38 protein-coding genes (1 of these 38 cut by a window edge) are annotated in these 46,320 nt (G+C 39.2%); 19 read left to right on the top strand and 19 right to left on the bottom strand.

Annotated elements, in window-relative coordinates:
• Positions 1-403: 403 nt before the first annotated feature.
• The 4 genes from KCG35_RS07705 to KCG35_RS26910 all read right to left on the bottom strand — a co-directional run bounded on the left by KCG35_RS07705 (position 404) and on the right by KCG35_RS26910 (position 6,436).
• Positions 404-2,104, bottom strand: a complete 1,701-nt coding sequence (locus KCG35_RS07705; protein ID WP_215819103.1) for a beta/gamma crystallin-related protein — start codon at positions 2,102-2,104, stop codon at positions 404-406.
• Positions 2,071-3,129, bottom strand: coding sequence for an extracellular solute-binding protein (locus KCG35_RS07700; RefSeq protein ID WP_215819102.1), 1,059 nt, complete (start codon positions 3,127-3,129; stop codon positions 2,071-2,073). Before KCG35_RS07700 ends, KCG35_RS07705 begins: the two co-directional genes overlap by 34 nt.
• A 158-nt stretch (positions 3,130-3,287) precedes the next feature.
• Positions 3,288-3,896: a response regulator transcription factor gene (locus tag KCG35_RS07695; protein WP_215819101.1), complete on the bottom strand. Its 609-nt coding sequence runs from the start codon at positions 3,894-3,896 to the stop codon at positions 3,288-3,290.
• A 131-nt stretch (positions 3,897-4,027) separates the two neighbouring features.
• Entirely contained in the window at positions 4,028-6,436 is a 2,409-nt protein-coding gene (locus tag KCG35_RS26910; protein WP_215819100.1) for a hybrid sensor histidine kinase/response regulator, read from the bottom strand.
• An 898-nt stretch (positions 6,437-7,334) separates the two neighbouring features.
• On the opposite strand from KCG35_RS26910, the gene KCG35_RS07685 reads away from it, so the two are divergent.
• On the top strand, positions 7,335-8,057 hold the full coding sequence (locus tag KCG35_RS07685; protein WP_215819099.1) for a lysozyme inhibitor LprI family protein: 723 nt from the start codon (positions 7,335-7,337) through the stop codon (positions 8,055-8,057).
• A gap of 42 nt (positions 8,058-8,099) precedes the next feature.
• Here KCG35_RS07685 and KCG35_RS07680 read toward each other — a convergent pair whose 3' ends face one another.
• On the bottom strand, positions 8,100-8,687 hold the full coding sequence (locus KCG35_RS07680; protein ID WP_215819098.1) for a PhnA domain-containing protein: 588 nt from the start codon (positions 8,685-8,687) through the stop codon (positions 8,100-8,102).
• Between the two features lie 1,215 nt (positions 8,688-9,902).
• Here KCG35_RS07680 and KCG35_RS07675 point away from each other — a divergent pair.
• The 5 genes from KCG35_RS07675 to KCG35_RS07655 all read left to right on the top strand — a co-directional run bounded on the left by KCG35_RS07675 (position 9,903) and on the right by KCG35_RS07655 (position 15,185).
• Positions 9,903-10,088 (top strand): hypothetical protein, encoded by a 186-nt coding sequence (locus KCG35_RS07675; RefSeq protein ID WP_215819097.1) that lies wholly within the window; start codon positions 9,903-9,905, stop codon positions 10,086-10,088.
• A 465-nt stretch (positions 10,089-10,553) separates the two neighbouring features.
• Positions 10,554-10,973 (top strand): NUDIX hydrolase, encoded by a 420-nt coding sequence (locus KCG35_RS07670; protein ID WP_215819096.1) that lies wholly within the window; start codon positions 10,554-10,556, stop codon positions 10,971-10,973.
• A gap of 359 nt (positions 10,974-11,332) precedes the next feature.
• Complete coding sequence (locus KCG35_RS07665; RefSeq protein ID WP_215819095.1) at positions 11,333-12,067, top strand: substrate-binding periplasmic protein; 735 nt, start codon at positions 11,333-11,335, stop codon at positions 12,065-12,067.
• A gap of 520 nt (positions 12,068-12,587) precedes the next feature.
• A complete protein-coding gene (locus tag KCG35_RS07660; RefSeq protein ID WP_215819094.1) occupies positions 12,588-14,195 on the top strand; it encodes a hypothetical protein in 1,608 nt (535 codons plus the stop codon).
• Positions 14,196-14,213: 18 nt separating this feature from the next.
• On the top strand, positions 14,214-15,185 hold the full coding sequence (locus KCG35_RS07655) for a hypothetical protein (protein ID WP_215819093.1): 972 nt from the start codon (positions 14,214-14,216) through the stop codon (positions 15,183-15,185).
• Between the two features lie 164 nt (positions 15,186-15,349).
• Here KCG35_RS07655 and KCG35_RS07650 read toward each other — a convergent pair whose 3' ends face one another.
• From KCG35_RS07650 to KCG35_RS07635, 4 genes are all read right to left on the bottom strand, one after another.
• Positions 15,350-15,784: a carbon storage regulator gene (locus tag KCG35_RS07650; protein WP_215819092.1), complete on the bottom strand. Its 435-nt coding sequence runs from the start codon at positions 15,782-15,784 to the stop codon at positions 15,350-15,352.
• A gap of 771 nt (positions 15,785-16,555) precedes the next feature.
• On the bottom strand, positions 16,556-17,230 hold the full coding sequence (locus KCG35_RS07645) for a hypothetical protein (protein WP_215819091.1): 675 nt from the start codon (positions 17,228-17,230) through the stop codon (positions 16,556-16,558).
• Positions 17,231-17,901: 671 nt separating this feature from the next.
• Positions 17,902-18,951, bottom strand: coding sequence for a DUF2333 family protein (locus KCG35_RS07640; protein WP_215819090.1), 1,050 nt, complete (start codon positions 18,949-18,951; stop codon positions 17,902-17,904).
• A 55-nt stretch (positions 18,952-19,006) separates the two neighbouring features.
• Positions 19,007-19,729, bottom strand: coding sequence for a hypothetical protein (locus KCG35_RS07635; protein WP_215819089.1), 723 nt, complete (start codon positions 19,727-19,729; stop codon positions 19,007-19,009).
• A gap of 201 nt (positions 19,730-19,930) precedes the next feature.
• On the opposite strand from KCG35_RS07635, the gene KCG35_RS07630 reads away from it, so the two are divergent.
• The 7 genes from KCG35_RS07630 (at position 19,931) to KCG35_RS07600 (ending at position 29,305) form a co-directional block, all read left to right on the top strand.
• Positions 19,931-21,607 carry a diguanylate cyclase gene (locus tag KCG35_RS07630; protein ID WP_215819088.1) on the top strand — a complete coding sequence of 559 codons (1,677 nt, stop codon included), beginning with the start codon at positions 19,931-19,933 and terminating at the stop codon, positions 21,605-21,607.
• Positions 21,608-21,794: 187 nt separating this feature from the next.
• Complete coding sequence (gene dsbD / locus KCG35_RS07625) at positions 21,795-23,702, top strand: protein-disulfide reductase DsbD (protein ID WP_215819087.1); 1,908 nt, start codon at positions 21,795-21,797, stop codon at positions 23,700-23,702.
• A 387-nt stretch (positions 23,703-24,089) separates the two neighbouring features.
• The gene (aroQ, locus tag KCG35_RS07620) at positions 24,090-24,542 is read left to right on the top strand and encodes a type II 3-dehydroquinate dehydratase (RefSeq protein ID WP_215819086.1); all 453 of its coding nucleotides are present in this window, start codon (positions 24,090-24,092) and stop codon (positions 24,540-24,542) included.
• A gap of 27 nt (positions 24,543-24,569) precedes the next feature.
• Complete coding sequence (gene accB, locus KCG35_RS07615) at positions 24,570-25,052, top strand: acetyl-CoA carboxylase biotin carboxyl carrier protein (RefSeq protein ID WP_215819085.1); 483 nt, start codon at positions 24,570-24,572, stop codon at positions 25,050-25,052.
• 44 nt (positions 25,053-25,096) lie between these two features.
• Positions 25,097-26,437, top strand: coding sequence for an acetyl-CoA carboxylase biotin carboxylase subunit (accC, locus tag KCG35_RS07610; protein ID WP_215819084.1), 1,341 nt, complete (start codon positions 25,097-25,099; stop codon positions 26,435-26,437).
• Positions 26,438-26,589: 152 nt separating this feature from the next.
• The gene (gene prmA / locus KCG35_RS07605; protein WP_215819083.1) at positions 26,590-27,480 is read left to right on the top strand and encodes a 50S ribosomal protein L11 methyltransferase; all 891 of its coding nucleotides are present in this window, start codon (positions 26,590-26,592) and stop codon (positions 27,478-27,480) included.
• A gap of 154 nt (positions 27,481-27,634) precedes the next feature.
• Positions 27,635-29,305 carry a DUF3426 domain-containing protein gene (locus tag KCG35_RS07600; protein WP_215819082.1) on the top strand — a complete coding sequence of 557 codons (1,671 nt, stop codon included), beginning with the start codon at positions 27,635-27,637 and terminating at the stop codon, positions 29,303-29,305.
• Positions 29,306-29,323: 18 nt separating this feature from the next.
• Here the strand turns inward: KCG35_RS07600 and KCG35_RS07595 are convergent, their stop codons facing one another.
• Positions 29,324-29,521 (bottom strand): hypothetical protein, encoded by a 198-nt coding sequence (locus KCG35_RS07595; protein ID WP_215819081.1) that lies wholly within the window; start codon positions 29,519-29,521, stop codon positions 29,324-29,326.
• Positions 29,522-29,554: 33 nt separating this feature from the next.
• Between KCG35_RS07595 and dusB the strand changes: the two genes are divergently transcribed.
• From dusB to KCG35_RS07570, 5 genes are all read left to right on the top strand, one after another.
• On the top strand, positions 29,555-30,544 hold the full coding sequence (gene dusB, locus KCG35_RS07590) for a tRNA dihydrouridine synthase DusB (protein WP_215819080.1): 990 nt from the start codon (positions 29,555-29,557) through the stop codon (positions 30,542-30,544).
• Entirely contained in the window at positions 30,541-30,861 is a 321-nt protein-coding gene (fis, locus tag KCG35_RS07585) for a DNA-binding transcriptional regulator Fis (protein WP_215819079.1), read from the top strand. The genes dusB and fis overlap by 4 nt, the downstream gene beginning before the upstream one ends.
• A gap of 198 nt (positions 30,862-31,059) precedes the next feature.
• Complete coding sequence (purH, locus tag KCG35_RS07580; RefSeq protein ID WP_215819078.1) at positions 31,060-32,667, top strand: bifunctional phosphoribosylaminoimidazolecarboxamide formyltransferase/IMP cyclohydrolase; 1,608 nt, start codon at positions 31,060-31,062, stop codon at positions 32,665-32,667.
• A 51-nt stretch (positions 32,668-32,718) separates the two neighbouring features.
• Complete coding sequence (gene purD / locus KCG35_RS07575; RefSeq protein WP_215819077.1) at positions 32,719-34,017, top strand: phosphoribosylamine--glycine ligase; 1,299 nt, start codon at positions 32,719-32,721, stop codon at positions 34,015-34,017.
• Between the two features lie 357 nt (positions 34,018-34,374).
• Positions 34,375-37,197: a hybrid sensor histidine kinase/response regulator gene (locus tag KCG35_RS07570; protein ID WP_215819076.1), complete on the top strand. Its 2,823-nt coding sequence runs from the start codon at positions 34,375-34,377 to the stop codon at positions 37,195-37,197.
• 37 nt (positions 37,198-37,234) lie between these two features.
• On the opposite strand, the gene KCG35_RS07565 is transcribed toward KCG35_RS07570, so the two are convergent.
• The 6 genes from KCG35_RS07565 to rpsF all read right to left on the bottom strand — a co-directional run bounded on the left by KCG35_RS07565 (position 37,235) and on the right by rpsF (position 41,840).
• Entirely contained in the window at positions 37,235-38,038 is an 804-nt protein-coding gene (locus KCG35_RS07565) for a hypothetical protein (protein WP_215819075.1), read from the bottom strand.
• Positions 38,039-38,214: 176 nt separating this feature from the next.
• A complete protein-coding gene (gene dnaB, locus KCG35_RS07560) occupies positions 38,215-39,612 on the bottom strand; it encodes a replicative DNA helicase (protein ID WP_230409075.1) in 1,398 nt (465 codons plus the stop codon).
• A 164-nt stretch (positions 39,613-39,776) separates the two neighbouring features.
• Positions 39,777-40,223, bottom strand: coding sequence for a 50S ribosomal protein L9 (gene rplI, locus KCG35_RS07555; RefSeq protein WP_215819074.1), 447 nt, complete (start codon positions 40,221-40,223; stop codon positions 39,777-39,779).
• A 49-nt stretch (positions 40,224-40,272) separates the two neighbouring features.
• The gene (locus tag KCG35_RS07550) at positions 40,273-41,148 is read right to left on the bottom strand and encodes a hypothetical protein (protein ID WP_215819073.1); all 876 of its coding nucleotides are present in this window, start codon (positions 41,146-41,148) and stop codon (positions 40,273-40,275) included.
• A 30-nt stretch (positions 41,149-41,178) separates the two neighbouring features.
• Positions 41,179-41,403 (bottom strand): 30S ribosomal protein S18, encoded by a 225-nt coding sequence (gene rpsR / locus KCG35_RS07545; protein ID WP_027706909.1) that lies wholly within the window; start codon positions 41,401-41,403, stop codon positions 41,179-41,181.
• Positions 41,404-41,429: 26 nt separating this feature from the next.
• Entirely contained in the window at positions 41,430-41,840 is a 411-nt protein-coding gene (gene rpsF, locus KCG35_RS07540; RefSeq protein WP_215819072.1) for a 30S ribosomal protein S6, read from the bottom strand.
• A gap of 462 nt (positions 41,841-42,302) precedes the next feature.
• Here rpsF and KCG35_RS07535 point away from each other — a divergent pair, with 462 nt between their 5' ends.
• Positions 42,303-42,713 (top strand): hypothetical protein, encoded by a 411-nt coding sequence (locus KCG35_RS07535; protein WP_215819071.1) that lies wholly within the window; start codon positions 42,303-42,305, stop codon positions 42,711-42,713.
• A 31-nt stretch (positions 42,714-42,744) separates the two neighbouring features.
• On the opposite strand, the gene KCG35_RS07530 is transcribed toward KCG35_RS07535, so the two are convergent.
• The 3 genes in view from KCG35_RS07530 to rnr are tightly spaced (at most 10 nt apart) and all read right to left on the bottom strand, a layout consistent with a single transcriptional unit that may run on beyond the window.
• A complete protein-coding gene (locus KCG35_RS07530; protein ID WP_215819070.1) occupies positions 42,745-43,707 on the bottom strand; it encodes a D-2-hydroxyacid dehydrogenase in 963 nt (320 codons plus the stop codon).
• 4 nt (positions 43,708-43,711) lie between these two features.
• A complete protein-coding gene (gene rlmB, locus KCG35_RS07525) occupies positions 43,712-44,458 on the bottom strand; it encodes a 23S rRNA (guanosine(2251)-2'-O)-methyltransferase RlmB (protein ID WP_215819069.1) in 747 nt (248 codons plus the stop codon).
• A 10-nt stretch (positions 44,459-44,468) separates the two neighbouring features.
• Positions 44,469-46,320: the 3' portion of a ribonuclease R gene (rnr, locus tag KCG35_RS07520; protein ID WP_230409074.1), read on the bottom strand. It continues 662 nt past the right edge of the window; only the last 1,852 of its 2,514 coding nucleotides appear in the window; its start codon lies beyond the right edge, outside the window; its stop codon occupies positions 44,469-44,471.

Genomic DNA, 46,320 nt, shown 5'->3' with positions numbered 1-46,320 from the left:
TCTATCCTTGACAATCATAAGTAATATGAATTTATTGTCAACTATGCCTCTTCCTATTAAGAATTTTTTTTGTTTGTTGATAAGATTAATAATTAGTATATTTCGGTAGGATTAATAACAAAATTCACTTTATTTGATTGTATATACCTATAACGTAGAGATTTCATACCCCTGGTCGACCGTCAAGTGACGAAGCCTTAGGGCAAGTTTACCGCTGTGAACGACTTTAACTAATATAACTGCGCTGCTGGGCAGTTATATTAAAAAGTGACTTGGTGGTAGTTAAATGCTCTTGCTTAAATTGCATTCCCAACATCATTATTGCTCAAGAGTATGGACAACAAATTCTAAAAATTATTCGTAGAGTGTATATAAACCGCCTTAGTAGGCAGCCATACTCTTACTACCTTAATACAACACCTGGGATGGTATTATCAAAATCTTTTCTAAATTGAACACCTGTAGGGCCATCATGTTTACCCCAACGCCAAACTCCATTAGGAATATTAGTCATATCAGTATGTTTTGTGCCAGCTTGGCAACTAGAATCTCTATTTAACCACTTAACTTTTTGTTGTGAATATAACCGTAAGAATTCGATATTTCCATTATTGCTTTTGTTAACCAAAATTGGAGCTAAAGGCAATCTGATTCTACGAGAGACATCATCCGGTGTTTCTATATAGTCACACAAAGGCCAAACATTAGCATCTACACAAGTACGGTTATGATCATTCGATGATGGAAATGAAATAATAGAATGTTCATGATTTGTATTCGGATAAATTCCATTGCTTTTTTTTGCTACAAATAATCTAGGTGGTAAAATATCTGCTCCTAACTCATTTTTATAAATATTTGTGTCTCCAATATATTGTCCATTTTGTGCGGTCCAAACTTCACTACTATCCCAATCAACTTTCCATTCATTGCCATGTGCGTTTGTTTTAAGCATCATAGGCCTTAAATAAAAGTTGCTACCAACCCGTACTGGCCTTAAATGAATAATAGCTCCCTCCCAATCACCTTCATGGTCATATGCAGAAGATAATTCATGACCAACATTATATGGAAAATATAGATAATAATGTAAATTAATCCCTCTTTCGACTAACTGAGCAAAGCCATAGGCCTTCATATCTACTTGACTGTTTGTATGTTCAGGGTAATTCTTAGCCACTCCAGAGTTATAAATTAAGCGCCATTTCCCTTCATCACACTCTAAATGCTGTAAATCATTAAACTGCTCAAATGATTGATCAATGTCTATTGGAAAAAATGTTGATCCTCCCCAAAAATTCCATACTGGATTATAGGCGGATAATAACTCATTGAGTTTATATTTTGTTTGGATAGAGTTCAAAAACTGTTTTTCATCTTGAGAGATTGGATTAGCTAATACTTTAAGAGATACAATATTATCATTCCAGTCATTTAATCTACTCTGCGTAAAAAAATACTCTTTATGTTCGCTAGTGAAATTTCTTTGTTCATAAGCAATAACTTTTGTATTTTCGTTAAAAAATTTAACCGAACTAAAACTATCGTTTAAATCATAATCTTTCAACTCGGGAATTTGATCACCATGACGATAGCAGGCTTCCCTCCCCTCTAATCGAGTATCAACATGAAAGCAAACATCAGGATTTCCTTTTATTAACTTAAAGGATTTTATATTGTCATTAATATCCTCATAGTCTCGGAAATTCGAGTTATCTTTAGAAAAAATATATTTTTTCCCAGTAAAATTTGTTCCATTATAAAGCTCCACAAAATGTCCATTTGGCACTTTCACAGAAGAAGAACCATTTATAACGACATGCTCTACATTGGAATATTCCCCTGCAGGATATGTGTACTCATTACCTCTATATTTTGTATCTGCATAGAATTTAACCATATCCGTAGGATCAGAAGTTGAACTAGAAGAAACACTAGTTAACTCTTCTGCATTAACACTCATGCTTGTAGTACCAAATAGTACCAAACTACTACATATTAATTTTGATAGCATCTTCATCCTGAGTATACTCTCATAGTTTATTAACAATATTATTTTTAAAACCAATATTATTTCTTGATTATTTTTACTTCTTTCAACCATCGTTTTACTAAACGATTTCTGTTTTTACCTGCCCATTCAAAATCTATCTTAATCATTTTTGCATCTTTATATTTTGGATCTATCGCTTGAGTAAAAAGAGTTTTATTACTAGGCAGACGGGAATTTCCGTTTGTCAAAAATAATTGTTGACCTATTTTAGAAACAGCAAAGTCAATAAACTTTTTAGCATTTGATCTATTTGTTGACTGCCGTTTTATTATACTAATTCCACCAACTTCATACCCTAATCCTTCTTCTGGAATAATAAGTTCTATTGCCTCAGGATATGGTGTATCATAAAATTCATGAAAAAAACTCATAACAATGCCTATTTGACCTGTTTTAACAAAGTCTGTTTGTTTATTTCCATAGTGTTTTACGTTTAAGTGGATTTTTTTTAAATAGTCAAATGCCGCTTCTTCTCCCAGTAAGGAAATAAGCGTCATCATTGTCGTAAACGCAGTGCCTGATACAACTGGGCTCTTCATACCAATCATATTTCGATAAATAGGTTTTGTTAAGTCCTTCCAGGATCGAGGTATTGGCACATTTCTTTGTTCCAAATACTTCGTATTGACAATTATTCCTAATAAGCCACCATATAGTCCTGTCACGGTATTATTCATATAGCTTCCCCCCCAAAAGGAATCTGACTGCTCAATACCTTTGGGTAGGTAAGGCTCTAAAAAACCGTCTTTACCTGCCTGAATATGCTCTCCTAAGCTTCCTCCAAACCAAATATCGCCATAACCTTTTTGTTTTTCATAATAAATTCTGACTAGAGCAGCACCACTACCACGCATGTTTACTAGATGCACAGGAATACCAGTCTTTTGCGTAAATGCGTAGGCAATAGCATTAGTTGTTTCATACAATACTGCATAAACAACTAACCCTTTATTTTGGTCAGCTGTTGCAGATTGCATTAATCTGCTTACATCTGCACTATGGGCCAGAACCTTCATTGAAACCATAGTGCTTATTAGTATGGAACGTAAAAACAATAAACTAACTTTTTTACTCATAGGGCAACTAATAATGACTACCTTACTCTGGAATTATTTTTGTTTTATACTTTCAATTAACGACTACATTTAACTTTTTTAGCACCATTAATACAATTAATTTAAAAATTTATTTTCTGTATTTACAAAAAGTCTATGTCATTATATAAAACACGTATTTAGTCAATAAGTATTCCATACTTTTTTGCAACGATAACGGCTTGAGTTCTATTATCAACTTGTAAGTAATTGAATATTTCAGACATATACTGTCGTACCGTAATTTCTGAAATACCTAGCTTATTAGCAATACCTTTATTAGTCAGCCCCTCTGCAAGTAAATCTAATGTTTCAATATGTCTAGGTGAAAATGGTGGAAGAGTATGGCTACAGTTAGTTATTGCTACCATTTCCCCCCTCATTAGTACAGCCTGCAATCCCTCTTGCATCTGAGACTTTTTTACCGCCTTACTTATAAAACCATTTGCACCTGCTGCCATTATATTCTGAACATTTGCCCCCATTTCTAATGCAGAAATAACAACAATAGGTAGCAGAGGAAACTGATATCTTAATAGCTTTAAGCCATCTAAACGCTCGGTACCTGGAAGTTGAATATCAAGTATTAACAAAGATAAGTCACGATGCTCTTCTATAAGAGTATACGCTGTTGGAAAATCTCCTGATTCAATTATAGTACAACCAACAAACGTCTCTTTTAATAAATTAAGTAAACCTTCTCGATAAAGATCATGATCTTCAGCAATCAAAAATTTTAAGTTTTTCATTAGTTAATATGCATACTCAAGTTCGAAATCGATCAATAATCAAGCAGATATAAGTTATAAGATCAAATCCATTTTAACCACTACTTAGCCTAAAACCATCCTACAATTGCATTATTGATTTATCAAACTAATTATGATATCGAGACAATATTCTCACTATGTTGGCAATTCTTTGAATGAATTAACAAGGATCTTAATTGAGCCGGAGAAACGGGTTTATGGAGTATTGGAAATGCTTTACTCAGTTTTGTACAATTATGATCAACTGCTGTGTTACCTGTAATGATTGCAACAATTATCGCCTTATCAACATTTAGCTGTACTTGCTGGATAACGCTGACTCCACTTTCACTTCCCGCTAATTCAAGATCGACTAGTAGAACATCTGGCAAAAACTGTTTTTCAGATAATATTTTTAACAATTCTTGACTTGTCTGAGCCAACATTACTTTGCAACCCCAACTGCCCAGCAGAGCCTCCATTGCATGTAAAATATCAACATCATCATCAACAACAGCCACGTTTATTGAATCCATACTACTCCAGGTAACCTCTTTGCTTTTTGCTGATAACTGTGAGTCACTTTTACTTCGAGGTACGGCTATAGAAAATACTGAGCCTTTACCTATTGAAGAATTTAAAGACAATTCATGACCTAAAAGTGTAATAGTACGGTCAACTATCGCTAACCCTAATCCTAAACCTTCCCCTTGTTTAGTATGTTGTACAAACGCTTTAAAAATATCTTGCTGCTGTGCTTTTGTCATACCAATGCCATTGTCCCACACTTGCAATATCAGTTTATCCCTATTTCGTCTACAACCTACTATTACTTTTCCACCACTATTATTATAACGAATTGCATTTGTTAATAAATTTCTTAAAATGCGCTCTAGAAGTATCGGATCGGTATAAATATTAAGTGAGCAAGGTAAAACGCTTAACTTTATATCTTTTAAGAGTGCAACGGCTTCAAATTCATCTTTTAATCCAAATAGTAATGCACCAACAGATATTGCCTTTTTATTTACTTCAACAGCGCAAGCTTCTAACCTTGCCATATCCATAAGAGCATTAAGCAATTTAGTTAACGAATCATGAGATGCTTTTAGTCGGTTTAGTAACTGTAATGATCCATCACTACTCATTTGTGAACTTAATGCAGATATAAACAGCCCCATAGCATGTAAAGGTTGCCGTAAATCATGACTCGCAGCAGCGAGAAATTTGGATTTTTCACGATTTGATGCCTCTTCAGAGAGCATTAAATTTTGCATCGTGTAAAAACTTTTTGTAATTCGGCTAATCTCATCCAAACCATTATGATTTGTTTCTGTAACACTCTTCCTTAATATATTTTCTCCAATATCTGATAATTTTTTTATTGGGCGAGTTATGACATTTGATAAGTACCATAAAATTGAACTTGTTATAAAAATTAATACAATAACAGTCAATAAGGCAACTCCAAGATTCCAATATATCTTGAATAAAACAACCCGGCTTGGAATTTCCATTACAACAGCCCATCGTTCATTAAAAATATCAATATATGAGCTAACACCAAATACATCTTCCCCAGAGAATGAACGATAGTTTTGTTTAGCTTCAGTGCCTGCAAGTGATAAATTTACTACTGGATTTGACTGAAAACGTTCAAACATCTCATGCGACATACCTACTAACCGTGACGAGTGATCTTGAGCAACTAAAAATATCTCAGTATTTTCATCAATCAATGTATCATTTTTAATAAATTTATTAAGTGGCTCCGAGCTAAACCCAAATATTACTGCCCCGATAAAATATCCATATCTAAAAAGCGGTTTAGCTATATACTGTTTTACATCGTCCCCAGAATTAGTTGTTTCAAAAACACTAAACATACTTTTTGTTGTAAGATCTGACTCTTTGGATGCTAACTGATTAAATACTCGGGCTATAGCTGGAGATTTTTTTGTATTTTTTTTATTTAGCGATGTTAAATATTTTGCAAAATACTCTCCTTTTTTTACTGAATAAATTACTTGCCCATCTCGCCCCACTAGATAAAGATCATGGACTGCTAGTTTATCTATATAAGATTTGAGTGTTTCATGTATATCATCATGGGCATTTTCATAGTAATCGCCTTTTAGAACTCCATAAACATTAGAATCATCAGAATTATTTTTAATTTGTTTTAAAAAAAGAGACTTTAGTAATATTTCCCGAATATGTTTTTTATTGTCATAACCTAATTGAGAAACCCCCACCATAAACTCCCCTAAGTAGTGTACTGCCAAGGTGTTTGTTTCAGACATTTCATTTCGAGCAACATCACCAACAAATAATTGAATAGCACTTTTTCTTTTATTAAAAAACTGTAAAATAAGCTCTTTTTTAAACCTGGCTTCAGCAGCAAGCTTTTCATACTCCTGCTCTTTCATACTATCAGTAAAACTAATCGCTGTAATTAGCGTAAAAAGTACAAGAGGTAATATACTTGAAGCTAGGAATACTGAAATGAGTTTTTTTTGTATGCCTATTGGCTTTTTCACTGGCATTCCTTGTCTACAACTTCCAAGTCATAAATCTAATATATCAATATAAAACAACACTTTCTTAATTTAACTAACACACATAAACTAACTTTCAAAAAATATAAGCAAAGTCTTAACTATTGTTAATTAACAGCAGCATCAAGCAAGTTTTGTATTATACATTTTTTTCTATGTTTACAACAACATTTCTCATCACTGTACTCTGATCTTCATGTACTCCTTATACACTAAAGCCCCTTCGTTCCTTCATAAAAAAATCAAATTAATTATATACAAAATTTAAAAACTATAAATTTATAAGTAATTTTAAAATATATATTTTAGCTACATTACAGGCGTGTGGTCTTAAACCAAACTAAAGACAATTAGTTTGGTTGGTTAACCATTGGATAAGTCCCGATTGGTATTCAATCTTTGGGGTTGAGGTAGGTAAACTTATGAAATGGCATATGCAAAAAAAATCTATCTCCACCTGCAGGGGAAAACCAATAGATGGAGATAGGCCACAATTACGAGCAAGGAAATTGAGAATACTCAATAAATTGATACCAACGTATTACTAACAGATCTTTTCGTTAGTACTATGTATTAGGGTCCAATGTCAGTAATAAAGCATTTGTAAAATACAAATTTAACTTACATAATACACATCAGTTTGATGAATAACTTATGTATGTCCTGCGGATTACTATAAGTAAATATTTACTTTATTGAAAGTATTGTTTTGTCGCAATATGTCGCTATACTTTTCAAATTATTCCTGGACTAATTTATACCATAGATGATCTTCAGCTTGGTTGTGTACAGGTTAAACTGAATTTAAAATTTTTGTGCAGAACATCCCAAATTATATGAATCTGAATTCATTCCATAGACCAGTAATGGAGTCTGTTAAGTGAAAACAAATTTGCTTATTCTTTTTCTTTACATGCAGTCTATGTATTGTCTATCTGCGAGTTTTGACTGCAGTAAAGCTGCAACTCACATAGAAAAAATGATATGTACAGACCAAACACTGTCTGACTTAGATGAAGTATTATCTCACACTTATAATCTTGCACTCAGCTCCCATAATGCTAAAGGGTTGATTACATATCAACGCAGTTGGCTTAATGAACAAAGAAACTTATGTGACCATCAAAAATGCCTGAAAACTGAATACAAAAGACGTATAGCTCAATTAAACTATTTGATCAAGAGTAAACCACAACATATATTCAATGCACATTACTCAAAACAGCATAAAATAGGGGCAGTAGAAAAGTCTGGTCCTGAACATGTGAGTGTTGTCAACACGTTAGACATAGAGCAGCAGAAAGATGCCTCACTTACCTTTGCGTATACATCTATAAACAGTAATTATCACACCTGTTATGTTTATGGTAATGCTAAAAAAAATAAAACAAATGATACTTTTATTTTCAAATCAATCGATAAAGAAAACAAGGAATTGTGCACAATTCACATTTATCTTAACAACAATTCTATCGTAGTACATGATATTAATAATAATTGCCAGAATAGTTATTGTGGTATGCGAGGTATAATAGGTAAGGATATATTTTTACTCAACTCAGGAATTCCAAGGTTTGAGCCTATCGAAAACTTGAACTTCTAAATAATAAGCCATCTCAACTTAGAGATGGCTTTAGCAGTAAACTTATTTTGGATTAGATTTTTTAACAAATTTTGTCAAAATAACTATTTGTTGACCACTAACGCGCCCTTCAATATGTTCTGGATTATCTGCAACCAATGATATCCCTCGGACAACCGTTCCTCTCTTAGCTGTGAAATTTGCGCCTTTCACGTTTAAGTCTTTAACCAAGGTAACATTATCACCTGCTTCCAACAATGCTCCATTACTATCCACATGCTTCACCGTCTCTTCAGAGGATGCACCTTCTCCGGTCTGTTTTGCCCAAGCCAGGGTTTCATCATCCAGATACAACATATCCAACAGATCCTGAGGCCAGCCTTCACTGCTCAGACGAGTTAACATTCTCCATGCGACAACCTGAACAGCTGGTACTTGACTCCACATACTCTCATTAAGGCAATGCCAATGATGCACATTAATTTTTTCAGGGTCTTCTAACTGATCTATACACGTGCGGCACACAAGTAACGTGTCTTCAGGACTATGAGTGGAGTTAGGGGGTACTTCATAAACAGCTAAATCTTCTGAAGCGCCGCAAAGCTCACATTTGGATTCACTACGCGTATATAATGTTTGTTTTGTATTCATGTATAACTCAATCTTCATATGTTACATGACACTATTATAACGCGAATGAACTCTGTATGGGATGGTATATCACTTCTTACACTAAACCAAGCTTTCAATTGAACGTTCTTTCTGGCCTAATCTTAAGTGGAGCATTAATGAATAACTTGGACCATTCATTTATAGCTAAACGACTAATTAAACCTAATTAAGTTATTAAATAATACATAACAACTTACTCAAAGCTAAATTACGAATAAATGAAGAATATTTTATAATTTGAAATGAGTTTTTTTTATCGTTCAACCTACAGATGGAAATTAATTGAATTATTAATCTTGTATGTACATCATTATCCATAGAGTCGAGAAGTTTTTAGTTTTCCACAAAATGTATGCACGAATGTACCTAAAAAAATATTACCCTTAAGAATCTTGCGTAATGAACGCTGTTACTTACATTTACTTTTTTAAAATATCTTCCTTCGATAACCTTTAAAGAAAAACCGCAAAGTGTATATAACTAAAAATAGAGGAATACATACTATGAATGAATATGTTAAGACCAAGTAAATATCGAGAGCTATAAGTGCAATCAAGCTATAAAAAGCCATCATGATCAGAATTCCCTCAAAGAAACGGGTTTCCATTTTCTACCTTTACTATCTACCGCCAAAACTTGCGCATTTTACATACTAACCCTCATTCCTCAAGTGACGGCAGTCACTTTTTATTTATTTTTTACTAATAACTTAAACACCAACAAAGCAAGACTAACGTCCGATCTATATTTTAAATTATAAATAACCTGCACCATTATAAAATACTGCACACCATTTACTTAATCTTAAAATAATGTAAAAATTTCAATATTAGTAAATAATTTATCAAAAAAATATCTAATTCAATAACTACAAATTTTATTGCTTTATAAATTAAATCATCTAAAAACAATAGCAATACATTGATCATTTATTCAATATAAAGGTTCTTTATTGGATCATGCTTTACAGCGCAAAAAGCCAAAAAATACGTATAAATACCTACCAAGCTTACCAGTTGTCGATAGCCCTTTAACAACAACTTCGTGAGCAGGTTAAAATATAACCACTGTTATCTGTTTGTACTACATGATGAGTTACATCAAAGTAACATTTAATAACCATTATATACTCTGCAACTTTCAGTTTATTAACTCTAAAAGTCTTTATTCACTTAAGAAGTAAGGAAAAGAAGTATGAAATTTATTGGAATAATTTTGATTCTATTTGGTTTGGTGGACTTAGTAGGTAGTTATTCTGGGTTTGATGTATGGGGAGAAAGTATTGGTATTCAGCTACCTGAAATCATTTGGAGGTTTTCGGCTTATATTGAAATAGGACTTGGATACTTCTTATTCAAAACCGGATCTAGCTCGTCTTAGTCTACCTCATCTCGAAGCTTAACAAGCTTTTTAGCAACTCGCCGAACTTAACCACAAGCGAGTAAGAGCAAGATATATAGGGCAACAGTTCCATTCTAGTTGCCCATATCTAAACACAAATACTTCTCATTTTACACCCTTCGCGAATCAATTTTATACTCATAGCGCACAAGGGGTTTGTTGTCTGCGTTTGGCTGCCATGGAAGATTGGAATTGCTTAATGCAGTGCCATTTAACTGTCTTCACCACAGTCACTTATTAGTGTAACCACCCAGCAGCGCCGTTATATTAATTAAAGCAGCTACCGCAAGTTTCACCTTAGCAAACTTGCCCTGATGCTTAATCTCGTGATGACCCAGCTTATCCCTAACAAAAATTTTAAACCGTTGGTTAGTATCCTTCTTTCACCTTTGCTACAAAACACCTAAAATACAATGAGTAGTTTAATCATTATTTGGTCACAACATGCCTTCATGGTCAATTATCGGCAACATACAAAATCAACTTCTTTTCATTCATAGATCTACTAAGACCTCAAGATCTCATCAATGGTGCTTTCCTGGCGGAGGTATAAAAATGGGAGAAACGCCAGAGCAAGCATGTATTAGAGAAACCAAGGAAGAAACTGGGCTGGATATTACTATATGCTATTTAATATCCAGCATAAAAGGCCATTTCTACTTTAAATGCACACTAAAACATGAACAACAAAAAATTACGTTAAAGCAAAATGAGAGTGATAAATATACCTGGATAGAACCAGCTAGACTTCTTGAGATTGGCATGATTATGGATCTTAAAAAAATTTATTTTGTGCTAAAAAAAGATGGATACACAATTAAAGTCAATGAGGAAGCAAAAAAAACACTTAACCTAAAGACTTAAAATGGTTAAACCACTACAAATTAAAGAATATTAATTTATAGTGGCTCGTCTTATATACAAGATCATTATCCAAACGCCTCTAAAAATGTACTTTTTCCTTAATAGCTGCATCAGCGTTACACTCATGATTCTGCTAGCATTATAAAAAAAAGCCCCTCCCATTAAGCAACCTATTTAATCAGTCTATAATATTTCTAAAATAAGACACTTAAAGAAAAAGGTTACTTTTATTGTTGCGCCTAGTTAAGCAATCGAATATTTTTCTAATACTACTACCATTGATATATACTCACAGTAATAGCATGATTATATTGTTAACAACACTATGACACAGCCTTTACTACTATTTATACTGTCTTATGAAAACTGTTATTTTGTGCTTTTTCTTCCTTGTGAATATTGCGCAAGCTAAAAATACTATAGTGAATATTGGCTATGTTTTTCATGGCCCACCTTTTCATATTGAAGAAAAAGGCAAGTTGATTGGAGGAGTTGTATATGACATTTCTAAGAGCATTGCCAAAAAAGCTGGTTTAGTCCCAGCCTTTTCTGAACTACCAACAAAACGCACTGATGAAATGTTAGTTAAAGGACGCATCCAAATGTTATGCTTTCATAACCCTAAATGGTCTTATCATCCTGATAAACTATTATGGGGACCAGAAGTGATAAAACGTAAAGAATTCTTCATTATCTCAAATAATACATCTGACTTAAAAAGTTATGATGATCTTAAAAATATGCTTATTGGAACTCATTTGGGTTATCATTATAGCCAGTTGCTCACAAAGCTATTTGACGCAGGTATTGCCAGTAGAGTTAATAAGCAAAAAACATCTAGCTTGTACAAATTACTAAAGATGCAACGAGTCCATACCATCATTGACAATGAATACTCCTTTTATTATCAAGTTCAAGCAGGTAATGCTAAAGGGTTAAAACTCTCTTCTTTGATAGATAAGGAATATTCTTTACATTGTGTATTTAGCAAAAATAACATTACGTTGACAAACTTATTGCTTAAAGCAACCCAAATAATGATAGAAGACGGATCATTCATTCGTTTATTGAAGAAATATACCCAAAAAGAATAGATTTTATTTTTTTTATACATATTTAGTATTACAGTTTTTGCATTTCCTTTACATAAGTATCCAGTCTAAGCAATACTTAATTACTATTAATACTCACTAACAAATAGATAAAAACTTTTAAAGATGAACATGTTGATTTATCTACAGAGCTTAGCGCAATCGATAATATTGGAGACTCTAACTTAAAGATCAAGGGGTGGGCAAAGCTTCACATTTATATACATCAAGTTTCATACTACGCTGTAGAACAGTTAAAATAGCCACATCTACAATAACCTCATCACGTCTAAGGATTCTTTCCAATTAACATGTCACATGAAGTTCGTTAATAATAAGTCAACTCTCATGAATCCTAATTTCACATCTAAACCTATAATAATTTGGCCTGAAGTATAAAGTGGAAACCCCAAAAAGTTGGCATGTCATAATGAGGTCATATAGCAACATTCTGTATCCCAAACGGGACATATCCATCACAGTAAAGCCTTCATATCAAAGATGTGATAAAGGTCGTTTATTTATGGGGCTTCTTGTAAAGCTAACCCTCATTGGCCTCATTAGTTTGAATGTTAGTTCAGCACTAGCGAATCAAAAACAACTAATCGCTCATTCAAAAACAATGCAGCTCAGGATATATGCCACTGCAGAAGACAATGCCATTTGGTGTGGTGAACAAGTTAATATTTTACTACAAGGCGAGTCTCCTAATAGCTTTTCCAACGTCACTAAAGTTCAGCAACTATCTCAACGTTTAGGGATTCTGCTAAATACTAAAAAAGAAGAAAATGACCCTACATTTTGTCCTGCAGTGAATACCGTCATTATCACAGCAAAAAAGCAAAACGGTGTCGTGGCTTTTACAGGATTAGCCTCTCGTAACAAGAATTGGCAACTTGAAATGAATACACAGCCAACTCAAGAAACATCGCCACATCAAGACGTCGTAGATCAAACCTCATTGAAACAGTCCAGCCCAGAAAATAGCCTTTGGGAGCCTCCAAAATACCAAGAAGCGTTATCCTACTATGGTGTAAAAGACTATGAAATAAGCACCAAAGATCAACGCTGTAAAATTCGGCTCCCACAAATTCCCCCTGGGAAAGATCCCAGGCTTCTTTATATTGAATACAGCGGCTTAAACTGTGACAGCAAACGGTTTGTTTATGGACTGGGAAAAGTAACTACACATCAAACTGATGGCTATATTTTAAACCGGTTAAACGGTAAATTTGCTCATGGATTTCCTATTGATCCCCAGCTTAACCTAGCTCATTCCATTTTTTTACACCGTTTTCAGCTTCAGCAACAACAGTTTCTCTCCTTTTACCTAGGTCATGCCCCTAAACTTAATGCACACTTTATTGGCTTACTTGCTATGAATAATGGAGAATGGCACTTCAACCAACGAAAGGTTATTGTTGTGTCTAACCCATCATCAATAAATGAAAGCTCTACTCAACGCCAAGACTTATTTAATGTAACTGAAGCCCTACTACGCAAAATAACAAGTAATGTCACTTCCTTTAACTTATTAGCTGTTAATAAGCTTACTTTCCCACTTGAAAATAATGGACACATCATATTTCAAGTAACAGTTAGTAAAGACCAGGATAATTGGCTTGAAGAAAATTTTTCTGAAACACTGACCTCCTCAGATAGCTCCGAACGTAAACCATTACCTAAACCGCAGGAAGGTGCAATTTCTGCTTTAATTCGTCAAGATACTCAAATGTTACGCAATGCAGATTTTGCAACCAGACTCACTTATCTATTTCCTAAGGCGGATCAACTAGGCAATCCTTTAGAGGCTGCAGCTACATCTTTATTGGAGAAAAAGCCTATTTCTGTCTTCAATCTAGTTCATATAGACAGTATTGATGCTAAGAAATCAACTACAGATTGGCCTTATTTAATGCACATAACTAGCCATCCAGAACTAGCTAAACCAGGCTGGTACTTATTATGGGCACAAGTTACTGGCAGCTCAAAAATAAAAGCAAGTAACAACTTTCTAATTCCACAATTAGAGGTAAAAAACGTTGCGGTATGTAAACAAGAAAAATGTGCCGAATTTAATGACGTTACTCAGCTAGTTTTAAAGCGTTATAACATTGACGAGTGGCAGTAATAGGTTAAAGGAGCTGTAATGAATCGTTTTGTTAAAGTTACAGTTATTGCTATTGTAACCCTGAGTCTTATCATTGGTGGCTGGTTCTATCTTCAAGTCCGAGCAGAAAAGCGTTTGATAACTCAGCTTGAAAAACTCCAATTACTGGATGATTTTCAATATGATCACGCACTCTACAATCCGCTCACTCAATCAATGACCCTTCTTAACCCAACAATTACGTATGAAGTTAAAGGGAAACCTCTCACTATTAACGTTGAATCAGTTTCAACCACATTAGTGACAATTCAAGAACCAGAAGACTGGTATGAAGGTACACTGACAATCGAAGGTTATAATGTAGATTTAATTAACCATTTAAACCTTTTAATTCCTACCGATCACCCTGCTCGCACCACATTAAAAGTACTTATTGCAATGGGTTACCAACATCAACCTGTGAACTTAACTATCGATTGGGAATATACCCCTGAACTTGATAGTGTTGAAATTCATTCCCACCTACAAATAGATTCTCTTGGCTCATTAATCGCAGATACAACACTGGATAGGCTCCGACTCGCTAGAAAAGAACTTCAGCAAATAGGGGTATCAATTTTATCAGGAAATACATCGTTACCTTATGACTTAACCAGCCAACGATTAGGTAGTCTAAGAGTTCAGCATATTGATTTACAGTTTGAGGACAGTGGTTTGTTATCTCGTACGAAGGAATGGCATAAACTAACCTTACAATCTACTCCTGATACTGAACCCACATCATTGATTAACGAAGTTCAAAATAATCAATGGTTACAAGACTTACAAAGACAAGGGCTCTCTAAAACTGTTGCCCAGGAGTGGTTAGATGCTTTTAGTAATTTTGTTGAAACAACGGGTATCTTAAGAGTCAACACACAAATTGAAAGGCCAGTAAGCTTAAGAACTCTGAGCAAACAGCACTCTTGGCAAAATATCACAACAATGCTTCACCTTTCTGTAGAGTCATAAGCTGTATTAATATTAAAATCAATACACTTCAAAGAGCGGAAATCTAGGGTATAAAGTACTCATGCTAATATTGCATAAATTACGTACATAGATTATTTATACCCTATTAAATCTATCATTCACTTACCACAAAACCTTTATAAAAATAAAAAAGCAATACTATTTTATATTGAATTATTGTCATTTTCAGATGCATTTAGCATCCGTTTCTTCTTTACTATTATTCTTGGTTGAGAGATATTTCTTTCAATTTTATCATGGTTATATTCAGCTTTATCATAATAATTATTATAGTTTGACTGCTGATGTAACATATATGGATGGCGTACTGTTTGCCTTGTTGGCGCAGTATTGTTATTACGGGGAGCTTCTACCTTTTTATGTTTGTAGGACTTAACTCGACGGAAATAGTCCTTGATATCCTTTTCAATTTCTTCTTTCCCTTCGTAAATTTCCAGCCGTTTTACTGGTACCTCATCCGGAGCAAAAATTTTTGTCTTCACATGAACCTTATTTTTATAGTACTCAGGCTCAAACTCAATCCTTATGTCATCGCCAATACAAATGGCATGGCCTTTTTTAATTGTCAACTTTAACATGAAATAATTCTCATACTGCCTACTAATAGTCCATTAAAATGACGTACCAACTAAGTTGGTTACTGGTTCTAACGTAAACTCTCTTTCCCCTAGTAGATGTTCTTAAAAACTACTATTTCTAAAGCTACAGCAACTACATTTTTCATTTGTACGTTGATGTAATATTTTTTTGACAACTCTCTATCAAGATATCAAGTATCTTCTGAAATGATAAGTTCAATAACGTCCAAACCATGACTTTGCATCAGTTGAATGCCCATATCCTAAAAACTTGGTTCTCACCAAATACTGTTATTGCACATCCATAGTGAAGACATAAACATCAATAAACACTTAAAGATGAAGCAACACCCCTACAAGACTTGCCATTCAGCTCCTACTTATTAGAAGCCTACCTTTCTTCAACTAGGTCAGCGTATTGTAAAAATAAGCTGCAAGACTACCTTAAAACGGATAACTGGAGAGGCAATACTTCACAATTTAGCTATTTGTTACACGGGAAAATGAACTCAATTATCATTACTTCGAATAAAGTCATGTTGGGGGATATAAACTTAAAAAAATAATTTGAATACCATCACATTTATATATTCCTGATTGAGGACAGGTTATATCATCATTTTCTCCCCATCCTCGAAATGTACTAGTCAAAGTGATGATGTATGGACTGCTACACCGAATAGCCATGTTTCAGCCAAGTTTTTCGATTTCAAGCAGTCAATCTAACCATAAATCAGAACATTACAGGCAAACGTAGAGTAGAAAGTCAACCTATTGACTTTTACTTTCTGTCTTCGCTTGATCATTACCTTTTTCAATTGTTGCTAAAATATTCTGAAGACGTTTCACATCCCCATTAATTAATGCAATAACTAACTTTTCTTTTGGTCGATCAGCACGCGTCACGTAAACATTAATTTCATCAATTTGACTATCCATATCATATCGCCGTTGATAGGCATTAATATCTTCTTTTCTATAAATTACAGCATCCTTCAAACCCAACGATTTTGTAAAAAAAGCCAGTCGATATAAAAGTTTTTCATATTTATCATTTGGCTCTTGATCAGGTTCTGTTTCTGTAAAAGCTATCTCATACTGTCTGATGGGATGATACTTAGCACCCTGCTTAATCACATTATCAGGTATCAATGATTGCTTTGTACTATATGCCCCTGCCTGTTCCCTTATCAGCAGTAAGGTATAGTCTGAATATTTAACCTCTAACTGCTGAAGCGACTTATCATAGTGTTTTTTGATATAGCCTTTAGGAATTTTTAGAGTAAATAGCCCCATATCAGCTTTTTCAGAACCTTCATTGTTTTGTTCTGTTTTTTTGTCTCGTACAGGCCAATCTTTTGCTTTAACCTCAACATTACACCATTTATTTCCAGTACATGATTTCATGATTGGTGGAGGTTCGATTTCTTCAGCTACTGTGTTCATTACAGGTAAATTTGCTAGCAGACTTATTGTAAGCCATGTATATGTATGATGTTTAAGCATGTATTTTTAAGCCTAAAATAAGTGAAAAAATAATACCAAGACTTAGTAAGTAAAAAAGTATTCCAATGACTCGTCACCATCTCTACTCAGTATGTATATTAAAATACTGAGACTAATCTGTATTATGTTTTAAAGAGACAACACATTAATATACAAGTTTCAATATACACCAACAGCGGAGGTTTTTAGTGAGTCTCGTTTGACCTATTAAGACTCGCGCCCCCCCCAGGCAATTGCATATAAAAATAATTTGTGATGAGTATATACTGTGCCAATACAGCGCATGAATTAATTTATTCCTCCCAATACCTGTTTCACAAACCAATTCAAGCACTGCAAACCCATATTTTGCTATACCTCAATCATGATTAAATGAACATCTATGGTATTTTGACGTAGGCCAATGGTAGGTAAAGGCTGGAAAATGCACATCGAACTGTTTGCCGTAAGAGTGCGGCAACTATCTTGACAAACAGCGGCTTCCAGGGAAGGATTCACGACCTGTTCGAAGGGCGTTATGCAGATGTTGGACAACGGTGCTTTAGAAAAAAAGAGGAAGTGAGGTTAGATGCATGCTTTACATCTAACCTGGAGAAGTAAGAAATTAAATTTTAGCCTTTTTGAAGCAAACTACGTAGCTGAATTAAAGCAGCATTCGAACGAGAAATATAAGATGCCATCACTAATGAATGATTGGCTAAAAAGCCGAAACCACTACCATTTAAAATCACTGGACTCCAAATAACTTCTTGCGTAGCTTCTAGCTCACGAATAATCTGCCTCAGGCTAACGACAGCTTTTTTCTTTTCCAAAATATCAGAAAAATCCGTTTCAATTGCACGTAAAAAGTGTATCAGGGCCCAAGCTGTTCCTCTCGCTTCAAAAAATACATTATCAATCTCAAGCCAAGGCGTTTTAACTTCTAATAACTCTTTTTTATAGGTGGACTGTTTTGCCCCAGGTTCTCCTTCTAAGTCGGTATTAAGTCTGTCCTTACCAACACTCGCACTAAGTCGCTGAGATAAACTGCCCAAACGCGTTTCTACATCTGCTAACCAGTCTCTTAAGTTATCTGCACGCGCGTAAAACTGTGCATTTTGATCTTTTGGATCAGCCAACCGCTTAAGATAAGCATCAAGCTTTTTAAGGCCCTTTTTATATTCCTTTTCAGAAGATGGCAGCATAAAGCTACGATGATCAAATGAAAATTGTGGCTCAGCAACGGCCAAATCTTTGTCCTCAACAGACTGCGACTGAGAGCGGCTGAACGATTTACGCATTGCCCGGGACAAGTCACGAATTTGTACTAAAACACCAAATTCCCAACTTGGCATGTTATCCATCATTACACTGGGAGGCATGACATCATTTGACAGAAAACCTCCTGTTTTATTTAAAAGAGTTTCTGTAACATGTTTAAGCGTGTAGGTGGTAACATAACCAGTAACAACTTGATTCCCTTTTTGCTCTGCATAGTTTTTTGCCGCAAGGTCTACATCAAATAAATCTGGCTCTGTGTTCCAAATAAAGCCTAAGATGACAACAGGCAGAACCAGTACCACACAAATAATTCCAATGACTTTACCTAAGCGTCCTTTTCCAAGTATCCCCAGCTTTTCACCTACAGTGAAAAACGCATCCTTTATGCTGTCAAGTACCATAATTTCTCTCTAATTTAGTAATAAGTATTCAGAATTATACTGTGCCTAACTTACTTTACGACTCATCACTAGAAGACAGTCTAATCTGAACTTTAGGTCGTTTACCCGCCTGTTGTTGTACAATAAACTGCTGTTCATCTGTATTAATAGATAACTGCTTTAGTATCCATTGACTATCTGCATCAGTAGGACTTACCAAAAGGACCTCTTGCACATTGTTTGCAAGATATTTTCTTATAGACTCTAAGTAATGAACAATAATTGGTGAGCGAGCTTGTAGCAAATCAGTATCCAAGAAAAACTGCAATTTTTCTTTTGACTGCAGTGACATAATTTCATTTTCAAGGCTCTGCAGTAATTTATGCTTCTCATCGACTGACTGTGCTCTTAATAATAAAATTTGCGCTTTCGCAAGCCTTTTTTTCTCTACTGCATAACGAATCATATTTTTGTAACGTTTAACAATGCGCTCAATTCCAAGTTGTGCTTCAATATTATCTGGCTGCTGCGTCAGAACTTCTTGGTAGTAATTTAAAGCATTGTCTGTTTTTGGGGTTGTCAGTCGCCGTTCTTTAAAAGCATCTTCGGCCTCCAATAATAACCAAGCTATACGGGACTGCATCCGTTTGTGTTGAATATCATTATTCTGAACCATTTCCTGAGTAGATTGTGAATCATTAGCTGGAAGTGCCTGGTGGTGACATCCTGCTATACCCCAAGCTAGAAACAGTCCCACCAAAATATGGATCACATAACGATGTTTATGAATTTTCTCCATTAACACGCCTTTTATCATAACAGTGGCTTTCGGGCAGTAATTGAGGTTAGAGTAACATAATGCATGTGAGACCAGTTGAGTCAATCCATCTTATAACCTATAACTATCAAGACAAAGCAATAAAAAGCTTCACTCGTTTGTTAAGCTAGACTCGTACACGGGATCAAATGATGTCATTTAATATGGGCTGTCCGTTGTATCATGACCGAGCAAGTTTCTAAAGAATCAATACAAAAGTCTACAGCTCGACTAAAGGATCATTTTGCTCAACGCGTTACCAACAGGGCACGCCAAGTTATTGAGTGTTGGCACCGGATAAATGTCGACCACTGGACTAAACAATGGTTAGAGGAGTTTAATCGAGCGAATGAAAAACTTCTAAAGTATGCCAAGCGGTTTGATCAAGAGAAACATGCTCACATCGCAGAACAGATCTCAGACATTCTACAAAATTTTGACAGTAACAGTATCCCCAACAGTGATACAATTCGTAAACTCAACCACCTAATCTCAACATTAAGTCATACAGCCCTTCGTAAAGGCGACTCTAACGCCAAACCTACATCAATTCCGTCAACAAAACCTGTTTATATTGGTATGAACCACCCAAGTCTTGCAGGAAAACTACTGAAGCAAATGGATTACTTTGGTATTCGAGCCAAGGCTTTTTTTGCACCTAGAGACTTTTTGAACGCATATCATGCTCGACATCCAGCTGTTATTGTCATGGATGTCGACTTTGGCCGTCAGCGCCATGCAGGTATTGACTTGATTAAAAAGATTCAGGCTGAACGTGATAACCCTTTTCCCGTATTGTTTTACAGTCACGATATTGATGATATTCGAACACGATTAGAAGCAACCCGTGCTTTTGGTTGTGAATTCTATACCCGAGGACTTGAAATAGGCCATATCATTGACCGTATTGAGCAATTAACCCGTGTTGTCGTCCAAGACCCCTATCGTGTGCTTATCGTTGATGATTCAAAAGCACAAGCATATTTCACTCAAAACACACTGAACAAGGCAGGCATTATCACAGAAGTCATCACTAAACCTCTTGAGGTCCTTGATGCCTTAGAAAAGTTCGATGCTGACTTAATTATTCTTGATATGTATATGCCTGAGTGTAATGGTATGGAGTTAGCTAAAGTCATCCGCCAGCAAGAAAAATACGTCAGCATTCCCATTATCTATCTTTCCGCAGAAGCAGATGTAGACAAACAACTCATTGCGATGAGTGAAGGAGGAGATGACTTTTTAACCAAACCAATTAAGCCACATCACTTAATATCTACAGTTAGAAACCGTGGAGAGCGAGCCAGAGCATTACTATCTAGAATGATACGCGATAGTTTGACCGGCCTTTATAATCACACCTACACATTACAGCAATTACAAAATGAAATTCTTCGATCAGAAGAAAACCAAACGCCACTCGCCTTTGCCATGATAGACATTGACCACTTTAAAAGTGTGAATGATACTTATGGGCATCCCATGGGTGACCGAGTGATCAAAAGCTTAGCGCTATTTCTTAAGCAGCGTTTGCGAAAAACAGATACGGTAGGACGTTATGGTGGAGAAGAATTTGCTGTGATCTTACCAAATACCCAACAAGAAAATGCTTTAGCTCTACTCGATGATATTCGTACACACTTTGCTCAATTACGCCAACCCGCCCACCCTGAAGACCTACAGGTTACATTTAGCTGTGGGGTTGCCATGCTTACGGAAGACAATACTGAAATGCTATCCTCCCAAGCAGACCAAGCACTCTATGACGCTAAGCACGCGGGTCGAAATTGTGTCCGTATATATACGCCTCCGGAGGAAAAGGGGTCGCCATCAAACAAACCTGTAGCTTCTGCCTCATAGTATCCTGCAAGTTTTTTAAGTTGCATACGGTCCATAACATAGTGACTACGCAGTAACTTATTAACATCCCCCTAATACTATAAAGCATTTACATACGCGTTTATGTTAATCTGTATAGCATCAGGAACTCAGCAAAAGGCCGCAAGTCAAAACCTCAAACATTTATGGTGACGGAACCCAATAACCAATGAAAAAAAGCCCTCCCCTCCTGCAACTTGCTTCTTTACTACTTTTATTAGGACTTTTGAGTCCACTAACACACAGTGAAGGCTTATTTGACCGCTCACCTTTTAGCAACTCATTCAATACCACCGAAAACAGTGAGTTTTTACCTGTTGAAGAAGCCTTTCAAATTCAGGGCTATGTTGACGGCGAAACGGCTTATATAACTTTTAGAGTCACTCCAGAGCATTACCTTTACAAAGGCCGATTTCGCTTTGCGATTCAAGATGAAGGAATTAACTATACAGCTCCAATTATGCCAACAGGAAAGGTCAAGTTTGATCCTTTCCAACAAAAAGAGGTAGAAGTTTTTGAGCATGATGTCACCATCAAGCTTCCCTTGAATCAGCAAACAGACTTACTCTCTTTAGCAGCCACATTCCAAGGATGTGCTCAAAAAGGACTTTGCTACCCTCCCCATACTGAAAACTTGGCACTAACCCCTCAACCTCCAACAGGCAATGCCTCACCAACAACCTCCACAGATCAGCCCCAGATAAATACAGCATCCTCTCAAACGATACCCAACACACGCATCATCCCTGCTTCGACGGCACCTGTTGCTGCCAGTTCGTCTCTTGAAGCAGAATATACAGAGCTATTAAGTTCAGGTAATTGGTTTTGGATTATTCTCATGTTTGCTGTCGCAGGTTTGGGTCTTAGCTTCACCCCCTGCGTTTTCCCTATGATGCCCATATTATCCAGCATCATTGTTGGTGAGCACCAACGCGGCCAGCTATCTCAACGCCAGTCCATCTGTCTAAGCTTTTGTTTTGTACTTGGTATGGCCATAACATACACCATTGTTGGTTCACTGATGGGCTCACTGGGAGCAGACTACAACCTCCAGGCCCAGTTCCAGTCACCCTGGCTACTCATTCCTTTTGCCTTATTGTTCGTTTTTCTAGCACTGGCTATGTTTGGCTTTTATGAACTTCAGTTACCTCAGGTTGTAAGAGACAGGCTTGATCGCGTAATGAGTAAGCAACAGGGAGGCAGCTATCTCAGTGCAGGTTTTATGGGGGTTTTCTCTAGTTTACTTGTTTCTCCTTGTGTTTCTGCACCACTCATAGGCATTCTGTTATTTATCTCCCAGACAGGTGATGCCACTTTAGGCGCCATTAGCTTATTTAGTTTAAGTGTTGGCATGGGTATTCCTCTACTGCTTATCGGAGCAGGAGGCGCAAAACTATTACCCAAAGCGGGTAACTGGATGAATGCGGTTAAAGCGGTTTTTGGGGTTCTATTACTGGGTGTAGCTATATGGCTCTTAGAAAGGTTAATCCCTGGCCCACTCACACTTATGCTGTGGGCAGCTTTATTAATTTGCAGTGCAATTTACCTTGGAGCTCTCAACTTTTCACTAAAGACCCGGTTGAGCGCCTTATGCCAAGGAGTTGGCATTATCCTACTAATTTATGGATCAACGCTCATTATTGGTGCAGCACAAGGTAATCATGATCCACTAAGACCTCTAGCAACTACCTCTGAAAAGCTAGCCACTCAACGAACAAACTTCACAACAGTAACATCAACCCAACAGCTCACTCAGGCCATCACTCAGGCCAGCACCCAAAAGAAACCAATTTTAGTCGACATCTACGCCGATTGGTGTATTTCCTGCAAAGTCATTGAACGAGATGTGTTAACGAAGCCCGAAGTTAATGCTTTATTAAGCCAGTTTATGCTGGTCAAAGCCGATATTACTGACAACACAACAGACCATAGCTCTCTGTTAAAACAATACGGTTTGTTTGGTCCTCCAGCCTTGCTTTTTTTTGATCAACAAGGTAATGAACTCTCCACTCTTCGCTTACAAGGTGACATTACAGCCCAGTCTTTAAAAGATCGTCTAAGTTCAATGCTCAATTGACGACAATTCAAGCCAAGTTCAATAGAAAGTAAACAATAGCGGCTAACGTGTAGTTATTTATTAACTATCTTGCAGGAAAACATATAAATTGGCATTCATTATGGCGGTAACGTGCAGTAACAGACGATAACTGGACAGTTCTTTTTCTTTCAGGCAGAATCTGCGCCTTATCATTATCGTCAGCAAGTTCGTTGTAAGTCTGAGCAGTTAAACATCAACTGTCATTAAATATGTAATGACACGTTCTTGTGCAACTATAGATCAAGAATACCGGCTAACTATACTAGCCAGCTTTCAAGGGCTTACACACTCACACAAATGTAAATATTCTAAACCCCTCAGTTTACTTCTTCTGGGGACAACCAAGATAATTTGGGGGCTCTCTCTATGGCAACCATTCTTGTTCTCCATGGACCTAACCTTAATTTGCTGGGTAAAAGAGAACCCACAATTTATGGGTCAACGACACTTGACGATATTAACCAGACATTAACAACACTTGCTTTGGAACATGGCCACCACCTGCAGGCAATGCAAAGTAATGCAGAGTATGAACTGATTGACCGTATTCATGATGCCGCGAATGAAGGTATTCATTTCATCATCATTAATCCTGCGGCATTTACGCATACGAGTGTCGCATTACGCGATGCATTATTAGGGGTCAATATTCCATTTATTGAAATTCACCTATCCAATGTTTACCAAAGAGAGCATTTTCGACATCAGTCTTACTTTTCTGATGTTGCGAAAGGGGTGATATGTGGATTAGGTGCACAAGGTTATGAGTTGGCTTTGCTTGCTGCTATACGCCACATAGAGAACCTTGCACTTGACTAAATTGCTAGCTTGAAGAGAGCACAGACTATGGATATTAGAAAAGTCAAAAAACTCATTGAGTTACTGGAAGAATCCGGTATCGACGAACTGGAAATAAAAGAGGGTGAAGAGTCTGTACGGATTAGCCGTCATTCTAATCCTATACCTATAGCACCGACTTATGCAGCAGCACACTTACAGCCAACAATGCCAATGGCAACAGCATCTACTGCTGCTATCCCCGCCACTGCGGAGGCTAAACCCGCTGAAGACAAGCCTGAAAAACCAGTGCTTAATGGCCATACCGTTCATTCACCCATGGTTGGCACATTTTATCGCGCACCATCACCAAGTTCCCCAGCTTTTATAGAGGTTGGACAGCATGTCAAAGTAGGTGATGTGTTGTGTATCGTTGAAGCGATGAAAATGATGAACCAAATAGAGTCAGACAAAACAGGTACTGTTGAAGCTATTTTGGTTGAAAATGGCCAGCCTGTTGAATTTGACCAACCTCTGGTGACAATCGTCTAAGCGCTTAATGCTTTCAACACAACTAACAACGCAGGATCAACATCATGTTGGAAAAAGTGCTGATTGCCAACCGTGGTGAAATTGCACTACGGATTCTGCGCGCCTGTAAAGAACTCGGCATTAAAACCGTCGCAGTTCATTCAAAGGCCGACGAATCCTTAATGCATGTTCGACTAGCAGATGAAACAGTATGTATTGGCCCAAATAACCCTGCCGGTAGCTACTTGAACATCCCCGCTATCATCAGTGCCGCAGAGGTTACTGATGCAGTTGCCATTCACCCTGGCTATGGATTTTTGGCGGAAAATGCAGATTTTGCAGAACAAGTTGAGAAGAGTGGCTTTAAGTTTATTGGTCCGACTGCTGATGTTATTCGTCTAATGGGCGACAAAGTATCCGCTATTAAAGCAATGCAAAAAGCAGGTGTACCCACTGTTCCTGGTTCTGATGGCCCACTCACAGATGACAAAGAACGTACTCTGCAAATTGCCCGAGAAATTGGCTATCCCGTTATAGTAAAAGCATCAGGTGGTGGTGGTGGACGTGGTATGCGTGTTGTCCACAGCGAAGCCCACTTACTCAATGCTGTCAGTGTGACACAGTCTGAAGCGCTTGCTGCTTTTGGTAATGGCATGGTGTACTTAGAAAAGTACTTAGAGAGACCTCGCCACGTTGAAATCCAGATATTAGCGGATGGCCAAGGCAGCGCAATACATCTGGGAGATAGAGACTGCTCGCTACAGAGACGCCATCAAAAAGTAATTGAAGAAGCACCGGCACCAGGCATCCCTGACAACTTACGCAATGATATTGCTATGCGCTGCGTAAAAGCCTGTGTTGATATTGGCTATCGTGGCGCTGGTACCTTTGAGTTTCTTTATCAAGATGACCACTTCTATTTTATTGAAATGAATACTCGGGTTCAGGTAGAGCACCCCGTTTCTGAAATAGTCACTGGCGTTGATATAGTTAAAGAACAGCTCAAAATTGCCAGTGGAGAGCCTTTATCCTTTCGTCAGGAGGATATCACCATTAGTGGCCATGCTATTGAGTGTCGGATTAATGCTGAAGACCCAAAAACATTTATGCCGTCACCAGGTCCTGTAAAGCATTTTCATGCACCTGGAGGCTATGGAATTCGTGTTGATTCACACCTTTACACTGGTTACACGGTTCCCCCTTATTACGACTCATTAATTGCCAAGCTTATTGCTTACGGTGGAGATCGTGAAGAAGCCATCAAAAGAATGCGGAATGCGCTTGATGAGCTTGTTGTGCATGGCATACGTACCAACACACCTTTGCATATGGACCTAATGCGAGATAGCAACTTCGCTGCAGGTGGTGTCAATATTCACTACCTTGAGCAAAAATTGTCTCGCTAAATGGATATATCTGCCATTTTCTCAATTTAATAAGAAAATGGCAGATAGTTAAAACTGGCATAACAGGCTATCAGCCTGTTGTTCCTTCCTCTTTACTTACCATGAATTTATCCTTACCCTGCCCGGCAAAATCATAAATTAAGGTTACTCGTATGTCTTGGGTTCAAATAAAGCTAGAAGTTAACCCGAAAATGGTTGACGAACTTGAAGACCAGTTACTGGCACTAGGTGCTTGTTCGGTCTCTTATGAAGATGCCCAAGACAAGCCTGTTTACGAACCTGAACTTGGTACTACACCTCTTTGGGAGAAAACAGTTCTTATTGGTCTTTTTACTGCAAACACCCCAATGGAACTTGTGATAGCCAGTTTGGAAAATTACTTTTCTCCTGAGGTAATGCCCCAATACCGAGTCGAAATAGTTGAAGATAAAGATTGGGAAAGAGAATGGATGGGACAATACCACCCAATGCAATTTGGTGAGCGTTTATGGATTTGTCCCAGTTGGCTAGAACCGCCTCAGCCAGAGGCAGTCAATCTTCGACTTGATCCAGGTTTAGCGTTTGGTACAGGGACACACCCAACAACAGCAATGTGTTTGTCCTGGTTAGATACACAAAACCTTAGCCAACGCGATGTCATCGACTATGGCTGTGGCTCAGGTATTTTAGCTATCGCATCATTATTACTTGGTGCAAAGCAAGTCATGGCGGTTGATAATGATCCACAGGCATTGCAAGCCACGGCAGATAATGCTCAACGCAATCATATCAACCCTGAGCAGTTACACATTTATCTTCCAAATGACTTTCCTAATACGACAACCGATGTATTAGTGGCTAATATTTTAGCAAAACCATTAATTGATTTGGCACCAAAACTTGCACCACTTGTCAAAACCAATGGTTTAATTGCGTTATCTGGTATTTTAATGGAACAAGCGGATCAAGTTATTGCAGCGTATGCACCTTGGTTTACGCTGGAGTATTTCAAAACCCAGGAAGGTTGGGTTTGTCTGGCTGGACGAAAAGCTGCCACACGTTAATTGGTATAACCTTGTTAGACTGTCAAATAAGCAGGTTCCACAGAGCTTTAAAAGCGTCTAACTTAAAGTATACCGTGGCTGAATTATATTTTTTTACTCCTTTTAGCAAGACATTTTAAATTTTGACGATCTTTGGTTAGGGCTACATGCATCTATGGTGAGTACTTGGGTAACCCGCTGTCCCCAGTGCGGAACCTCTTTCCGCCTTACAAAAAGTCAACTGAATGCTGCGAATGGCTCAGTACGCTGCGGCTCTTGCATGCATGTATTTTTAGCCACTAACTACCTTATTCCAGACAATCAGACGACACTTGCAGGGTATTCAGAAAAATCATCAACCCCTAATACTCGATTTGACCAGGGCTTACAACGTGCCTTTGATGTTGAAGATGATTTATTAGAGCTGGAAGAACCTTCAACTGAAGAAACTGAACAAACCTCTCCCCCTGACACTCCAACTTCACCTACTTTAGAAGAAGACTCATTCCATAACGTAGACGAGTCTTGGGCACTCGCTTTATTAGCTGAATTAGAACAGGAAGAAGAGCTAGAGGAAGCTCGTGTTAAAAAGTCTCAAGAAAAAAATAATGCTCGCCCTTCGCATTCGCCTAAAAAAGCAGTACAACCTGCTTATGCGACGAGTAATGATTCTTCACAAGCAGCTACTATTAAAACGTCGGCTCAATTTCAGTCAACGTTTCAGCCTACAACTCAAGAAAATCAAGACGAAAAAACATCGTCTAAGCAAGCGTTGCCCTTTAGCACTCAACAAACAGCTGATACTAAGCCTGAAACAGTTAAACCTTTACCAGCAATACAGGCCAATGAAGCACAAAAGCAGGTAGATGCACAGCCTAGCAATACACAAATATCATCTATCTCAGCGGTTACAACTTCGACAACGATTAGCGAAGTACCAGCAACAGGAAATACAGCCAAACCAGAACCAAGCTCAGCTGATGTATTCAACATGCCTGATACAAGGCAACAGGAGCAGACTGACTCAAACACTAGTGCTACTCAACCAGAAGATCAAACTGCTTCTGCTCCAACCTTCAATTGGATTAAAAGCTCCAGTAAAGAAACTCCAACTCAACCAGCAACATCGTTACCTAGTGCTGAGCCAAAAGAGAAAGCTGGGAGCTCTGTAAAATCATCACTTTCTAAACCTAAGCAAAACAAGCCAGTAAAACGTCCAAAGACATTATTACCAGAGGAAGAAGATGAACCTGTTATTGAGGATATTGAACAACCTGCAGCGACAGAAACAGATGCTGAAAATTCTTTTTTACTCAATGAGCTAGCATCAGATCCATTGGAGCTTGTTCTTCCTGAAAAACGTAACTGGTGGAAAATTTCTGCTTGGACACTTGCCAACTTAGTCCTCGTTGCAGGACTTATAGTGCAGTATGGCTGGTTTAAATTTGATGCGCTGGCACAGGATGAGCGCTACCGACCTTACTACGCCAAAGCCTGTCATTATGTTGGCTGTAAGCTGCCCACTCGAATAGATATCAACAAAATTAAAGGCAACGAGCTTTTAGTCAGAAGCCATCCTCGTTATCCGAACGCATTATTAATTGATGCCATAATTTTTAATCAGGCAAACTTCGCTCAGCCTTTTCCCACAATTAAACTCACCTTCTCTGATATTAATGACAATGTCATCGCATCTCGAGGGTTTAAACCTGTAGACTATCTTGCAGGGGAGTTAGCAGGGTCAAAAGAAATGCCAGCTCGTGTTCCTATTCACTTATCTTTTGAAATTGTGGACCCAGGTCCTAGCGCTGTTAACTACCATATGACGTTTTTACAGCGTAAATAGCCCTGAATTCTATTGATATTAATCCATATCATTAAGTCCATGCTGTTGCACAAGTGCTCTCAATTTAACCAGTTTTTTAGTGAATTTTGCTTTATAAGAAAAACACAACAGAGTATGATAGCGACCCCCCACGTTATCGGTGGTATCCTGAACAGCGACTGTAGTTGTCGAAACTTTGACCAAATCTAGTTTCTCGACCATGTGAAGTGTATTCACCAGTTTCACCCATTGTTGAGATTGGTAAGGCCCGTGTTTCAAATTGGTTCTTATAAAATATCCGTACCCGTTATTCTTGCCCCAATGGCAGGAGTAACTGATCGACCCTTTCGCCAATTATGCAAGCAATTAGGGGCAGGGCTTGTCGTCTCTGAAATGGTGACTGCCAACACAAAACTATGGAACAGTCGAAAATCCAGGCTACGGCTCGATCATGAAGGGGAAGCTGAACCCCGAGCAGTTCAAATTGCCGGAGGTGATCCTGATATGATGGCTACCGCAGCTCGACTTAATCAGGAAACTGGTGCTCAAATCATTGATATCAACATGGGGTGTCCAGCCAAAAAAGTCTGTAATAAAGCGGCCGGATCAGCATTACTAAAGGATGAAGTATTAGTTCGCGATATTCTCACTGCTGTCGTCAAGTCAGTCGATGTGCCTGTTACATTAAAATTTCGCACTGGCTGGAGCCCTGAGCACCGTAATGGGGTAACAATTGCCAAAATCGCTGAAGATTGTGGAATTCAAGCGTTGGCCATTCATGGTCGAACAAGAGCTTGTGGCTACAAAGGTGAAGCAGAATACGATACCATCGCGACCATCAAACAGTCTGTAAGTATTCCTGTGTTTGCCAACGGTGACATTTGTTCACCGGAAAAAGCAAAAGCCGTACTAGAGTATACCGGAGCTGATGCAGTAATGATTGGTCGTGCAGCTCAAGGACGACCCTGGATTTTCCAGGAAATTTCTCATTACTTGCAAACAGACTCACTCTTAGCACCGCCGAGTCTACATGACGTTGCAGCAATATTGCTTAATCATCTGAACCACCTATATACGTTCTATGGCGACTATATGGGCATACGTATTGCACGCAAACATGTAGGTTGGTATCTGAGGGCGCATGCAAGTGGCAATAAGTTCCGCCAGCATTTTAACCAGCTGGAAACCACAGCCGCTCAGCGCGCAAGCGTTCAGGAGTACTTTGAACGTTTACTTAATGGAGAGGACATTGCGGCATGACTGCATCTGAAATTATAATGAAAGAACACACTTCCGCGACTGACAACACGCTTCTGCGCCAGCATTTAACCAGTCCGGTTGAGCAACAATCGCAGACACTGCGGGATAGCGTGGAAAAATCCCTGGCTAATTATTTTTCCCATCTGGATGGCCAGGACGTAACTGATGTATATCAAATGGTGTTATCAGAAGTTGAAGCACCTTTACTGGAAGTGGTCATGGCCCATGTAAAAGGTAACCAAACCAAAGCATCTGCTATTTTGGGTCTAAACCGAGGGACACTCCGTAAAAAGTTAAAACAGTACGGGTTACTGTGATAACAACTAACGACAAAAGGCGGATAACAATCCGCCTTTTTTATTTCCGTAAATAACATTAAGAAGCAGCCAGTATTATGCACCCTCATTCAACAACTTTGGTTTATCTATCGTCCATCAGCGTTTAATAAATAGCCTAAGCTTGCTGAATGAATTCATTTGTTGTCATTGATTGAAAACCAATTTAGGGCGCTTGCTATGGCAAATAACCTCCAATCCAAGCCAATTCAGTGTGCACTGATTAGTGTATCGGATAAAACAGGTATCGTAGAGTTTGCTCAACAACTTCAGCAACGAGGTGTTCATATCCTGTCAACAGGAGGCACTTTTCGCTTGCTGCAAGAACAGGGTATTCAAGTTCAGGAAGTGGCTGACTACACTGGATTTCCAGAAATAATGAATGGTCGGGTTAAAACATTACATCCCAAAATACATGGCGGTATTCTCGCTCGCCGAGGTGTTGATGACGAAACCATGAACCAACATGCCATAACCGCCATAGACTTAGTGGTTGTTAATCTATACCCCTTCCAGAAAACGATTGCTCAACCAGATTGTGACTATCAAACAGCCATTGAAAACATTGATATTGGTGGTCCAACCATGGTACGTGCGGCCGCTAAAAATCATCAGGATGTCACCGTAGTCGTCAACCCAGATGCTTATTCATCAATTATTGAAGCTTTGGATGATAAGCAAGGTATTCCATATTCAATGCGCCAAACACTGGCTTTACAGGCATTTCAACATACATCTGCTTATGACCAGGCCATAGCGAACTATTTAAGTAGTGCTATACCGACGCCGAGTAAAACACAACACGTTAACGATAAATTTCCTGACAGTTTAAGCATAACGTTTTCAAAAAACTTTGACTTACGTTATGGAGAAAACCCTCACCAAAAAGCCGCTTTTTATAAAGAAGTGAGCAACTGTAGTACGACAGCTGAACCATCACTGGCAACAGCATCACAGCTTCAAGGTAAGGCGCTTTCCTATAATAATATTGCGGATGCTGATGCGGCTCTCGCTTGCGTAAAAGGCTTTCAGGGCCCTGCATGCGTCATTGTCAAACATGCTAACCCTTGCGGTGTTGCAATCGCTGACACATTGCTAAACGCTTACCAGCGTGCTTATACAACTGATCCAACTTCTGCATTTGGTGGTATTATCGCATTCAACCAAAAAGTAGATCATGATGTTATTAATGCAATTCTTGCTCAGCAGTTTGTCGAAGTCATTATTGCGCCCTCATTTACCCAAACAGCAACAGAAGCATTAAGCAAAAAACCGAATATTCGTGCTCTAAGTTGTGGTATGTGGTCCTCAACACCATCCTCCTACTTGCACTACCATCGCGTTGAAGGCGGACTGTTGGTACAAGATGCAGACCTTAGCGTGATAGCACAGCCCAACATATCCTGCATGACTGATCGCCAGCCAACCTCACAAGAAATGCAAGATCTGCTTTTTGCTTGGCAAGTGGTGAAATATGTTAAATCCAATGCCATCGTTTACGCTCAAGCGCAGCAAACGATTGGTATTGGTGCAGGACAAATGAGTCGTGTGTACAGTGCTAAAATTGCAGGCATCAAAGCGACTGATGAAAACCTTGTAGTAACAGGCTCCGTTATGGCGTCAGATGCATTCTTTCCTTTTAGAGATGGCATTGATGCAGCCGCTGCAGCGGGGATAACAGCAGTCATCCAGCCTGGTGGTTCTATGCGTGATGCAGAAGTGATTGCTGCAGCTAATGAGGCGGGTATTGCAATGGTATTTACTGGCATCAGACATTTCCGTCACTGACACTAACACACCAAAATTGAGTAACCAACAAACCATAAAAGGGCCGGTTTAATGAAAGTTTTGATTGTTGGAAGCGGTGGTCGCGAACATGCCTTAGCCTGGAAAGTGGCACAGTCCAACCAAATTAGTCAGGTCTTCGTTGCTCCAGGCAATGCAGGAACCCATTTAGAATCAAAAACCAAGAATATCCCTCTTGATCCTCTTGATATCAATGGCTTGGTATCGTTTGCCGAAACGGAAGCCATTGACCTCACCATTGTTGGGCCAGAAGCACCTTTAGTCGCGGGTATCGTTGATGCCTTCCAAGCTGCCAGTTTAAAGTGTTTTGGCCCCGTTCAGGCTGCAGCTCAACTTGAAGGTTCAAAAACATTTGCGAAAGATTTTTTAGCTCGCCATAAAATCCCCACCGCCCACTACCAAAGTTTTTCAGACATTCCTCCTGCGGTTAGCTACATAAAACAGTATGGTGCGCCTATCGTTGTAAAAGCGGATGGCCTTGCAGCAGGTAAAGGTGTTGTTTTAGCCGAAACAGAAGCTGAAGCAATCGCCGCAGTAAAAGATATGCTTGCGGGAAATGTGTTTGGTGATGCAGGTCATCGCGTTGTTATAGAAGAGTTTTTAATGGGAGAGGAAGCTAGCTTCATTGCTATGGTTGATGGTGAACATATATTACCCATGGCAACCTCGCAGGATCACAAAGCCCGTGATAATGGCGATAAAGGCCCCAACACCGGCGGCATGGGTGCCTACTCTCCAGCACCCGTGGTCACACCTTCTATCTATCAGCGTATTATGGATGAAGTTATGCTACCCACCGTGGCAGGCATGAAAGCAGAGGGTATACCGTATACCGGCTTCTTGTATGCCGGAGTTATGATTACAACTGATGGCACCCCAAAAGTCCTTGAGTTTAACTGTCGTTTTGGTGACCCAGAAACACAGCCGATTATGATGCGCCTACAGTCTGATTTAGCACCACTTTGTCTGAAAGCACTCAGTGGCAAACTTAACACCTGTAGTATTGAGTGGGAGCCACGAGCGGCAATAGGTGTCGTGCTTAGCGCTGGAGGTTATCCCTTTGAGTACCGTAAAGGTGATGTAATTTCTGGGTTAGATACGCCAGCGCTACTGTCCAGTGCTGACGTAAAAGTGTTTCATGCTGGCACCAAGACTGAAAACCAATCTGTTGTGACTAACGGTGGTCGTGTGCTATGTGTAACCGCCTTAGGTGAAACAGTAACTGCTGCACAGTCAGCCGCCTATACTGCAGTTAACCATATCCACTGGTCTGATATTTACTATCGAACGGATATAGGACATCGTGCTATCGCAAGGGAAAAGAACAGCTAAACCCAAAGAGTAACACCAAGCTGCTCGAATAATTGGTTATTATGAAGTAGTGCTTAGAAAAAAGTACTATAATAACGTGCCAAACAAAAACCAGCACCCGGCATAATTCTTCGGTAGGTTGCTGGTTCTGATCATTTAAAGCTGGTATAGATAATTAAAACAGTGTTACTTAACACAATAAGAATAAAGCAATTCACTGTTAATAAATGCAGATATTACACTACAGCTTGGGTGGTCAAGATACGCTAGGATAAATACAATCTATCACCAAGAAAGGTGCGCTGATCAAGGTCACCATTATTAACAGTGCATAACAATTGGTTATAATGATGTCTTCACGTTGAAGGGATATCTCCTGTGCAAAGGTCAGTAGTCAGTGCACCAGTTCGATGGCATGTTCTCTGCCTCATAACTTTCTTATTCTGGTTGGTTAATACCAGCGCTCAAGCATCTGTTAATCTTTCTGTACAAAGTTTTCGCATTAACTTAGCCAAACATGCAGAAGTACTTGAAGATAAAACCCGCACTCTGACTATTAACGAAGTACTTTCAGATAGTTATGAACTTCGCTTTTCCCCCATACGGAATGATGCATTTCAACTAGGTGAATCACCTTCGACTTACTGGCTAAAAATTCAAGTTGACCAAGTTCCTCAAGAAAGCCAGCAAGTCTATCTTCAGCTTTTTGGCGATATTAACCAGATTGACTTCTTTACTGTATATAAAGGGCAAATTTCTTCTATTTATACTGGTACAGACCGTCCTGTAAGTAGCCGGCCTGTTTCTCATGATAGTTTTTTGTTCCCTGTTCAGCTTAATGGAGACTCTCCACAGCAGTTCTTTCTCAAGCTCAGTTCAAAGCATGCCATGGATTTTTCTCTTTATTTGGTATCTGCAGACCAGGTTATTGAGTCTGTTACCCTAACTCAATGGGTGAATGGGGCATTATTTGGGCTGTTTTTCGGAATAGCGCTGTACAATTTGGTTGCCTTTTTCCATTGGCGTGAACGCAATTACCTTTATTTAGTCATTCTACTTTTCTGCTCTTTGACTTATCAGCTTATTTGGCAAGGCCAGTTAATTAAGCTGCTACCAGGATTGATTGATATTGAGAATCAACTTGGTCAGTTTATTTTACTCACGGGTACTGCCATGATGTGCTTACTCGTCAAACGCTATTTTGCCGTAGAAAACTACTCCCACCTCTTGCATCGTTTTTTCGCTATTAGCGCTCTTTTGGCCTCTACTGCAGCCATTCTTGCACTTGTTGTCGGCCACCAATTCCCACCATTAGCCACGCACGTTATTTTAGTTATCATAGGCACTGCTGTATTTAGCTGTACTCTTATTTTCTTTCGACGAGGCACTCGCTATGCTCAAACACTTTTGATTGGTCTGTGTCCCCTCATTGTTGCTCTTCTTCTTAGCCTGCTAATCGCTCTCGACTTTATCCATTTACAGCCTTACCAGGCCAACTGGCTACTCCTTACCATTGCCAGTCTGAGCTTAATTGGCATATCTTATGCCGTTGCCCAACAGTTTCATCATCAACGAGCGCTGCTGTTGAGCCAACAAAAAACTACCCCATATCAAGAACAACCATTACACAAGCGTGAGTTCTTAGCCCACCTCAGCCATCAACTTCGTAGCCCTATGAACGGCATTTTAGGTATGAGTGAACTGCTGCTTGATACATCCCTAACCCCCAAACAACGAGACTATATTCAAACGATTCATCATGCTGGAAATGATCTGGTCAATTTGCTGAACCAAATACAGGATATCAGCAAGTTAGAGTCAAACCAGTTAGAGCTGGAAGAGGTTCCGTTTGATATCAATGCACTGATTGAAACTTGCCTTGAGATGTACAAACTTTCTGCTGAGCAACGGCAAATAGAATTAATTAGCTATCTTCACCCTGAAGTGCCTCGCATACTGACTGGAGACCCTGCTCGACTCCAACAAATTATCCTTTCACTGCTGAGTTATGCGTTCAAGCGAACAGATACTGGAGAGGTGTTACTTAGTGCAACAATTGAAAAAACTGACAACGGCAATCAGTTACGCTTTATTGTCAAAGATTCAAGTGCAGGGATAGAAGAAGATGAATGCCAGTTACTTTTGAGTGCTGACATCCAAAATATTGTGCTAAATGCCCAACGAAACTCATCAATTGACTTAGGACTAGTACTTTCCAGGCACTTACTTATGTTGATGGGTGGTCAATTTGGTATTGAAAGTGAAATAGGTGAAGGCAGTATCTTCTGGTTTACACTGCCCCTTAAGCTTCCTGAAATTAGCTCCCAAGATGAAGAAGAGGATTTTGACTTTTACGGTATTCGTGTATTAGTCGTTGATGATAACGAAACCTGCCGTAAGGTATTAACTCAACAATGTCTTGCATTAGGTATGGATGTAACGGGTGCGCAAAGTGGTAAAGAAGCTCTCGCCATTCTTCGGACTAAAGCCCATCTAAACCAGCATTTCGATCTCGTTATCTTGGACCAGAACATGCCCGTCATGAATGGCATGCAACTTTCTGCGAAAATTAAAGAAGACAGTGCCATTAGTGATGATGTTCTGATCATCATGCTTACTGGCGTCAGTTTTACGCCTAATAGTGTTGATGCACGTAATGCTGGCATCAAGCGTATTTTGACGAAGCCTGTTGCTCATTACACACTAAAAACAACTCTGAAAGAGGAGCTTACTCGGTTTCAAAGTAAACAAGCTGAATATCAGACTTCATCTGTTTCTCTACAGTCAATCAATTCTCTACAGCCGATTGTTGCCAAAGGCAGCATTTTAGTTGCTGAAGATAACCCAACAAGTGCGAAAGTTATTCGTGGCATGCTTGCTAAACTGGGATTCGAACCAGACATTGTTTACAACGGTAGTGATGCTGTTGAAGCTGCAAAGGGACATGACTATCTACTGATTCTTATGGATTGCGAGATGCCCATTATGGATGGTTTTGAAGCAACAGAGCGTATTCGTGAGTGGGAACAAAAGCATGGCCACAGTATTGTGCCCGTCATTGCAGTCACTGCACACAACTTATCAGATCAAAAACAAAATTTGCAGCAGGCAGGTATAAATGGTCAGCTAATGAAGCCCATTGAATTGCAAGATTTAAAAGATATTATCCACACATGGCTTCATACAACAGCTGAACACTAACTCAACTTCGCTATCAACACTGCAATCTCTTTAAACGCTAAACAGAAAATGACTCTATTGAAACTCGCTCATCCTGAGTAAGCGCCACTTGACGATAAGTCTGTATAGCACCTTCAGCATTAGCATTTGCAGGCTCGTTACTTTCTAACTCAGCTGTATTTACGGTCACAACATCAGCAGGTTGGATATTTTGATTAGGCTGAACATTTGGTTGTGCTGGAGCAGTGTCCACTTCATTGAAGTTTTCCACAGACTGATTGGTATCAACTTCATTACTAACAGTTGGTCGCTGTTGAATATTATTCAAATTATCTGATGGTGGTTGAGTTACTGCTCTATCTGCAACTAACTCAACAGGCTCATCAGTATCTGGTGTTGGGGCATTAACCACTACAGGTTGGTTATTAAGCTCAGTAGCCAGGTCAACTTGAGGATTATCATTTAACTGATTGACATTACGCACTAAGGGTATCCGGGTTGCAGTCAAGTCCGCAGAAACGTCGGTAGTTTCTAGCCCCACAGAAGTAGGGTTACTTTCACGAGACACATTGTCGCTAGGCGCTACATTATTCCGAACACTATCAGTTTGCACTGCTGGTCTAACTGCAACCCGAGATTCAGTCTGTAATGATGAAGGTGTGATAGAAGTGTTAACTGACGCTGCAGGATCGGCCGCTGAAAAACGCCCTGCTGCCACATCTCTTGCTTGTTGACTGATATTGACATCAATATCCGCTGAAGACGGGCCTTGCACCCGAATTGCAGGCGACCTTTGCTGTCCAACTTCTGCCTGCAAAGTGGCATGGATAACGTTATTTGGTGTCACGGCTACGACGTCCATAAGACATCACACCCTCATGCACTGGCTACTGATACTTACAATATAGTTGAAGAGTTGAACAACTTTACTGTTAAAGCAGACTTATATTAGACCTTTTTTTTATAAATTAAATTTGGGTTCTGACAACATAGTATAAAACAAAAAGGAACCTAAATCTGGTAACACACTTCACCCACCTATTCCATCGTATAGCCTTGATAAGCTTCAGGCGCCAGATTTTCAAAGCGAGTAAATTTACCCAAAAAGGCCAGCTTAACAGAGCCTATCGGACCATTACGCTGTTTACCAATAATAACCTCTGCAACTCCTTTGAATTCAGTATCAGGGTTATAAACTTCATCACGATAAATAAACATAATAACATCAGCATCCTGCTCAATCGCTCCCGATTCCCGCAGGTCAGAGTTAACTGGGCGCTTATTGGGTCGCTGCTCAAGGCTCCGGTTCAGCTGTGATAAAGCAACAACGGGTACATTAAACTCTTTTGCCAATGCTTTTAATGAACGAGAAATTTCCGAAATTTCATTGGTACGACTTTCACCACCACCAGGAATTTGCATAAGTTGTAAGTAGTCAATCATAATCAAGCCAAGCTCACCGTGCTCCCGAGCAATTCGCCGAGTTCGAGAGCGCATTTCAGTGGGGCTTAATCCTGCAGTATCATCTACAAACAGCTTTTTATCACTGATCATGTTCACTGCAGCAGTCAGCTTGGGCCAATCGTCTTCATCCAACTTACCTGTTCTTACCTTGGTCTGATCAATTCGCCCTAATGAAGACAGCATCCGCATCATAAGCTGCTCACCGGGCATCTCCAAACTGAACACCAAAATGGCTTTATCTGTATTCAGCATGGCATTTTCAACCAGGTTCATGGCAAAGGTAGTTTTCCCCATTGATGGACGACCAGCCACAATAACCATATCAGACGGCTGTAATCCTGAGGTCATCTCATCTAAATCTTTAAACCCCGTTGTTGTTCCAGTAATGGTATCTCCCGCATTAAATAACTCATCGATACGGTCAATAGCCTTGTTCAACAACTCCTTCATCCCCACAGGACCACCTGTTTTGGGACGTGATTCAGCTATCTGGAAAACTTCTCGTTCAGCAGCATCTAAAATCTCCGAACAGCTTCGTCCTTCAGGATTAAAGGCACTGTCAACAATTCGGTTACTTACAGTAATTAACTTTCTAAGAATGGACCTCTCATAGACAATCTCCGCATACTCACGCACATTGGCTATACTGGGTGTATTTTTGGCAAGGTCAGCTAAATAAGCTATTCCTCCAGCATCTCCCAGTTCCGCCCACGTATCAAGCTTTTCAGCAATGGTTAGTGGATCAAAAGGCTTTGTTGCAGAGGCTAGTTGTTCGATTGCTGTATAAATTAAGCGGTGAGCAGGATTATAAAAGTCATCTGCGACAACCTTATCAGCGACTAAATCCCAAGTAGCATTATCTAACAATAATGCACCTAATACAGACTGCTCAGCCTCCAATGAATGGGGCGGGGCTTTTACCGAATCCATAACATCCTGCTCTGACATTACTATCGGCGCTTCACTCTGCATAGGACTCTCGTTGTATTACCAGAATAATTATCAAAGAAACTATACCCCTAGCGAAGGGTATACCCACTTCAGTTAAGGCATAGTCTACCTAAAAATTGGGTAGATAAAACAAGCCCGCGAACATAAAAATGATCGCGGGCTTGTTACAACCAGTCATAACAGACTTATTCGGCTTCGACGTAGACCTTCAATGTGGTAACTACATCAGTGTGTAGCTGAAGACTAATATCGTATTCACCTACTTGACGAATTGGGCCTGATGGCAGGCGGATTTCGCTCTTAGCAATATCAACCCCAGCAGCACTAAGCGCATCAGCCAGGTCGCGTGTACCGATAGAGCCAAACAACTTACCTTCATCGCCTGCTTTTGCAGTCAATGTCAGTTCGATATCAGCAATCGCAGTAGCGCGTTCTTCAGCTACTTTCAATTTATCTTGGGCTGATTTTTCCAGCTCAGCGCGACGCGCTTCAAACTCAGCCAAATTGTCTTTTGTAGCAGGAACGGCTTTATTGAACGGGATTAGGAAGTTGCGCCCATAGCCGGCCTTTACTGCAACCTTGTCACCCAGGTTACCTAGGTTAGCAATTTTTTCTAAAAGAATAACATCCATCGCTTAATTACCTTTAACTGTCTTACCCATTAACACATTTTGGAGATCACTAAACAGGTGGCTTTTGTTGTAGCCTACCTCGAAAGTTCAGCAAGCTGTCCAAAAAGGCCATGATGACTAATAAAGGGTACATAACCTGTAAAAACAACAATTGTGCTAAATAAAAAAGAATAAGCCACTGCTTACTCATTTGCTTCTTAGCGAGACTGCCATGCACAAGTGCAATACCAGCAAAAAACAATGGGAGTGATGCTAAAAGCACAAAAGCAGCTAAGGATGTATCAATCTCAATACCAAGAATAATAAATGCCATTAAGCTACTGCTTAACCAGATAGGTAAGCGCAAAGCATGAAATTCTTCACGAAAACCATCTGGCACGAATAACATTGATTGCCACCAACGCGCAACAATCAATGAAACTATACACAGCATCATACTGCCAAATGCTAACAACCCAACCACAATATGTGGTAACAGGTCGTTAATCTGTTTTTGCAAGTTTAGCGAATCTTCACCAAGCTGCTTATACATTGCTGACTGAGTCCAAATAGTATTGAACTGCTCAACAATTGTTGCCAATAAATCAGGTGTTATAAGCTTAATGCTAAAAACAACCAAGACGCCCAACAGTACACTTAGACCTAATGTCACAGCCCATGAAACACTCGTTCTGAGGAAATGAGCCAGTGCAACAGTACATAGCAACGTGGTAATGACATCTAGCTGCCCCTGTATAGCAAAATACAGTGCTGGTAACAGGGGCCAAATAATCACCTGAATCGCTTTGGTAAAGCCTTGGCGTAAAACCACCAAACCCAAAGCTGCCGCGCTTAGCCAGGACGTTAGCGGAGCAATAGCAGTCAGTGTAGCAAACAATGCTGCCTGCTTAGGCCCTCGCATAATGAATTCAGCTAAAGCACGCATTATGTTCCCTTTATCAAGCGCTCTATCACGTTAGTGACGATCAGTGTATGGCAACAGAGCAATGTAACGAGCACGCTTAACAGCTGTTGCTAACTGACGTTGATATTTAGCTTTTGTTCCGGTAATACGGCTAGGAACGATTTTGCCTGTTTCAGAAACATAAGCTTTCAGCGTATTGATATCTTTGTAATCAATCTCTTTTACGCCTTCAGCTGTAAAGCGGCAGAATTTTCTACGACGAAAAAAACGTGCCATTGACTTTCTCCTTCAATGAATTGTGATTACTCTTCAACTGTGCTTTCGTCAGCTGCTTCAACAGCATTTTGCTCAGAACTCTCTTTTTTCGCAGAGTCTTCACGACGCTCGCTACGACCTTCTTCTGATTTCATGATTGAAGGTTCAGTAACCACATCGTTGCGACGAATCACCATGTTACGAATCACAGCATCATTGAAACGGAATGAGTTAGTCAGCTCGTCTAAGATCTCATTGCTGCATTCAACATTCATTAACACATAATGAGCTTTATGCACTTTCTGGATAGGGTAAGCCAGTTGACGACGGCCCCAATCCTCCAGACGATGGACCTTACCATCACCTTCAGTAACCAAGCTGGTATAACGCTCAATCATCGCACCAACCTGTTCACTTTGGTCAGGGTGAACGAGAAATACGATTTCGTAATGACGCATAAACTCTCCTTTCGGTTTAGTAGCCTTCCACCACCTGAGTAGGTGCTAGTAAAGCAAGGAGTCAAAAAAAAATGACCTTTATAAGGAACCGGGCATTCTAGTTAAGTCTATGTCAACTTGCAACAACCGCTGATCATAGGCAATTGCCCATGCTGTCAGACACTTATGCCAGTCAAAAGTTGCTCACACGCAACGCACTCAAAATGAGTGCCACCCAGACTTCAACAATAACTTCCTAATGACACTGAACTATTCGCCCAGCTGGGCACTAGAGATGAGAGAAAGGGATAAACATTGAAAGGAAAGTGCCATTTATAGACACATGTTGTTAACACTCAACTATCATGCTTTGTATAAGTGTAACACGTTATTTAATTGAACCGGCCAACAAGTTACTATTAAACAAAGGATAAATTGTTTGATGCCACAATAATTAACAATTGCTAAATTTTTTATTTAAAGATGAAACACCAAATACCTAATCTTCAAAAATGCAGTAAATCTACAACACATTTTTTAATCATCGCTTGCTGTTTATTCAGCTTAAAAGTACTCGCTAAGGATTTACTAGAACTGGATGATTTTGAGCTGCAATCCCTGGCTCAAGAAAAAACACCATCAGAGCAACTGCCATTGAAAGCTTTTTCACAAAAAATAAACAGTAAAAAAATAGCAAAACCCAATAGTTCAAATTGCAGAATTTTTGCTAAAAGAGAACGCAATGCTATTTTAATTGAAGAGCGTAAAAACAACGCAGAAAGAGATACAAACTATATAGACTACATCACTATTCCATTTCTGTGCTTGCAAAACGAAGATAAGGGGCAAGAGGATAGACTTATAACACCTTCTGAGTTACCACCCAGCTACTAAGTCTTGCTTGTACAGAAACACGTTCATTGTACTAACACACTACAACCCCTGATGATTTATTTGCAAGAAAGTTAAGCAAGTGTTTTTGAGCCTGATCTACTAGCCGTTGCCTTGCTTGCCTACTCCCCCAAGCACAGTGAGGGGTTATTAAAAGATTCGGTAAATCAGCTGCAACTAGTGGATGATCGGTGGGAGGAGGCTCTATAGCAAGCACATCAAGACCAGCCCCTGCTAAGCGATTTGTCATTAATGACTGTAGCAATGCCATTTCATCAATTAAGTCTCCACGTGCCGTATTAATTAAATAGGCACTAGGACTTAACCAACTCAATGTCTCTTCGTTGATTAAATGTTTTGTTTGCTCAGTAAGTGGGCAATGTAGTGACACAATATCAGCTTGAGCAAATGCTTCTGCTAAAGGCAACCGATTTTTCTCATTCTGCTGTGGAGAGCCAGGCACCTGAGCAAGTATGACCTCCATACCAAAAGCTTCACCAATTTTAGCTACTCGCCTGCCTAACTCACCATAGCCAACAATAACCAACTTGTTTCCAGCAAGCTCAGTGATAGGGTAATCCAGTAAGCAAAAAAATTCGCTTGCAGACCATCGTCCTTGTTTAACTGCCTGTTGATAACGATATTGCTGTGTCACCAATGAGAGAATCAGTCCCCATGTATGCTGCGCAACACTATCAGTACCATAACGGGTTATATGAGTGACCGTAATACCATGCTTTTTTGCTGCGACTAAATCAACATTGTTGGTACCTGTTGCTAATATCCCAATGTAACGCAACTGCGGATTTTTCTGCATGTGCGCTTCATTAATAATAACCTTATTCGTAAAAGCCACACTGCATGACTCAATTCGTGTTGCGACTTGATCACTGTTTGTTGCACCAAATATCTGAAAAGGCATTATTTGTTGAAAAGACGACAGATCAATATCACTGCCGAGGCTATCTGCATCCAAAATAACGCCTTTACTTTCCATGATCCTAATTGCCTTTTAATTGTCTTTGACGTACAGCTTCAAAAAGACAAATACCTGCGGCTACAGATACGTTTAAGCTACTGACCAACCCTGCCATAGGTATCTTAGTGAGCTGATCACATAGCTCTCTTGTCAGCCTACGCAACCCTTTACCTTCAGCCCCTAAAACCAGCGCTGTTGGCCCTGTTAAATCCGTTGTATACAGGTCTTGCGTCGCTTCCCCTGCCATTCCAGTAATCCAAATACCTCGGTCCTGAAGCATTCGTAATGTACGAGCCAAATTAGTCACTGAAAAAAAAGCAACGCTTTCTGCAGCACCACAGGCCACCTTTCTAACCACTGGAGTAAGCCCTACCGCTTTGTCTTTTGGCGCAATCACCGCATGAATACCTGCAGCATCAGCAGAGCGCAAACATGCACCAAGGTTATGTGGATCTGTCACGCTATCAAGCAACAAAATGAAAGGAGGTTCTTCAAGTGTATCCAATAAGTGTACTAACTCTTCTTCCGTCTTACCCCGGGAGGCTCTTACTTTAACTACGACGCCCTGATGAGTTTTTGCATATTGATCTAATACTTTTCTTGAAACCACTGAACACGTAATGTGCTGTTTATCAGCAAAAACTTGGATTTTATTGATTTGCTCTCCTTCTCGTCCTTGCTGAAGAAGAATTTCAATAACATCATCCGGTCTTTGATTTAGCTGTGCGAGTACCGCATGAATTCCATAAACTACGTCAGTATTACTCATTTAAAATCTGTCACTTTGTTTTTTTTACACGGCGCTTGCGTGGTGTTTTTGAAGTTTCTGTTGCAACGTTTGAGCTTGATGAACTCACATTACTTTTACGTTTTCCTTTGTTCTTATTTTTCTTTTTCTGCTTGGATTTATTTTTCTTTGTTTGGTTAGCGCTATCATCAAATTGCTTTACTGATACATCGCTTTGCTTATCTCCACGCTTCTTCCTGTTGCTTGGCTTCTTTTTTTGCTTGCCACTGGAACGTCGTCCTTTCTTGCTATTAACAGGACTAGACGTTAACTCAAAGTCAATTTTTTTGTCATCTAAGTTAACCTTAACTACCTGTACTTCTAACGTATCCCCAAGCCTAAAACGTCTTCCCGTACGCTCCCCCACCAATACTTGGTGCACAACATCGTAGTGGTAATAATCTTCAGGTAGCGCAGTGATATGAACCAGTCCCTCAATATAGATATCATCTAATTCAACAAACAAACCGAAGGCAGTAACTGCACTAACAACACCTGTAAAAGTTTGCCCAAGGTGAGCCTGCATATACTCACACTTCAGCCAATCTGTTGCATCACGCGTTGCTTCATCTGCTCTACGCTCTGTCATTGAACAATGTTCACCCAAAACCTGCATATCACCTACCTCATAAGGGTAAGATGCAGCAATTTGGATAGGGTTATCCTGAGTCACACGCTTAACATTTGCTGAATCCAAGTTACTATGAATCACAGCACGAATTGCGCGATGTACCAATAAATCAGGGTAACGGCGAATTGGCGAAGTAAAATGGGTATAAGCAAGGTAAGCCAGCCCAAAGTGGCCAACATTGTTTGGTGAATAAACAGCTTGACTCATAGAACGCAACAGCATGGTTTGAATCAAGTGTGCATCAGGCCGACCTTCGATTTGTGCCAGTACTTTTTGAAAACTGGCAGGGTTCACTTTATCTGACACAGGTAATGCCAACCCAAGCTCACCCAAAAACTGCTGTAAGTTCAACAGCTTATCAGACTTTGGCCCTTCATGAATTCGATAAAGTGCTGGTAGCTCATGCTTTTCTAAAAAGCGCGCTGTTGCCACGTTTGCACAAAGCATACACTCTTCAATGACTTTATGAGCATCATTACGAACGACAGGGACAATTCGCTCAATTTTTCTACCTTCACCAAAAATGATTTGAGTTTCAGTCGTTTCAAAGTCAATTGCCCCGCGCGTTTCCCTAGCCGCTCTCAGTGCCAAATACATGGCATACAGATTTTTCAAATGAGGGGAAACTTCATTTAAGAAGCTATCAACAGACCCATTTTTTTCTGCCGAATTACCAAGCAGCTTACCAACCTGGGTATAAGTTAACCTGGCATGAGAATGAATTATCCCCTCATAAAACGTATAACCACTCAGTCGGCCTTGAGCACTGATTGTCATCTCACAAACCATAGCTAAACGATCAACATGAGGATTAAGTGAACACAATCCGTTGGACAGTATTTCAGGTAACATTGGAATAACATAACCTGGGAAGTAAACAGAGTTGCCCCGATTAAGAGCCTCCCTGTCCAGCGCAGAGTCTTTTTTCACATAATGTGATACGTCAGCAATAGCAACATATAAACGCCAGCCTCCGCCTTTTTTTGGCATACAGAACACGGCATCATCAAAATCTTTAGCATCCTCGCCATCAATTGTGACAAACGGCAGGTTTCGTAAATCAACTCGATTAAGTTTATCGGCTTCTTCAACTTCAGTTGTGTAACCTGCAACATTATCAGTCACGGCCTCAGGCCATTCATGAGGTAGCTCATGAACCCGAGTTGCAACATCAACCTCCATACCTGGTGCCATATGATCACCAAGCACTTCT

This window comes from Zooshikella harenae (assembly GCF_018837975.1).
Taxonomy (GTDB): Bacteria; Pseudomonadota; Gammaproteobacteria; order Pseudomonadales; family Zooshikellaceae; genus Zooshikella; species Zooshikella harenae.
Note: the sequence above shows the minus strand (reverse complement) of the source record. Positions and strands in the feature narration are given on the sequence as shown.

Excerpts from the sequence above, each read along its gene's own strand:
- KCG35_RS07665 (WP_215819095.1), top strand. The coding sequence starts at position 11,333 with ATGAAAACTGTTATTTTGTGCTTTTTCTTCCTTGTGAATATTGCGCAA.
- KCG35_RS07655 (WP_215819093.1), top strand. The coding sequence starts at position 14,214 with ATGAATCGTTTTGTTAAAGTTACAGTTATTGCTATTGTAACCCTGAGT.
- dsbD (WP_215819087.1), top strand. The coding sequence starts at position 21,795 with ATGAAAAAAAGCCCTCCCCTCCTGCAACTTGCTTCTTTACTACTTTTA.
- rpsR (WP_027706909.1), bottom strand. The coding sequence starts at position 41,403 with ATGGCACGTTTTTTTCGTCGTAGAAAATTCTGCCGCTTTACAGCTGAA.
- KCG35_RS07600 (WP_215819082.1), top strand. The coding sequence starts at position 27,635 with ATGGTGAGTACTTGGGTAACCCGCTGTCCCCAGTGCGGAACCTCTTTC.
- KCG35_RS07700 (WP_215819102.1), bottom strand. The coding sequence starts at position 3,129 with ATGAGTAAAAAAGTTAGTTTATTGTTTTTACGTTCCATACTAATAAGC.
- KCG35_RS07695 (WP_215819101.1), bottom strand. The coding sequence starts at position 3,896 with ATGAAAAACTTAAAATTTTTGATTGCTGAAGATCATGATCTTTATCGA.
- rlmB (WP_215819069.1), bottom strand. The coding sequence starts at position 44,458 with ATGAGTAATACTGACGTAGTTTATGGAATTCATGCGGTACTCGCACAG.
- dnaB (WP_230409075.1), bottom strand. The coding sequence starts at position 39,612 with ATGCAGAGTGAAGCGCCGATAGTAATGTCAGAGCAGGATGTTATGGAT.
- KCG35_RS07635 (WP_215819089.1), bottom strand. The coding sequence starts at position 19,729 with ATGGAGAAAATTCATAAACATCGTTATGTGATCCATATTTTGGTGGGA.
- KCG35_RS07535 (WP_215819071.1), top strand. The coding sequence starts at position 42,303 with ATGAAACACCAAATACCTAATCTTCAAAAATGCAGTAAATCTACAACA.
- accC (WP_215819084.1), top strand. The coding sequence starts at position 25,097 with ATGTTGGAAAAAGTGCTGATTGCCAACCGTGGTGAAATTGCACTACGG.
- purH (WP_215819078.1), top strand. The coding sequence starts at position 31,060 with ATGGCAAATAACCTCCAATCCAAGCCAATTCAGTGTGCACTGATTAGT.
- KCG35_RS07530 (WP_215819070.1), bottom strand. The coding sequence starts at position 43,707 with ATGGAAAGTAAAGGCGTTATTTTGGATGCAGATAGCCTCGGCAGTGAT.
- prmA (WP_215819083.1), top strand. The coding sequence starts at position 26,590 with ATGTCTTGGGTTCAAATAAAGCTAGAAGTTAACCCGAAAATGGTTGAC.
- rpsF (WP_215819072.1), bottom strand. The coding sequence starts at position 41,840 with ATGCGTCATTACGAAATCGTATTTCTCGTTCACCCTGACCAAAGTGAA.
- KCG35_RS07550 (WP_215819073.1), bottom strand. The coding sequence starts at position 41,148 with ATGCGTGCTTTAGCTGAATTCATTATGCGAGGGCCTAAGCAGGCAGCA.
- KCG35_RS07670 (WP_215819096.1), top strand. The coding sequence starts at position 10,554 with ATGCCTTCATGGTCAATTATCGGCAACATACAAAATCAACTTCTTTTC.
- KCG35_RS07645 (WP_215819091.1), bottom strand. The coding sequence starts at position 17,230 with ATGAACACAGTAGCTGAAGAAATCGAACCTCCACCAATCATGAAATCA.
- KCG35_RS07650 (WP_215819092.1), bottom strand. The coding sequence starts at position 15,784 with ATGTTAAAGTTGACAATTAAAAAAGGCCATGCCATTTGTATTGGCGAT.
- KCG35_RS07675 (WP_215819097.1), top strand. The coding sequence starts at position 9,903 with ATGAAATTTATTGGAATAATTTTGATTCTATTTGGTTTGGTGGACTTA.
- KCG35_RS07640 (WP_215819090.1), bottom strand. The coding sequence starts at position 18,951 with ATGGTACTTGACAGCATAAAGGATGCGTTTTTCACTGTAGGTGAAAAG.
- rplI (WP_215819074.1), bottom strand. The coding sequence starts at position 40,223 with ATGGATGTTATTCTTTTAGAAAAAATTGCTAACCTAGGTAACCTGGGT.
- KCG35_RS07565 (WP_215819075.1), bottom strand. The coding sequence starts at position 38,038 with ATGGACGTCGTAGCCGTGACACCAAATAACGTTATCCATGCCACTTTG.
- KCG35_RS07705 (WP_215819103.1), bottom strand. The coding sequence starts at position 2,104 with ATGGTTGAAAGAAGTAAAAATAATCAAGAAATAATATTGGTTTTAAAA.
- purD (WP_215819077.1), top strand. The coding sequence starts at position 32,719 with ATGAAAGTTTTGATTGTTGGAAGCGGTGGTCGCGAACATGCCTTAGCC.
- fis (WP_215819079.1), top strand. The coding sequence starts at position 30,541 with ATGACTGCATCTGAAATTATAATGAAAGAACACACTTCCGCGACTGAC.
- KCG35_RS07680 (WP_215819098.1), bottom strand. The coding sequence starts at position 8,687 with ATGAATACAAAACAAACATTATATACGCGTAGTGAATCCAAATGTGAG.
- KCG35_RS07660 (WP_215819094.1), top strand. The coding sequence starts at position 12,588 with ATGGGGCTTCTTGTAAAGCTAACCCTCATTGGCCTCATTAGTTTGAAT.
- accB (WP_215819085.1), top strand. The coding sequence starts at position 24,570 with ATGGATATTAGAAAAGTCAAAAAACTCATTGAGTTACTGGAAGAATCC.
- aroQ (WP_215819086.1), top strand. The coding sequence starts at position 24,090 with ATGGCAACCATTCTTGTTCTCCATGGACCTAACCTTAATTTGCTGGGT.
- KCG35_RS07630 (WP_215819088.1), top strand. The coding sequence starts at position 19,931 with ATGACCGAGCAAGTTTCTAAAGAATCAATACAAAAGTCTACAGCTCGA.